The 57,365-nt window shown below is 59.4% G+C and carries 56 protein-coding genes and 3 pseudogenes (1 of these 59 running past the window's edge); 37 read left to right on the top strand and 22 right to left on the bottom strand.

From position 1 onward, the window contains the following. The 3 genes from EGH23_RS21710 to EGH23_RS21700 form a co-directional block, all read left to right on the top strand. Positions 1–345 carry the final stretch of a helix-turn-helix domain-containing protein gene (locus tag EGH23_RS21710; protein ID WP_220582084.1) on the top strand. Its footprint begins 405 nt before the window's first position, so 345 of the gene's 750 nt are visible here — the last part of the coding sequence; the start codon falls outside the window, past its left edge; it ends in the stop codon at positions 343–345. Positions 346–406: 61 nt separating this feature from the next. Beyond that, positions 407–2,761 (top strand): heavy metal translocating P-type ATPase, encoded by a 2,355-nt coding sequence (locus tag EGH23_RS21705; protein ID WP_220582083.1) that lies wholly within the window; start codon positions 407–409, stop codon positions 2,759–2,761. A gap of 742 nt (positions 2,762–3,503) precedes the next feature. Beyond that, the gene (locus EGH23_RS21700; protein ID WP_220582082.1) at positions 3,504–5,099 is read left to right on the top strand and encodes an AMP-binding protein; all 1,596 of its coding nucleotides are present in this window, start codon (positions 3,504–3,506) and stop codon (positions 5,097–5,099) included. Between the two features lie 12 nt (positions 5,100–5,111). Here the strand turns inward: EGH23_RS21700 and EGH23_RS21695 are convergent, their stop codons facing one another. The 4 genes from EGH23_RS21695 to EGH23_RS21680 are packed head-to-tail and all read right to left on the bottom strand — an operon-like array spanning position 5,112 to position 9,839. Beyond that, a complete protein-coding gene (locus tag EGH23_RS21695) occupies positions 5,112–6,497 on the bottom strand; it encodes an aminotransferase family protein (protein ID WP_220582081.1) in 1,386 nt (461 codons plus the stop codon). An 11-nt stretch (positions 6,498–6,508) separates the two neighbouring features. After that, positions 6,509–7,477: a CoA-transferase subunit beta gene (locus EGH23_RS21690; protein WP_220582080.1), complete on the bottom strand. Its 969-nt coding sequence runs from the start codon at positions 7,475–7,477 to the stop codon at positions 6,509–6,511. Further along, positions 7,477–8,496 (bottom strand): CoA transferase subunit A, encoded by a 1,020-nt coding sequence (locus EGH23_RS21685; RefSeq protein WP_220582079.1) that lies wholly within the window; start codon positions 8,494–8,496, stop codon positions 7,477–7,479. Before EGH23_RS21685 ends, EGH23_RS21690 begins: the two co-directional genes overlap by 1 nt. Then, a complete protein-coding gene (locus EGH23_RS21680) occupies positions 8,493–9,839 on the bottom strand; it encodes an ArgE/DapE family deacylase (RefSeq protein WP_220582078.1) in 1,347 nt (448 codons plus the stop codon). The genes EGH23_RS21685 and EGH23_RS21680 overlap by 4 nt, the downstream gene beginning before the upstream one ends. A gap of 289 nt (positions 9,840–10,128) precedes the next feature. Here EGH23_RS21680 and EGH23_RS21675 point away from each other — a divergent pair, with 289 nt between their 5' ends. From EGH23_RS21675 to EGH23_RS21660, 4 genes are read left to right on the top strand one after another with little or no spacing between them, the layout of a single operon-like run. Then, positions 10,129–11,244, top strand: a complete 1,116-nt coding sequence (locus tag EGH23_RS21675) for an ABC transporter substrate-binding protein (RefSeq protein ID WP_328766773.1) — start codon at positions 10,129–10,131, stop codon at positions 11,242–11,244. A gap of 55 nt (positions 11,245–11,299) precedes the next feature. Continuing rightward, positions 11,300–12,415: an ABC transporter ATP-binding protein gene (locus tag EGH23_RS21670; RefSeq protein ID WP_220582076.1), complete on the top strand. Its 1,116-nt coding sequence runs from the start codon at positions 11,300–11,302 to the stop codon at positions 12,413–12,415. After that, on the top strand, positions 12,412–13,410 hold the full coding sequence (locus tag EGH23_RS21665) for an ABC transporter permease (RefSeq protein WP_220582075.1): 999 nt from the start codon (positions 12,412–12,414) through the stop codon (positions 13,408–13,410). The genes EGH23_RS21670 and EGH23_RS21665 overlap by 4 nt, the downstream gene beginning before the upstream one ends. Beyond that, positions 13,410–14,219, top strand: coding sequence for an ABC transporter permease (locus EGH23_RS21660; RefSeq protein WP_220582074.1), 810 nt, complete (start codon positions 13,410–13,412; stop codon positions 14,217–14,219). Before EGH23_RS21665 ends, EGH23_RS21660 begins: the two co-directional genes overlap by 1 nt. A 149-nt stretch (positions 14,220–14,368) precedes the next feature. Here the strand turns inward: EGH23_RS21660 and EGH23_RS21655 are convergent, their stop codons facing one another. Next, entirely contained in the window at positions 14,369–14,887 is a 519-nt protein-coding gene (locus EGH23_RS21655) for an Lrp/AsnC family transcriptional regulator (protein WP_220582073.1), read from the bottom strand. Between the two features lie 95 nt (positions 14,888–14,982). Here EGH23_RS21655 and EGH23_RS21650 point away from each other — a divergent pair, with 95 nt between their 5' ends. The 6 genes and pseudogenes from EGH23_RS21650 to EGH23_RS21625 form a co-directional block, all read left to right on the top strand. Further along, on the top strand, positions 14,983–16,305 hold the full coding sequence (locus EGH23_RS21650; protein WP_220582072.1) for an aspartate aminotransferase family protein: 1,323 nt from the start codon (positions 14,983–14,985) through the stop codon (positions 16,303–16,305). After that, the gene (locus EGH23_RS21645; RefSeq protein WP_220582071.1) at positions 16,302–17,462 is read left to right on the top strand and encodes a thiolase family protein; all 1,161 of its coding nucleotides are present in this window, start codon (positions 16,302–16,304) and stop codon (positions 17,460–17,462) included. The genes EGH23_RS21650 and EGH23_RS21645 overlap by 4 nt, the downstream gene beginning before the upstream one ends. Positions 17,463–17,525: 63 nt before the next feature. After that, positions 17,526–18,023, top strand: a complete 498-nt coding sequence (locus EGH23_RS21640; protein WP_220582070.1) for an Lrp/AsnC family transcriptional regulator — start codon at positions 17,526–17,528, stop codon at positions 18,021–18,023. A gap of 121 nt (positions 18,024–18,144) precedes the next feature. Then, positions 18,145–19,422, top strand: a complete 1,278-nt coding sequence (gene gdhB, locus EGH23_RS21635) for a glutamate dehydrogenase GdhB (protein WP_220582069.1) — start codon at positions 18,145–18,147, stop codon at positions 19,420–19,422. Then, entirely contained in the window at positions 19,419–20,807 is a 1,389-nt protein-coding gene (locus EGH23_RS21630) for an NAD-dependent succinate-semialdehyde dehydrogenase (protein ID WP_220582068.1), read from the top strand. Before gdhB ends, EGH23_RS21630 begins: the two co-directional genes overlap by 4 nt. Before the next feature lie 9 nt (positions 20,808–20,816). Beyond that, positions 20,817–21,248 (top strand): annotated as a pseudogene (locus tag EGH23_RS21625) (hypothetical protein); the annotation flags it as partial. A 579-nt stretch (positions 21,249–21,827) separates the two neighbouring features. Here EGH23_RS21625 and EGH23_RS21620 read toward each other — a convergent pair. Further along, positions 21,828–22,613, bottom strand: a complete 786-nt coding sequence (locus EGH23_RS21620; RefSeq protein WP_220582067.1) for an IclR family transcriptional regulator — start codon at positions 22,611–22,613, stop codon at positions 21,828–21,830. Between the two features lie 379 nt (positions 22,614–22,992). On the opposite strand from EGH23_RS21620, the gene EGH23_RS21615 reads away from it, so the two are divergent. The 12 genes and pseudogenes from EGH23_RS21615 to EGH23_RS21560 all read left to right on the top strand — a co-directional run bounded on the left by EGH23_RS21615 (position 22,993) and on the right by EGH23_RS21560 (position 33,574). Continuing rightward, a complete protein-coding gene (locus EGH23_RS21615; RefSeq protein ID WP_236045004.1) occupies positions 22,993–23,745 on the top strand; it encodes an SDR family NAD(P)-dependent oxidoreductase in 753 nt (250 codons plus the stop codon). 297 nt (positions 23,746–24,042) lie between these two features. After that, positions 24,043–25,038 (top strand): YeiH family protein, encoded by a 996-nt coding sequence (locus EGH23_RS21610; protein ID WP_220582065.1) that lies wholly within the window; start codon positions 24,043–24,045, stop codon positions 25,036–25,038. Between the two features lie 50 nt (positions 25,039–25,088). Continuing rightward, positions 25,089–25,412, top strand: coding sequence for a UxaA family hydrolase (locus EGH23_RS21605; RefSeq protein WP_220582064.1), 324 nt, complete (start codon positions 25,089–25,091; stop codon positions 25,410–25,412). Positions 25,413–25,417: 5 nt separating this feature from the next. Next, the gene (locus EGH23_RS21600; protein ID WP_220582063.1) at positions 25,418–26,590 is read left to right on the top strand and encodes a UxaA family hydrolase; all 1,173 of its coding nucleotides are present in this window, start codon (positions 25,418–25,420) and stop codon (positions 26,588–26,590) included. A 150-nt stretch (positions 26,591–26,740) separates the two neighbouring features. Next, positions 26,741–28,018, top strand: a complete 1,278-nt coding sequence (gene hisD / locus EGH23_RS21595) for a histidinol dehydrogenase (protein WP_220582062.1) — start codon at positions 26,741–26,743, stop codon at positions 28,016–28,018. 459 nt (positions 28,019–28,477) lie between these two features. After that, on the top strand, positions 28,478–29,389 hold the full coding sequence (locus tag EGH23_RS21590) for a TRAP transporter substrate-binding protein (RefSeq protein ID WP_220582061.1): 912 nt from the start codon (positions 28,478–28,480) through the stop codon (positions 29,387–29,389). A gap of 45 nt (positions 29,390–29,434) precedes the next feature. After that, positions 29,435–30,001 carry a TRAP transporter small permease gene (locus EGH23_RS21585; RefSeq protein ID WP_220582060.1) on the top strand — a complete coding sequence of 189 codons (567 nt, stop codon included), beginning with the start codon at positions 29,435–29,437 and terminating at the stop codon, positions 29,999–30,001. A gap of 1 nt (position 30,002) precedes the next feature. Continuing rightward, a complete protein-coding gene (locus EGH23_RS21580; RefSeq protein WP_220582059.1) occupies positions 30,003–31,277 on the top strand; it encodes a TRAP transporter large permease in 1,275 nt (424 codons plus the stop codon). Between the two features lie 192 nt (positions 31,278–31,469). Beyond that, entirely contained in the window at positions 31,470–31,748 is a 279-nt protein-coding gene (locus EGH23_RS21575) for a hypothetical protein (RefSeq protein WP_220582058.1), read from the top strand. Between the two features lie 196 nt (positions 31,749–31,944). Then, positions 31,945–32,558, top strand: a pseudogene (locus EGH23_RS21570) (hypothetical protein); the annotation flags it as partial. A 376-nt stretch (positions 32,559–32,934) separates the two neighbouring features. Beyond that, a complete protein-coding gene (locus EGH23_RS21565) occupies positions 32,935–33,228 on the top strand; it encodes a DUF433 domain-containing protein (RefSeq protein ID WP_220582057.1) in 294 nt (97 codons plus the stop codon). A 1-nt stretch (position 33,229) separates the two neighbouring features. Beyond that, positions 33,230–33,574 carry a DUF5615 family PIN-like protein gene (locus tag EGH23_RS21560; RefSeq protein ID WP_220582056.1) on the top strand — a complete coding sequence of 115 codons (345 nt, stop codon included), beginning with the start codon at positions 33,230–33,232 and terminating at the stop codon, positions 33,572–33,574. Positions 33,575–33,859: 285 nt separating this feature from the next. Here EGH23_RS21560 and EGH23_RS21555 read toward each other — a convergent pair whose 3' ends face one another. After that, positions 33,860–34,669, bottom strand: a complete 810-nt coding sequence (locus tag EGH23_RS21555) for an ABC transporter permease (protein ID WP_220582055.1) — start codon at positions 34,667–34,669, stop codon at positions 33,860–33,862. Next, entirely contained in the window at positions 34,644–35,540 is an 897-nt protein-coding gene (locus EGH23_RS21550) for an extracellular solute-binding protein (RefSeq protein WP_220582054.1), read from the bottom strand. Before EGH23_RS21550 ends, EGH23_RS21555 begins: the two co-directional genes overlap by 26 nt. Positions 35,541–35,593: 53 nt before the next feature. Between EGH23_RS21550 and EGH23_RS21545 the strand changes: the two genes are divergently transcribed. Next, the gene (locus EGH23_RS21545; protein WP_220582053.1) at positions 35,594–36,274 is read left to right on the top strand and encodes a TOBE domain-containing protein; all 681 of its coding nucleotides are present in this window, start codon (positions 35,594–35,596) and stop codon (positions 36,272–36,274) included. 571 nt (positions 36,275–36,845) lie between these two features. On the opposite strand, the gene EGH23_RS21540 is transcribed toward EGH23_RS21545, so the two are convergent. After that, positions 36,846–37,535 (bottom strand): TVP38/TMEM64 family protein, encoded by a 690-nt coding sequence (locus EGH23_RS21540; RefSeq protein ID WP_220582052.1) that lies wholly within the window; start codon positions 37,533–37,535, stop codon positions 36,846–36,848. A gap of 411 nt (positions 37,536–37,946) precedes the next feature. Here EGH23_RS21540 and EGH23_RS21535 point away from each other — a divergent pair, with 411 nt between their 5' ends. Beyond that, entirely contained in the window at positions 37,947–38,732 is a 786-nt protein-coding gene (locus tag EGH23_RS21535; protein WP_220582051.1) for a DUF4396 domain-containing protein, read from the top strand. Positions 38,733–38,740: 8 nt separating this feature from the next. On the opposite strand, the gene EGH23_RS27105 is transcribed toward EGH23_RS21535, so the two are convergent. The 3 genes from EGH23_RS27105 to EGH23_RS21520 all read right to left on the bottom strand — a co-directional run bounded on the left by EGH23_RS27105 (position 38,741) and on the right by EGH23_RS21520 (position 40,537). Next, entirely contained in the window at positions 38,741–38,953 is a 213-nt protein-coding gene (locus tag EGH23_RS27105) for an SHOCT domain-containing protein (RefSeq protein WP_328766761.1), read from the bottom strand. Between the two features lie 194 nt (positions 38,954–39,147). Further along, the gene (locus EGH23_RS21525) at positions 39,148–39,444 is read right to left on the bottom strand and encodes a hypothetical protein (protein ID WP_220582050.1); all 297 of its coding nucleotides are present in this window, start codon (positions 39,442–39,444) and stop codon (positions 39,148–39,150) included. Positions 39,445–39,946: 502 nt separating this feature from the next. Further along, positions 39,947–40,537, bottom strand: coding sequence for a helix-turn-helix transcriptional regulator (locus EGH23_RS21520; RefSeq protein WP_220582049.1), 591 nt, complete (start codon positions 40,535–40,537; stop codon positions 39,947–39,949). A 377-nt stretch (positions 40,538–40,914) separates the two neighbouring features. Between EGH23_RS21520 and EGH23_RS21515 the strand changes: the two genes are divergently transcribed. Then, positions 40,915–41,112: a heavy-metal-associated domain-containing protein gene (locus EGH23_RS21515; RefSeq protein ID WP_220582048.1), complete on the top strand. Its 198-nt coding sequence runs from the start codon at positions 40,915–40,917 to the stop codon at positions 41,110–41,112. Between the two features lie 359 nt (positions 41,113–41,471). Then, the gene (locus EGH23_RS21510; protein ID WP_220582047.1) at positions 41,472–42,470 is read left to right on the top strand and encodes an ion channel; all 999 of its coding nucleotides are present in this window, start codon (positions 41,472–41,474) and stop codon (positions 42,468–42,470) included. Between the two features lie 54 nt (positions 42,471–42,524). Here EGH23_RS21510 and EGH23_RS21505 read toward each other — a convergent pair whose 3' ends face one another. Continuing rightward, positions 42,525–43,541: a DUF7972 family membrane protein gene (locus EGH23_RS21505; protein ID WP_483867127.1), complete on the bottom strand. Its 1,017-nt coding sequence runs from the start codon at positions 43,539–43,541 to the stop codon at positions 42,525–42,527. Positions 43,542–43,913: 372 nt separating this feature from the next. Here EGH23_RS21505 and EGH23_RS21500 point away from each other — a divergent pair, with 372 nt between their 5' ends. Together EGH23_RS21500 and EGH23_RS21495 are read left to right on the top strand one after the other, a co-directional pair. Beyond that, positions 43,914–44,753, top strand: coding sequence for a formate/nitrite transporter family protein (locus EGH23_RS21500; RefSeq protein ID WP_220582045.1), 840 nt, complete (start codon positions 43,914–43,916; stop codon positions 44,751–44,753). Positions 44,754–44,879: 126 nt separating this feature from the next. Beyond that, on the top strand, positions 44,880–46,076 hold the full coding sequence (locus tag EGH23_RS21495) for a sensor histidine kinase (RefSeq protein ID WP_220582044.1): 1,197 nt from the start codon (positions 44,880–44,882) through the stop codon (positions 46,074–46,076). A gap of 65 nt (positions 46,077–46,141) precedes the next feature. Here the strand turns inward: EGH23_RS21495 and EGH23_RS21490 are convergent, their stop codons facing one another. Continuing rightward, a complete protein-coding gene (locus EGH23_RS21490) occupies positions 46,142–46,450 on the bottom strand; it encodes a hypothetical protein (RefSeq protein WP_220582043.1) in 309 nt (102 codons plus the stop codon). A gap of 308 nt (positions 46,451–46,758) precedes the next feature. Between EGH23_RS21490 and EGH23_RS21485 the strand changes: the two genes are divergently transcribed. After that, complete coding sequence (locus tag EGH23_RS21485; protein WP_220582085.1) at positions 46,759–46,932, top strand: TRAM domain-containing protein; 174 nt, start codon at positions 46,759–46,761, stop codon at positions 46,930–46,932. A gap of 188 nt (positions 46,933–47,120) precedes the next feature. Beyond that, entirely contained in the window at positions 47,121–47,351 is a 231-nt protein-coding gene (locus EGH23_RS21480; protein WP_220582042.1) for a hypothetical protein, read from the top strand. A 283-nt stretch (positions 47,352–47,634) separates the two neighbouring features. Here the strand turns inward: EGH23_RS21480 and EGH23_RS27290 are convergent, their stop codons facing one another. From EGH23_RS27290 to EGH23_RS21470, 3 genes are all read right to left on the bottom strand, one after another. After that, positions 47,635–47,931, bottom strand: coding sequence for a DUF7504 family protein (locus EGH23_RS27290; RefSeq protein ID WP_425433260.1), 297 nt, complete (start codon positions 47,929–47,931; stop codon positions 47,635–47,637). 42 nt (positions 47,932–47,973) lie between these two features. Continuing rightward, positions 47,974–48,264 (bottom strand): winged helix-turn-helix domain-containing protein, encoded by a 291-nt coding sequence (locus EGH23_RS21475; protein WP_220582041.1) that lies wholly within the window; start codon positions 48,262–48,264, stop codon positions 47,974–47,976. 472 nt (positions 48,265–48,736) lie between these two features. Further along, positions 48,737–49,381, bottom strand: coding sequence for an SDR family oxidoreductase (locus EGH23_RS21470; RefSeq protein WP_220582040.1), 645 nt, complete (start codon positions 49,379–49,381; stop codon positions 48,737–48,739). 153 nt (positions 49,382–49,534) lie between these two features. Here EGH23_RS21470 and EGH23_RS21465 point away from each other — a divergent pair, with 153 nt between their 5' ends. From EGH23_RS21465 to EGH23_RS21460, 3 genes and pseudogenes are all read left to right on the top strand, one after another. Continuing rightward, positions 49,535–49,684 (top strand): DUF7557 family protein, encoded by a 150-nt coding sequence (locus tag EGH23_RS21465; protein ID WP_220582039.1) that lies wholly within the window; start codon positions 49,535–49,537, stop codon positions 49,682–49,684. 183 nt (positions 49,685–49,867) lie between these two features. Next, positions 49,868–50,039, top strand: a pseudogene (locus EGH23_RS27525) (hypothetical protein). A gap of 616 nt (positions 50,040–50,655) precedes the next feature. Beyond that, positions 50,656–52,074, top strand: coding sequence for a dihydrolipoyl dehydrogenase family protein (locus tag EGH23_RS21460; RefSeq protein ID WP_220582038.1), 1,419 nt, complete (start codon positions 50,656–50,658; stop codon positions 52,072–52,074). A 45-nt stretch (positions 52,075–52,119) separates the two neighbouring features. Here EGH23_RS21460 and EGH23_RS21455 read toward each other — a convergent pair whose 3' ends face one another. From EGH23_RS21455 to EGH23_RS21435, 5 genes are all read right to left on the bottom strand, one after another. Then, positions 52,120–52,272, bottom strand: a complete 153-nt coding sequence (locus EGH23_RS21455) for a hypothetical protein (protein WP_220582037.1) — start codon at positions 52,270–52,272, stop codon at positions 52,120–52,122. A gap of 122 nt (positions 52,273–52,394) precedes the next feature. Further along, positions 52,395–52,784 carry a nuclear transport factor 2 family protein gene (locus EGH23_RS21450; protein WP_220582036.1) on the bottom strand — a complete coding sequence of 130 codons (390 nt, stop codon included), beginning with the start codon at positions 52,782–52,784 and terminating at the stop codon, positions 52,395–52,397. A 36-nt stretch (positions 52,785–52,820) separates the two neighbouring features. After that, entirely contained in the window at positions 52,821–53,690 is an 870-nt protein-coding gene (locus EGH23_RS21445) for a cupredoxin domain-containing protein (protein ID WP_220582035.1), read from the bottom strand. Positions 53,691–53,703: 13 nt separating this feature from the next. After that, positions 53,704–54,729 carry a methyltransferase gene (locus tag EGH23_RS21440; RefSeq protein ID WP_220582034.1) on the bottom strand — a complete coding sequence of 342 codons (1,026 nt, stop codon included), beginning with the start codon at positions 54,727–54,729 and terminating at the stop codon, positions 53,704–53,706. A 143-nt stretch (positions 54,730–54,872) separates the two neighbouring features. Continuing rightward, the gene (locus EGH23_RS21435) at positions 54,873–55,247 is read right to left on the bottom strand and encodes a winged helix-turn-helix transcriptional regulator (RefSeq protein ID WP_220582033.1); all 375 of its coding nucleotides are present in this window, start codon (positions 55,245–55,247) and stop codon (positions 54,873–54,875) included. Positions 55,248–55,813: 566 nt separating this feature from the next. Between EGH23_RS21435 and EGH23_RS21430 the strand changes: the two genes are divergently transcribed. After that, positions 55,814–57,157, top strand: coding sequence for an ABC transporter substrate-binding protein (locus tag EGH23_RS21430; RefSeq protein ID WP_220582032.1), 1,344 nt, complete (start codon positions 55,814–55,816; stop codon positions 57,155–57,157). Positions 57,158–57,365 lie beyond the last annotated feature (208 nt).

The following is a 57,365-nucleotide window of genomic DNA, read 5'->3' as shown; positions in this document are numbered from 1 at the left end:
CACTCCGGTGAGGGCGACGTGGCTGCGTTCTTCGACGACCTTGGGGCAGCTGTCGGCGAGTGTGCCCAGATGGAGATGCTCCGCACCGCGGAGACGATGGCAGCGGCCGGACGACATGACGAGGCATCGAGTGACTTATCGCCCGAACAGGAGGCCGCACTCCAGGCAGCAGTCGAACACGGCTACTACGAGTCGCCACGCGAGGTCGACGTCAGTGAGTTGGCCGAGCATCTCGATGTGCCACGATCGACGCTCACTTACCGACTCCGTCGAGCCGAGGAACAGTTGGCAAAACAGCATGTCACAGGCGAGCGAGTGGCGGCGGAACCGCCAGCGTCGATCTGACGGCACACAGTTGGAATATTCCAACGAAAGCTTATCGAACTGAGCCCCCTCTTTCCGGGTAATGACAGCGAACCCGGACACAGCGGACCAGACAGGTGGGGGCGGCCAGCGACGGGAGGTAACTGCTCGTCTCGCCGTTCCCGAAATGGATTGTCCGTCATGCGCCCAGAAGGTCGACAAGGGCCTCCAGCGCGTCGACGGTATTATCGAGACCACACTCCAGCCGACCACCGGCACGGCCACCATCAGATACGACCCCGACCGCACAAGCGAGACCGACGTGGTCGCGGCGATCGAGGCCGCCGGCTACGAAGTCGTGGGAGGTTCGGACGACGAGACGGATGAGCCGGCCGCTGGCGTCGACATCGCGCCGCCGTCGGACGTCTGGACGAGTCCTCGGGCGAAGAAGACGTGGGTTGGGGCTGTATTCGTCACGCTCGGCCTGCTCTTCGAATTCGGCCTCACGGGGCAGAATTTCGCTATCGCGAGCGTCCTCGACTATCCGCTGACCATCGCAGACATGCTGTTTCTCGGTGCCGTCGTCGCCAGTGGCTCCCCGGTCATCCGCGGAGGGTACTACTCGGCGAAAAACCGAAGCCTCGACATCGACCTGTTGATGGGGACGGCCATTATCGCTGCGACCGGCATCGGCTACTTCGTCGAGGCAGCGACGCTGGCTGTCCTCTTTAGCATCGCCGAACTACTCGAAGACTACGCGATGGACAGGGCCCGCGACTCGCTGCGTGAACTGATGGAACTGTCACCCGACGAAGCCACTGTCAAGCGCGATGGCGAGGCGGTGACCATCCCAGCCGACGACGTGCAGGTCGGTGAGATAGTGGTCGTCCGGCCCGGCGACAAGATCCCACTCGACGGCACGGTCGTCGACGGCACGAGCGCGGTCGATGAGTCGCCGATCACCGGCGAGAGCGTTCCCGTCGATAAGAGCGAGGGCGACGAGGTGTATGCCGGCGCGATCAACGAGGAGGGGTACCTCGAAGTCGAAGTCACGTCGCTGGCGTCGGATTCGACGCTGTCGCAGATCATCGAGATGGTGCAGGGTGCGCAGGCGAAGAAGACCGATACCGAGCAGTTCGTCGACCGATTCTCCGGCTACTATACGCCCACTGTCGTCGTGCTGGCGATCCTGACCGCGGCCGTCCCGCCGCTCCTCATCGACGAGGCGATCACGGTCGGACTCGCGGGACAGACGCTTGTCTTCGGTAGTGGGTGGCAGACGTGGTTCATCCGCGGGCTCACGCTGTTAGTGATCGCCTGTCCGTGTGCGTTCGTCATCTCGACGCCAGTCTCCGTCGTCTCGGGGATTACCAGCGCCGCAAAGAACGGCGTGCTGATCAAGGGCGGCAACTACCTCGAAGCGATGGGTGAGGTTGATGTCGTCGCCCTCGATAAGACCGGGACGCTGACCAAAGGCGAACTCGCTGTCACTGACGTCGTGCCGGCTGGCGACAGTACCGAAACAGAGCTGCTTCGATACGCAGCCGGGCTGGAGCAGCGGAGTGAACATCCAATCGCCGACGCGATTCTCGCCCACGCAGCCGACAACGGCGTGGACGACTTCCCGGAGCCCGAGCGATTTGAGAGTCTGACGGGGAAGGGAATCCGCGCCGAGATCGCCGGTGAAACCTACTACGCGGGCAAGCCCGCCCTCTTCGAGGAGCTGGGTTTCGACCTCACGCACGCTCGCGGCGCGACTGACGGGGGAACGCCAGTCGAAGCGACGACGGTTCCCACGTCGCTGTCCGCAGACACGCTCACAGCACTGGAGCGCGAGGGCAAGACGGTCGTTGTCGTTGGTACAGAGACGGCCCTCCTCGGCGTCGTCGCTATCGCCGACGAGGTGCGCCCGGCCTCAAAGCGGGCCGTCGAGCGACTCCACGAACTGGGCGTCGAGCATGTGGTACTGCTGACCGGAGATAACGAGGGCACCGCACGGGCGATCGCCGAGACGGTCGGCGTCGACGAGTACCGTGCCGAACTCCTCCCCGAGGAGAAGGTTGCGGCCATCAACGCACTACAGACGGAGTACGGCGCGGTAGCGATGGTCGGCGATGGCATCAACGATGCGCCCGCGCTGGCGACCGCTGAGGTCGGCATTGCGATGGGGGCGGCGGGGACCGACACCGCGCTCGAAACCGCTGATATAGCCCTGATGGGCGATGATATCGGGAAGCTCCCGTACCTCTACGCGCTGTCGCACACGGCCAACGGCGTCATTCGACAGAACATCGTCGTTAGTCTCGGTGTGAAGGCGCTGCTGGCCATCGGTGTGCCACTCGGCCTGGTCAGCGTCGCTGTCGCGGTCGTCATCGGTGATATGGGAATGAGCCTCGGCGTGACTGGCAACGCGCTGCGCCTGTCGCGAGTGAAGCCTGACCGGCTCTTCAACGCCTGACCGCCCGTAATGGGATTTCTCCATTTCATGCTGTGACGGTCAATCAAGCTGACGTGGGTTAGGAGCGCGCGGGTTGCAGTCATCGACTGGGGCGACATCAGATCTATCATCGCTGGCGCAGGCACCAATAAACCCGCCCACGTCACTGGGAGCAAGACCGAGGGCATAGCGTCTCGTTTGTCCAGCTGTGATGTGTCACCCAAATAGTGCTCCCACGACGGATGACGCCACCGACAGATGCTGTGATAGCACCGCACAGGACACTGCAGCCGACCGTGGTACCGGTTACTGGTTAGACGAGACGACGCTGGACCAGCAACTGCCCGCAGATCTGCAAACGGCGCTTGGGCGCTCGTCGGTGTCGAGTCGGTCGAGACACTCGCAGACTGGGCCGAACAGATCCGGCAATCGACAAGGCTCCCTGCGGTCTATTGTTACAGGAGCCTGGAGCGCCCCCTCTTTTCGGGAGTTAGTTCGACGTGTCGCAATGGCCGACCGTGAGTCGAACCGCGACGTCTATGACGCGCTCGAACACGAGTAAACCCATCCGTTTCGACTAAACTTCCGTCGTCGCTTGTTGTCTGCCGCTCTCAGCCGGCGAGGAAAGAGCCTCTGAACGAGAACGCGGTCAGGCGCATTTACAGCGAACGAACCGCTCGAAACGGCAACCGTAGCGATAACCGAATCGTGCGAGTGGGCACTCTCCTACAACATTTTTCACGGTGGGCGGCTCAGCGCCTGTATGAGTTCGCCGTATCCGGAGACGCTTTCTAGCCTTTTCGATCAGGCTCTACGGAAATACGCCGACCGTCCTGCGCTCCAAGACGGAACCCAATCACTAACATACGGGGACATTGACAAGCGGTCGGCGCAGGTGGCAAGCGCACTAGCGTCTCTCGGCGTCGGACTCGAAGATCGGGTCGGCGTTCTCCTCGAGAACGCCGTGAGCGTTCCGGTCGTCGACATCGGTATCCTGCGGGCCGGCGGCGCTCGTCTTCCGCTCAATCCACAGCACAGCGTCGACGAGTTACGATATCTCCTCTCCGACGCCGATGCGGAGACCGTCGTCTGTGACGCGGCGCGACTTGACGCCCTTAGAACTGTCTCGGCGACGGTCGACTCGCTCCAGACCGTAATTGTTGTCGGTGCCGACGGCAACGACTCGATCTCGATAGACGGTATCGAAGTCCACCGATACGAAACCCTCCTCGACAGTCACGACGGCGATTTCGATCGTCCCTCTCCCTCTCCGGAAGCCATCGCCGGCCACTTCTATACCGGCGGGACGACGGGCAAGCCAAAGGGGGTTCTATACACCCACCGATGCCTCGTGGAGAATCTCCAGGCACATCTGCTCGAGTTCGGATTCGCGGACGACGACGTCGGGTTATTGACGACACCACTGTCGCACTCGGCCGGAACGTTCTGTCTGGCGGCGCTTCTCGGGGGTGGCAAAGTGCTGATCCGGGACCAGTTCGATCCGGATGAAACGGCCGAGATTATCGAGCGCGCCGGCGTGACGTGGACATTTCTCGTTCCAACGATGATCTATCGCTTGCTCGACGCAGATAGCCTCGCAGCCGTCGGCCACTCGTCGCTTACCCGGATTATCTACGGTGCCGCGCCGATGCGGACCGACCGGCTCAGAGAGGGGATCGAGCGGATCGGGCCTGTCTTTCACCAGTTCTACGGACAGACGGAGGTCCCAAACCTCATCACGACGTTTCCGCCGGCAGAACACGCTAGAGCCGCTGAGGCAGGCGACCTCGACCGTCTGCAGTCCGCGGGAACGCCCTGCCTCCGAGCGACTGTGGAAGTTCGGGACGCCCAAACGGACGAACCGCTTCCGCCCGGCGAGACCGGAGAGGTCGCCGTCGCCGCACCGTACGCATTCGAGGGGTACTTCGACCGACCCGAAACGACAGCCGAGACCCGCCGCGACGGTTGGGTGTATACCGGTGACATTGGCAGGCTCGACGACGCGGGCTATCTCACGTTAGTCGACCGGAGTAGCGACGTCATCGTCACGGGCGGAATGAACGTCTACGGCCGGTCCGTCGAACAGATTCTACGGGAGCATCCGGATGTCGCGGAGGCCATCGTTGTCGGTGTTCCAGACGAGGAGTGGGGCGAAGCCGTCCACGCCGTGCTGGTGCCAGCGGAAACGACGATCGACCGCGAGAGTGTCGAGGCGGTGGCCGACGAGCGGTTGGCGGCGTATAAAAGACCGAAGTCCTACGAGATCCTCGAGTCGCTTCCGACGACTAATCTCGGCAAGATCGACCGGAGCGAGATCAGGGAGCGATACTGGGATGACGAGGAGCGTTCAATTCACTAATTGGGCGGCCGCTCAGTTCGATAGCGTCGCCTCGACTCGCTCGAACGTCGCGTGTAAGCGGTCAACGATATCATCTGCCGCTCCGTGGTCGATAGTCAACGGCGGCGTAATGAGTGTATGATCGCCCTCGCTGCCGTTGACGTGACCGCCACTCGGGTAGGTCAACACGCCCTCGTCTAGGCCAGTCTCGAACAGGAGCGATTGGAACTCCGAGCCGGTCGCGTCCAGGGGCTCTTTCGTCTCCCGATCGGCGACAAATTCGACGCCGAGCATGAGCCCTTTTCCGCGGACATCACCGACCATGTCGTACTCGTAGAACTCCTCGCATCGCTCGCGCAGGTACCCGCCGACATCGCGGGCATTCGCGACGAGGTCGCGTTCGGTCATGTAATCGAGGACTGCTGATCCGATAGCGGCCGACGCCGGGTTAAAACAGTAGGTGTGACCGTGCTGGAATCCGTCTGCGACGTCTTCGAACACGTTGGCGACCCGTCGGTGTGGCATCGTCCCGCCAATCGGCGAATAGCCGCCGCTCATTCCCTTTGCGCTCGTAATGATATCCGGCGTCACGTCCCAGTGTTCGATGGCGAAGTTCTCGCCGGTCCGCCCGAACCCGGTCATCACCTCGTCGACGATAAATAGGATGTCGTACTCGTCACAGAGCTCCCTGATACGCTCGAAGTACCCGTCGTGGGGTGACGCGCCGGCGTTCGCGGCACCGGTGACTGGTTCGGTGATGAATGCTGCGACTGTCTCTGGTCCCTCCTGCTGGATAATACGCTCCACTTCGTCAGCACAGCGGCGGCCACAGGCGCGGCCGCCGTCGTCATCACAGAATCCACATCGGTAGGGAGACCCGTTCGGAACCTTCGGCCAGTTGTCGAACAGCGGCTCCATCTTCGTCTTGCGGGCCGGAAAGCCCGACAGCGCCATCGCAATGCCGGTGTTGCCGTGGTAGCTTTTCCGGCGGGAGAGGACCTTGTACTTCCCCTCGTTCCCTCGTTCGTAGTGATACTGCCGGGCCATCTTGACGGCGCTCTCGTTGGCTTCCGATCCACTAGAGACCAACCACGTGTGCTCAAACCCGTCAGGGGTAAACTCGGCGATTTTCTCTGTGTACTCCATTGCCGGTTCGTTGGCGAAGAGCATGCTGGAGGCGTACTCCAGTTCCTCAAGTTGTGCTCTGGCGGCTTCGGCAACCACTTCACGGCCGTGGCCGATATTGACGTTCTGATTGCCCGCAATGGCGTCGACGTATCGGTTGCCGTCGGCGTCCCAGACGTAGTGCCCCTCACCGCGGGTGATCGTGACGTACTCTTTCTGGAAAGCCCGGGGAAACATCCCTCCGAGTTCCGTGCCGGGCGTGGTCGTTCGGTCGCTTGTACTGTCGTCGGTCATCTGTCTGTTGTTCATTGTGAGTTCTGGAAGGTCTTCCACTGTTCCATCACGCGCTCGCTCCACTCCTCGAAGCCGACTTCGTAGATGTAATCACTACCACGCAACACTGTGTCAGTCGGATCGATGGCCCGGAGAACGGCGATCTCTCCCCGAGTGGGTTCAGGCGTGGTCGCCACGTCGTCTGTGATCTGGAGGTCCCACTGAACCTCCTCACGGACGTCGGCGACGCTGACATTGGGATGGGTGGCGGTCAGCACCATCTCGCCGTCGTCGTCGAACCGAAAGACGGCCATATCGGTGAGGACCGCACTCGGTCCGTTACCGCGGAAACCGGCTCGATCTCGACTGTCTCCGCCGTCGAGGTGACCCGGCGCAGTCCGGTAGTCAAGCTCGGTAGTGAATGCCCGTTCGTCCTGGCGCATCATTACGACCGAGCGGCCACAGGAGGTCATGATGTCGTTGCTGCCGCCTGAGCCAGGGAGCCGAACCTTCGGTTGAGCGTAGGTACCATCCTTGCCGGTGACGACCGTCGAGTTCGTGTTTCCGTAGCGGTCAATCTGACCTGCGCCGATAATGCCGACGTCAAACAGCCCGCGCTGATTGTCAGTAAAGATCTGGAACTGGTTCGACGCAAACAGGGCGTCGACGCCGAGGACAGTATCCGAGATAGACTGAACCACGCCTGGCGGCCGGGAGCCCACGTAGCCGGACTCGGTGACGAGCTGGCAGTCGGGCGATCGGGTGTGCTTCGCGAGGACGCCCGAGATAAGTGACATCCCGACACCGATAAAGGCGAGTTCGCCGTTCTCGATTTCGTGAGCCGCCGAGACCGCGAGCAGCTCCGTCAGCGAGTAGTCCTCGGCGGCCTCGTGCGGGCGCTCCACATCGACCGGGTAGTCGATAGCTGACCCGGAAAGGGTGTCGGGGGGCTGGTCCTTCGCGTCGGTTCCCTCCGCAGGGGGCGTTTGTCGACTCGTCATCAGCGGCCCTCCATCGATTCGTCGCTGCTGCTGACCGGCGGCAGGTCGTTGATTTGTGCCTCCATCCGTTCGAGCGTTGCCAGTCGTTCAGCCCCGATCTGTTCGAGATATGTCTCGTGGGGGACGATCCACTCGTCGAGCCACTCCGTGAACGACTCACGGTCGCGGGACCGCTGACCGTATTCGCGATAGAACGGCAGGTCGGCGTAGTAGTAGCCGTAGCAGTGCCACGGGTGTGAGCCGAAGGGCACCTCGACGACGGCGTCAACCGCGTAGAACGGTATCTTCGTCAGTTCGGGGTGACGCTGGATCGTCTCGGTCGAGACAACCTCCTCGCAGGTAACGACCACGTGGTCAGCAGCCCGTGCTTTGAGGTGGTCGTTGACGACGTTGCCCCAGATCTGTGCGTTACCCAACGGGTCTGCCCGCTGAACGTGGATGACTGCCACGTCAGGCGTCGCCGCCGGGACGAGTGCCAAGTCGTCACCAGAGCCGAGTGGGTCCTCGACGACCTCGATGTCCGGGTTGTGCTCGGGGATGTCTGTCTCCAGCATCGACCGGGTCGGGACGAACGGCACGTCCATCGCGCCGGCCAGGAACATGAGAGAGGACCCGAAGTTCGAGACATCGCGCATGTCCAGCTGGTTCGGAACGCCGTTCTCGACGGCGTTGCGGACGTTGTGCCCCTGAGAGATGAGACTTGTCCCCACCCAGGAGCCGACGTAGCGGTCGACGCAACCGGCGCCGACCATGATGTCAAATAGCGTCGTGCGCGCGTCATCGAGGACTGTGAGCCCCGACGTCTCCTGTCGGACGATTTCGCGGGCCGCAGCCTCCGGGTCTCGACCACCCATTCCCCCGAAGGCGATGCTCGCCCCGTCGGGAACATACCGCTCGATGGCCGTCTCGAGGTCCGTCGTCTTATCTCGGCGGCTCCGGGACCCAGTCGGGGTGCCCGACGCGATACTCTTCGGTTTGAGGGCCGCGCTGTCGCCCGTCTCGCGGTCGAGGTGCGTCATTCGGGCACCTCCGCCGTTCCGTCGGCCTCATCACGTGACGGCTCGTCAGTCTGCTCGTAACCACACCACGCCATCGCGATCAACGCAAGGCCGGTGATCGTCTGCTCGAGTTCGTCTACCGGGAGGAACTCGTCGGTACCGTGGATGTTGTGCGCACCAGGCCCGAAACAAAGGGCCGGCGTGTCCGCGTAATTGACGAAGAAACGGGTGTCGATGCCACCCGGGAACCCCTTGGCGGTGGCGTCGATGTCGAGCGAGGTCGACACCGCGTCCTGCACCGTCTTGACGATTGGTTCGTCCGGCGAGATACTGGCCGAACTTCCGCGCCAGCCGAACCACTCGACTGTCGGTGGGTGTTCATCGAACCAGGGGTCGGCCGCGACTGCCTCGCGTACCGTCTCCTCAACCGTCGTTCGGATCTCCTCGCGCGTCTCCGAGGGCGCGTGCGAGACACGCCCTTCGAGTACTGCCTCGTCCGGGACGCTCGATGGCCACTCGCCGGACCTGAGCGTTCCGGGGTTGAGTGAGACCGTGTACTCGTACTCGCGCTCGAAGAGGTCGTCGTGGACTGTCTCTTTGCGGCGGTCATGGAGGTCTTGTAGCGCCTGAAATATCGGATACAGTTTGCCGATCGCGTTGACGCCTTCATCCGTATGGGCTGCGTGTGCGCCGCGGCCCTCGACGGTCACTCGGAAGTACGAGACGCCGTCGTTCGCGATCCAAAGGTCGAAGTCAGTCGGCTCCGGGATGACGACGGCGTCGGCGTCACAACCGTCGAGTGCCGTCGCGAGCGACCCGCCGTAGCCACCGGCCTCCTCCTCGATGACGGACTGGATCGAGAGATCGCCGGCAAGTTCGATGCCTGCGCGCTCCAGCGCCTCGACAGCGAACAGCATCGCGGCGACGCCGCCTTTCATGTCCGACGCGCCGCGCCCGTGGATTTTCCCGTCGGCGATCTCGCCGCCGAACGGGTCGAACGACCACTGCTCGTCGTCGCCTTCTGGAACGACGTCGACGTGGCCGTTCAACAAGAGCGAGCGACCATCGCTGGCTCCCGGTTTCGTTCCGACGACGTTCGGTCGCCCGTCGTAGGAGTATTCGGTCTCCGCGAACTCAGGATGGTCTTCGATATCCGGAACGTCCGTGGCTTCGAGTAACTGGACTTCGAGTCCGAGTGCCCGTAATTTCTCGATGACGTGCTGCTGTGCGTCCGCTTCTTGACCCTGGACGCTTCGCTCGCGCACCAGCGTCGCGGTGAACGCCGCGGCGTCGTCCGTCAGAGCCGCGGCCGCGTCTCGAACGCGCTGTCTCACCTCCGCATCAATCGGTCGCTCGATAGTCATTGTCGCACCCGTCTGGCGGTTCTGATTAGGTGTGATATTCGTCGTGTCATGGTTGGTGTTGTTTTCCACTGGTAAGCTGATTCGCCGATACCAGATTTTCTGTCCAGCGTGAGTACCAAACTCTTGCCAAAGTTTATTATACTTGCGCTATGAGTAATCACCACACATGGAATCCGACGATACGGCGAACAGTGGAAGCGGTAACCGCGGCAAATCAGATTCTCTGGAAAGTAGAGACAGTCGGTCTCTGAGTCGGCGTCGGCTCCTCAGAACCGGTGCGGGCGCGACAGTGCTCGGCCTCGCAGGCTGCCTCGGCGGCGGGTCCGACGGCGGCTCCGGCGATGGAGGGTCCGGTAGTACCGGTTCCACCGGAACGAGCTCCGGCGACGACGAACTGTCGGATACGCTCCGGTTTTATTCGTGGGGCGGGTCGACTCAAGAAGCGTTAACGAAACACCTCATTAACCCGTTCCAAGAAGAGTACGATGTCACGGTCGAGCAATCGAGCTTCTCCAGCCAGGACAAGATGCTGGCGAACGTCCGCTCGAATCCGGCGGGGTCGTACGACGTTATCATGCCGTCGCTATCCGGGTCGTACAACGCGGTCAAACAGGATCTCGTCGAGCCACTACGCTTAGACAACATCGAGACCTGGTCGAACCTATTGTCGGCGTTCCAGAAGTACGACCCGGCCGGAACTGGCGATAAGACGTACGTCGCGCCTCTCTATTACGGGACCGTTGGCATGGTGTACAACTCAGATGAGGTCTCTGGGTCGCCGCCGTTCTCTTGGAATCTCACCTGGGACTCCAAATACAAGAACGCGCTGACGCTGGAAGGGTTCGCGTTCGTGCGTATGTTCACGACCGCGCTCGCACAGGGAATGGACCCGAACAAGATGCAGGGAGATACCGGCTCCTACGAGAAGGGCGTCCAGAAGGTGTACGACGCGATGGCCGAGCAACACGATCTCGTCAAGAAGTACTGGACCAGCGGCCAGGAACAGACGACGCTCTACTCCAACGGAACGGCGGTCCTGGGCGACGGCTGGTCCGGGCGTATCCTCTCGATGCAGAAAGACGGCTACGAGAATCTCAAGTACACGATTCCGAAAGAAGGAGCCTACGGCTGGTCTGACACGTTCGCTATTGCCAAGGGGTCGAAACACCGGTACACTGCCGAGAAGTTCATTCAATTTGCTTACCGTCCAGAAGTCATGAAGAAGCTCTCGCCGGTACTCGGGTACCCACCGGCCACGAAGGCTACGTCGAGCGAGATCGAGGACCTCCCGGACTACGATCCGACGGGTGGAGACCGGCTCAAGTTCCAGAACCAGAAGTTCAAAGAGGAGCACCAAGAGGAGTGGAATCAGACATTCGAGCAGATCAAGCTCGGACAGTACTAACGCGCAGGCGATTACCTCGCACCATAATCACCCAGCCTACCACAAGATTACAAGTATGAGCTACGTTGAAGTGGAAAATATTACGAAACGGTTCGACGACGTCGTCGCGGTCGACGACGTGAGCTTCACCGCCGACAAGGGCGAGTTCGTCTCGCTGTTGGGTCCGAGCGGCTGTGGAAAGACCACGACGCTCCGGATGATTGCCGGCCTCGAGATGCCGTCAGAGGGAACCATCCGTATCGACGGCGAGGACGTCACTGACCGCCCAGCCTACGAGCGGGAAATCGGGATGGTGTTCCAGCACTACGCGCTGTTCCCCCACAAAACCGTCGGCGAGAACATCGGCTTCCCGCTGAAGATGCGTGGTGTCCCCGAAGCAGAGCGACGCGAACGAGTCGCGGATGTCCTCGAACGTGTCCGCCTCCCTGACGTCGCGGATCGGTCGCCCGAGGACCTCTCCGGGGGGCAGCAACAGCGCGTCGCATTAGCGCGCGCGCTCGTGTTCGAACCAGACGTATTGCTCATGGACGAACCGCTATCGGCGCTCGACCGCGTGCTCCGCGAGCAGATGCGCGTCGAAGTCGAACGCATTCAGCGGGAGTTCGGCATTACGACTATCTACGTTACGCACGATCAGGCCGAGGCGTTCGCGATGTCCGACCGTGTCGCCGTTCTCGACGATGGTCATCTCTCCCAGCAGGGCCGACCGCTCGATATCTACGAAAACCCTGACTCGGAGTTCGTCGCGAACTTTATTGGCCAGTCGTCGCAACTCTCCGGACAGGTCAGTAGCGGCGATGGCGCGCCCGTCCTCGCCACCGATTCGGGGATGACATTCGAGCTTCCCCAGTCGACCGCCTCAACGCCAGGCGACCGGCTCAGCGTCTTCCTCCGCGCGGAGAAACTCAACGTCTCGCGAACGCCGACCGACGCAGTCAACGAGTTCCCCGCCGAGATAACGACGACGAACTACTTAGGAGAGAAGACGCAGTTCTTCTGTCGACTCGACGACGGGACAGAGGTCATTGTTGCGAAACACGGCTTTACCGACGTTGAGAACTTTGAGCCCGGCGACGTCGTCTACGTTAGTGTCCCACCGGAGAACCTCGTCGTGGCCCGAGACCCGGGGACATCCAAGGCCCAAGCTAACAGCGGTGACTTCACTGCATGACTGAACGCCACGAAACCCGCACCGACGACCTGCGGCCCGCTACGAATGAGCCGCTACGGTTTCGGCTCTGGACAGCGGTACTGCGTGCGGACCCGGTTGTTGAGGGCATCCAGTACGTCAAGCGCCGGGAGCGTTTGCTTGCCGTGCTGCAGGCCGGACTGGGACTCGCATGGATGGGGCTATTCCTGCTCGCACCATTGGCGTACGTTCTCATGTTATCGTTCTGGCAGCGGGGAGCAGGCGGTACGCTCGTGTACGAAGCGACGATGGCGAACTACCGGGAAGTCCTCCTCCAGAACGTCAATCTCTTGGGATGGGAGATAGGGAACACGTACCTGCTGATACTCTGGCAGTCCCTGAAGTTCGGGTTCATCACGACTGCCGTGACGCTGGTTCTCGGGTACGTCCCGGGGTATTTCCTCGGTCGGAGCGAGAGCCGGTACCAGTCGTTACTGCTGCTGCTCGTCGTCCTGCCGTTCTGGGTTCCGCTCATCATCCGCTACTACGCCTGGATTCTCGTCCTGGGTAACCAGGGCCTGCTCACCACGGTACTCGGCTGGATTGGCATGTCCTCGAGCGGCTATCTATACAACGACCTAGCTGTCATCACCGGCCTCGTACAGGTGTTGCTCCCCTTCATGATTCTCCCGATTTACAACGCGGTCAACAAGATCGACGGAGCGTACATAGAGAGTGCGAAAACGATGGGCGCTTCGCCGCTTCGGACGTTCTACGAGGTGACGCTACCGCTATCGGTGCCCGGAATCAGCGCCGGTTCGATCCTCGTGTTCATCCTCGCAGTCGGGAGCTTCATGGCCCCGGCACTGCTGGGCGGGCCGGCGAACATGATGGTCGCGAACCTCATCAGTAAGACGTTCGGCCAGGCGTTCGACTGGCCGCTAGCTAGTGCGATGGCGATAGTGTACTTGGTGGTGCTGTTCGCTATCATCACGGTGTTCAACAAGTTCGTCGGGCTCGAGGAGGTGTTCGAGTGATGAGCGTCCGACTCTCTGAACATATGCGTTGGAACGCCATCAGAGGTGCAACGGGGTTGCTGTATCTGTTCCTGTTGCTACCGTTGCTCGTCGTGGTACTCATTTCGTTCAATCCGACGCAGTACGCGGGCTTCCCACCCGAGGGGCTGAGCCTCACTTGGTACCGAGAGTTCCTCGCCAGCGACCGACTGCTCGATGCACTAGTCAATAGTCTCATCGTGGCGGCTGGAAGCGCCGTCGTAGCGGGCGCTGTCGGGCTGGTTTCGGCGCTTGGGTTCGTCCGCCGTGAGTTTCGCTACAAGAGCGTGCTCTCGAGCCTGCTGTTCCTGCCGATGCTTATCAGTCCGGTCGTCATCGGCGTCGCGCTCACGGCGTTCCTGACTAACATCGGAATGGAGAAGAACTACCTGTTCCTCATCGTCGGCCACTCGACGCTGGTGCTTCCGTACGTGTTCGTGACCGTTCGAGCACAGCTGTTCGGGTTCGATCGCTCCATCGAAGAGGCAGCGATGACACTCGGAGCGAACGAACTCGAGACGTTCGTCGAGGTGACGCTGCCGTCGATCATGCCCGGACTGGGTGCAGGGATGTTACTCGCCTTCGTCATCAGCTTCGGCGAGTTCACCGCGACCCAGTTCTGGGTACAACCGGACACCGTGACCGCGCCAATCGAGATATACACGATGGTCCGAACAAGCCTCACACCGAAAATCAACGCGATGGCGACGGTGCTCATGTTCGTCACCGTCGTTATCCCGCTACTGCTGGACATCGCGCTCGGGAAAAACCTCATCCTGAAGTCCGCCTGAGTCGACGCGACGCTAGCAGGCGGTAGAACGGCCCGGTCGCCACGCGGCGACGGGCTTTCGGGCCGACAGCGCGGTCGGACGATGCTCGACGAAACCGGCCCCGACCAGAGCGATACTGACCACCGAGCGAAGCTAGTCGAGCCCTCCGATCAACCCTCGTTCATCAACTCGAATATCTCCGGGTCGGTCTGGAACTTCAGGAGGTTGTGGACGACAGAGTTGCGGACGTTCTGGACGACAGTTCCGTGGTGCTTGTAGAAGTCGTGAATCCACTTCGACTCCGCCTCGCGACTCTGGAACATCATGATTGTCTTCCACTGGTACTCGCCGTTCGAGATGAAGTACATCAACGTGTGCGGGTCGTCCATGATGTACTCCATGGCAGCCTCCCACTCCTCGTCGAAGTTCCTGGGATCGAACTTGAATTCAAAGAGGGCGAAATTGAAATAGTTCTCGTTGGGCATGATGGCTTCTCGGAATACACCCGAAGCGCGCATCTGGCGGATCGACTTACTGATGGTGACGTGCGAGATTTCGATATCGTATTTTTCGTTAAGCTTGTTACTCAACTCTCGGGAGGAGATCTGCGGGTTCTTCGAGAGCTCCCTGAGTATTTTCACGTCTCGTTTCTTGAACTCCCAGCTGTTTTCGTCGGTGTTTTCTCTCATAGGTGATTAATTGGAATACCCCGGCTCTCAGAGCCGGTAGTTTTTTAGTCGCGTTTTCCAATGTATACCTATACGAGGATAATACTTTCCATAGTATGACTAAAGAACCCCAATCGGTGACCGCGAACGACGCCGTGGTCGCCGGATACGACGAGTACGTGATGCCGATCTGGAAGTCGCTCAACGTCCCCGTCGAGCGCGCGGAGGACTGTCGGCTGTACGATTACGATGGAAACGAGTACCTCGACGTCTTCTCGGGTATCTCGGTGGCTAACGCCGGGCACAACAACGAAGCAGTCGTCGAGGCGGCGAAAGACCAGTTAGATTCGTTCGTCCACGGCTGCTCGTATGTCCACCCGTCAGAGCCGGTCTCAACACTCGCGGAACGACTGGCGGAGATTACCCCTGGCGACCTGCAGAAGTCGTTCTTCTGTAATTCGGGAACCGAGGCCGTCGAAGGCGCAATCAAACTCGCGCGGAAATACACCGGTGGAACGGAAATTGTTGCCCTCGAGATGGGGTTCCATGGCCGGACGCTCGGGAGCCTGGCACTCACAGGCAATCACGCCTACAAACACGGAATGGCACCAACGCTGAACGACGTCGTCCACGCGCCGGCCCCCTACAGCTACCGCTCACACTACGGCGATCTGCCGAGCAACGAGTTCGCGGCTGAGGCCGCGGCGGAACTCGAGCGCGTAATCGGAACGCACACGAGCGGCGATCTGGCGGCTGTCGTCATCGAACCGGTCATCGGCGAGGGCGGCATCATTGTCCCACCGGCGGAGTACCTCTCACAGGTACAGGAAATAGCGCACGACCACGGCGGCTTGCTCGTACTCGACGAGGTCCAGTCAGGGTACGGTCGGACCGGCGAATTCTGGGCCGCAGACCATTTCGACATCACGCCGGATATCCTGACACAAGCGAAGGGAATCGCAAACGGGCTCCCGCTCGGTGCGTTTACGGCGCCGGCGGCGATCGCCGACGCCTTCGAATCCGGTGACCACCTCTCGACGTTCGGCGGTAACCCGGTCTGCTGTGCGGCCGCGCTGGCCACGATCGACGAATTGCAGGACGGCCTCGTCGACAACGCTCGTAAACAGGGAGAGTGGCTGACCGACCGACTCACGGAACTCGAATCGCTCGACACGGTCGGCGAAACGCGTGGTCTCGGACTGATGCAGGGGGTCGAACTTGTTGATCCCGAAGCGCGTGGCCCCGGCGACGCGCCCGCACCGGCCCCGAATCTCGCTAAACACGTCGGCAAACGCCTCCGCGAGCGGGGCATCGTGATGGGGGTCGGGGGCTACTACAAGAACGTCATCCGGTTCCAGCCGCCGCTCAGTATCGAACGGGCGCAACTCCGTCGGGCCGTCGATGAACTCGAAGAAGCAATTCACGCAGCAGAGCGATGACGGTGCAAAATACCTCTGACACTAAAACGACGCCCGTCGTCGTCGAGGCCGTCCGGACACCCCTCGGCATCGAGGACGGCGTGTTCGCCGACGTCCGCAGCGAGGATCTCTCGGTACCACTAGTCGACGAACTCCTCTCACGGACCGGCCTCGACGGCTCGCAGATCGACGATCTGCTGTGGGGCTGTGCCCAGCAGCGTGGCGAGCAGGGTAACAACCTCGCTCGCGTAGTGGCGCTGCTTTCGGACCTCGGCGAGTCGGTCCCAGGGACGACTATCAATCGTTGGTGTGCCTCCTCCGCCGAGGCCGTCGCGCGCGGTGCCGACGCGATTGCCGCCGGACAACGGGACTGTCTCCTCGTCGGCGGCGTTGAGAACATGTCTCGGATAGCCATTGCCGGAAACATGGATAGCGTTCACCCCCAGTTAGCCGAACAATACGACCTCGACGCCCTGAACATGGGTCAAACTGCTGAGGCGGTAGCCGAGCGCTTCGACGTGAGCCGAGCGGCACAGGATGAGTACGCGCTTCGGAGCCACCGCCGGGCCGCCGAGGCGACTGAGTCGGGAGCTTTCGATGAGGAGATCGTTCCCGTCGAAACAGACAACGGACGGGTCTCAGAAGACGAGGGCATCCGTCCCGAGACGACGCTGGAACGCCTCGGCGAACTGCCGACCGTGTTCCGCGACGACGGGACCGTGACGCCCGGCAACGCATCGCAGATCAGCGACGGAGCCGCCACGCTGTTGCTCACCAGCCGGCCGTTCGCAGACCGACATGGACTCGACGTGCTCGGAGAAGTCAGCGGTCACGCAGTCAGCGGTGTCGACCCCGAGCTCATGGGGACGGGGCCCGTCCCGGCGGTACGAACGCTGTGTGACCGACAGGGACACGCGCCCACGGACTATGAACTGGTTGAACTCAACGAGGCCTTCGCGAGCCAGTGCCTGTACTGCAAGCGCGAACTGGGTATCAACGATAACCGGCTCAATGTCAACGGCGGCGCTATCGCGTTAGGCCACCCCTTGGGCGCGACCGGCGCGCGACTGCCGGTGACGCTCCTTCACGAGATGCGGCGGCAAGACGCTAGTTTGGGACTCGCCACCGAATGCGTCGGCTACGGACAGGGGATGGCTATCGAGTTCCGACGGCCCTGAGTGCGTCGCGCCCGCGTCGGAACGTATTCAACTATCCGTTTCCAAGTAGGACGTGATTCAACGATGGACGAAAAGGACGTGAAGATCCTCGCGGCGGTCGCCCGATTTGGTACCGGAAGCGCGGAGAAACTGGCTGACGAGACCGATATTCCGACATCGACAGTCCACTACCGATTAGAGAGGCTCAGAGAAACCGGCATCATCACGAACGATTTGTTCGACGTCGACCTCGAGGCGGTCGGTCTGAACCTCACTGTCATCAGCGAGGTGACCGCGGAGTACAGTGAACAATATCACGAAGACGTGGGACAGGAACTCGCCGATGTCGAGGGAGTCAACCAGGTCTACTTCACGATGGGAGATACTGATTTCGTCGTTATCTCACATCTCTCCAGTCGCAATATGGTCGAGCGACTCATCGAGAATTTCGAGTCCATTGACGGTGTCGAGCAGACGAGTTCCAAGTTCGTCATCAAGACCATCAAGGATGAATCACGACCGCTGAACGACTTCGACCCCGACACGCTGATAGCGTTGTTGTCCGCTGATTCGACAGCCTGAGATGGCTAACCAATCTCGAATTTAATCCTAACTCTTCCCCATATACTGATTCTCATCCCACTATTCGACGTATATTCGAAAAGATTATTAAGTATAGGCCGAGATATTCGAGTACAGAGTAATGATTTCAGCGAACGCCGTGACAGCAGAGACGGACTCACAGGACCCGAAAGTTGAGACAGCCCAGCGACGGCTGGACCGACTCTCGAATCTGGTTGATGTCAGCGACGAGTACGTCGAACGACTGAAATACCCCTCGCAGGTTCACCACGTCTCGATTCCGGTTCGACTCGACGACGGATCGGTCGAGGTGTTCGAAGGGTTCAGAGCACAGCACGACAATGTCCGCGGGCCGTACAAGGGTGGTCTCCGGTATCACCCGGATGTGACCGCCGGGGAGTGTGTCTCTCTGGCGATGGCGATGAGCTGGAAGTGCGCGCTTCTCGACCTTCCGTTCGGGGGCGCGAAAGGCGGCGTCGCCGTCAACCCTCGCGAACTCTCAACTGAGGAGAAGCGACGGCTCACCCGCCGGTTCGCGGAGGAGCTCCGGTCGTTCGTTGGGCCCCAGACGGATATCCCCGCACCAGACATGGGAACCGACGCACAGACGATGGCGTGGGTCACCGACGTGTATAAGATGCAGACCGGGGACGGGACCCGTGGAGTCGTGACCGGGAAACCGCCGCGGGTCGGCGGACTCACCGGGCGCGAGGAAGCACCCGGTCGCAGCACGGCGCTCATCGTTCGCGAGGCCGCGCGGTACTACGAGTATTCGGTCGAGGAGCTGACCGTAGCTATCCAAGGCTTCGGGAGCGTCGGTAGCCACGCCGCTCAACTCCTCGACAAGTGGGGCGCGTCCATCGTCGCTGTGAGCGACGTCGACGGTGGCATCTACGACGCGTCCGGCCTCGATGTCGACGAGCTCGCCGCAAAGTCCGGACCGTTAGAAGACCGAGACGCCGGCGACACGACAGCCGTGTCGAATGCTGCATTGCTCGAACTGGACGTGGATGTCCTCGTCCCCGCCGCTATCGGTGGCGTTCTGACCGAAGCCAACGCACCCGATGTGACGGCGTCTCTCGTCGTCGAGGGGGCGAACGAACCGACGACGGCACCGGCCGACACCGTTCTCGACGAGCGCGGTGTGCCGGTGATCCCAGACATCCTCGCCAACGCCGGCGGCGTCACCGCCAGCTACTTCGAGTGGCTCCAAAACACGAACGGACGCTCGTGGACCCACGAGCAGGTGCGGGAAGAACTCGACAATCGGATGCTAGCGGCCTGGGACGCAGTCCGCGAGAGCCACGAGACGAGAGGAATTAACTGGCGAGACGCGGCATACGCGGTTGCAGTAGAGCGGATCGCCGAAAGCCACGAAACTTTGGGGATCTGGCCATGAGCGACGAGCGACCGCCAACGTCGTTCCAGACGACGAATCCCGCGACCGAGGTGGACCTCCGCTCGTACGCCGTTGACGACGAGGCGACCGTGGAGTCGACGTTGGAAACCGCGGCTGCACAGTTCGATTCTTGGAGCGACAGACCGATCACGGAGCGTGAGTCGCTTCTCGAAGGCGTAGCGACAGTTCTTCGCGATGGGAAAGCAGAGTATGCCGAACTCATCACCGACGAGGTCGGCAAACCAATCGACCAAGCACGTAGTGAAGTCGAGAAGTGCGCGTGGGTCTGTGAGTACTACGCCGAACGGGCTGGCGAGTACCTGCAAGACGACCGTCTCGGCGCGGTACCCGGGACGAAGACCTACGTCACGTATGAGCCTCTAGGCCCGGTACTCGCGATTATGCCCTGGAACTATCCGTTCTGGCAGGTCTTCCGGTTCGCCGCTCCTCACCTTACTGCAGGAAACGTCGGCGTCCTCAAACACGCCCCAAATACGATGGGGTGTGCGCAGGCGATCACGTCGATTTTCCGCGAGGCCGGCTACCCCGACGGGGTCTTTTCGTCGCTACAGATCCCCGATGACCGAGTCGCGAACGTTATCAGAGACGACCGGATTGCGGCCGTTACGCTCACCGGAAGCACTCGCGCCGGGCGGGCGGTGGCCGCCGAAAGTGGTGAGGCACTTAAAAAGACCGTCCTCGAACTCGGCGGAAGCGACCCATTCGTTGTCCTTGACGATGCGCCGATCGAGACGGTCGCCGAGCGTGCTGCGTCGGCCCGCACACTGAACGCTGGACAGTCGTGCATCTCCGCTAAACGAATCGTCGTCCACGATGGAATTGCCGACGAGTTTCTCAGCGCGTTCACGCGGGAGATGAAATCGCTTACCGTCGGCGATCCTGCCGACGAAGCGACGGACATCGGCCCCTTAGCCAGGGCAGACCTACTCGAACAACTCGATGAGCAAGTCCAGGCCTCCGTTGAGGCCGGTGCTACTATCGTTACGGGTGGCGAACCGCTCTCCCGAACGGGTTACTTCTATCCGCCAACAGTATTGACTGGTGTTCCAGACGGGTGTCCAGCTGCTGAGGAAGAACTTTTCGGACCGGTCGCAACTGTCACCTCCGTTCCCGACGAGGAGACGGCGGTCAGCGTCGCGAATGACTCTCAGTACGGCCTTGGGGCGAGCGTCTGGACCGGCGATACCGACCGCGGTGAAAATCTCGTCTCCAAAATCGAAGCTGGGAATGTCTTCGTTAATCAGATTGTACAGTCCGATCCACGACTCCCTTTTGGCGGTATCAAGCAGTCGGGATACGGGTCGGAACTCTCCGATCACGGTATTCGAGAGTTCACCAATCCGAAAACGGTTTGGGTCGAATGAATCAGCTCTTTCTTCGCGAACTGCCGCCAGGAAGTCAAGACGATGTTCGTCGAGCGGTCGAACCGCCAGAACACGTACCGAGCGATTAGCGTCACCAAGCGGTGGCCAGGGTTCGCGACCGAACGGACTGACGGGAGTGGCATCTTCTTCACGAAGAACGATGTCGAGACTGCTCTGACCGCGGAACTCGGGAAAGAGCCGCACCGACAGACGGTTAAACGCGTCTGGGAGAAGCTGATCGAGATCGGTGGTGACGACCTTATCGAGAAGATCCGGCAAGTCGAACGGGACCAGACACAGACGGAGCTGTTAGCGATGGACATAGAGACTGCCGAGAGCTTAGTCGAGCAACGCTACGTCGGCCTCGATCTCTTGGAGAATGGCGATCGGAAAGCAACCACAGGAGACGTCACGCCCGTTGTGGTGGAGTCTTCGGGGTAACCCTGTGACGACCACCAATTGAGAAGGGAATCGGCACAGAATCAGCGGTGATGGACGCGGTGGCACGTGGCCTGCCGCCGCCGCTGATACAGGTTCACTTTATCCACTCCAGACGCAGACGAGCCAGTATGAAAATAACTTATCGAGAGAGCTCTCCACAATATCGTGATCAACTATGATGCTCAGTGAAGATACAACTATTTCTACGGAATTGGGTAGCGACTGAGACCATTCAAATTGATTAACTTCGCGTATTTATCTGTATAAGATTATCTACCAGCATATAGTTCTCATGTCTCTCTAATTAGGCTCAAATTTCTTCCTATATTTAGTATTTCGTCCGATTTATGCGCAAATACTCTCATATATACTCATATTTTAGTTTTGTGCTACTGTATTCAGCATTATAGTTCTTCTCATCCCGATTTTTACTATGTATCGAGAGTCTCGAATCTATATGTGATATAGATACCGGGAGGCGTTTTCGTATCGGTATTTCTGGCTACTCCAGCTCGTCCTGTAATATTCTCTTCTCGTGTTGATGGTCTCATGAGGAATAACGAACGTACCTGTGTTACTCTAACCGCGGTAGAGCTTCTGATGGTTTTTCTGTAGCTTCAGCTCAATCACGTTCTTCGCTTGGAAGAGATGCTTTGGAATCTCCTCGGTGATTCGGTCGCCTTCTAAACGCCTCGCTGGGCCGGCTATGCTGATGCCGCCGAGCACGTCACCGCTCTCCGTCAGGATCGGGACCGCAACAGCATGTAATCCCTCGACTGCTTCGCCTAGATTATATGCCACCTCTTCGCTCCGAATCCGTTCTAACGAGTCGAACAGCTCCTCTCGAGTGCTAATTGTTTCCTCCGTCGTTTGAGTGAGCCCGTGTTCCTGGATAATCGCCTCGACGCGTTCGTCCGGGAGATGAGCCAAAATAGCCTTGCCAATCGCCCGGTCGTGGAGATACGCGTGTCGACCGATGGGAGCGTCCACGTCCATCGCTTGCTCACCGCCTTGCTTGTAGAGGTAGACGCCCAACCCCTGTTCCTCAACCATGAGTATCGCGAGTTCGCCAGTCGTGGTAGCAAGTTGATTGATCTCTTCCTTGGCCGCTTCGTACAGCTGGATTCGGCGTCGCGTGTTTTCGCCGATCTCGAGGAAACGGAGTCCAAGTCGGTACCGCTGGTTCTCTCGAACGACGTACCCCGTCTCATCAAGCACCTGAAGGTGATAGTGAACCGTACTCTTCGGGAGCTCGAGATGGGTCGCGAGTTCGGTCACGCCCTGTGGGCCACCTTCGTCAAGTGCGGAAATTATCTCGAGGAGTTTTTCCGTAGTTCGATTTGACTTAGCTGGTTTTTCGCTCATACGCGGTACTTCATGATAGTACGTAATAAATGTTGTTCAACCCACTTGAACAATTCGGCATCAGTGGAGCGCCGCTAACCACCATTCCAATCACAATCTTCGCTGTGTACCCCGTCTATCCGTCGGATTATACTCAAAGCCACTACGAGGGAAAGTAAATGAGGTGTGTTATCACACACCCAGAATACTCGTTCAAATCAGTCGAACGAGCGACCTCCACTCGAACTACGGGGATACTGGGCTGGACGCTTCGAGAACTGTGATATTCCAGATCTCACCTCATTGGCGTGTTCGCCGAGGGTTTTCGCGCCGTTCTACTCATTCGAACGGCCGATTCATGCATAGAATTATGTGTGAGGGTCAGGCATAGAGGCGTGTGATGCTCGAAGGAAAGACTGCAGTCGTGACGGGCGGTGCGAGTGGTATCGGGCGAGCGATTGCGAGAACGTTCTCGGAACACGGTGCTAACATCGCGATCGGTGACTGTCGAAGAGAACCCCGTAGAGGCGGACCGCGAACTGACGACCTAATCAATGATTCGGGCGGTGATGCGATCTTCGTCGAGACGGATGTCACGCGTTTCGACGATGTTGTCGACTTAGTCGATACTACCGCGGACGAATACGGATCGATCGACGTCATGGTGAATAACGCTGGCATCCTCCGGCAAACGATGCTCCACGAAACTTCGCCGGAGGATTGGCGTGAACTAATGCGTATCAATGTCGACGGCGTCTATCACGGAACGAAAGCGGCACTCGATTATATGCTCGAACAGTCGAGTGGGAGTATCGTCAATATCTCATCGATCAGCGGGCAAATTGGACGAGCAGAAGCGCCGGCGTACTGTACTTCGAAAGGGGCCGTGACGATGATGACTCGACAGAACGCCATCGACTACGGTCCCGAAGGCATTCGGGTCAACGCTGTCGGGCCCGGTGGCACGTTGACCGCCATGGTGCACGACGTTATGAGCGAAGAGCGACAGTCGTATCTCGAAGACGCGACGCCGCTTCGACGGCTCGCTGAGCCCGACGAAATCGCTGATACCGCGACGTTCCTCGCTTCGGATATGGCGAGTTACGTCAACGGACACGTACTCATAGCTGACGGAGGGTTCTCGATCGTCTAATCCGCTTAGCGACAGAGACCGCTTTCGGGTAAACGATCCACGGCACCGCTATGAGTGCCGACGAATCGACCCGATTCTCGCATTTGCGTCCGGCACCGACCATCAGCTATAAATAATTGCTCTCCGCTTTTCGAGTGAACGTATGACCGAGCAGAACGCTAAACCACCGGATGAGCGAATCGACCGTTTTCGACACGCGGTCGCCCGTCACTGGGAATCACTCGACCGAGGATGGAAAGCGGCCCTCTTCGGCGTTCTTATCGTTCTGTACCAACTCATTGACGTAGGGTTCTGACGATGTCCGTGCTGTCACGTCTTCGCTTACTAGCACCGGGACTCGCCGTTCTGCTCGGGATTGCTGGGATCGCTCGTGTACTGGGCAATTCCATCCCCGCACTCAGCCCGCTCATCGTCGCGATTGCGCTTGGGGCGACGCTCGCTAACACGGTCGGTGTCCCCGACTGGGCGCGGCCCGGGTTGAATACGCACAGTCTTTTCCTCGAAACCGGAATCGTCCTCCTCGGGGTGCGTCTCACGTTAGGTGAACTCGCTCAAACTGGTCCAATCGTCCTTGGACTCGCCACAGGCGTCGTCGTATTCGGCGTGCTCTATATGGAACTCGTCATTGGCCGTCTCTTTGCTATCAGACAGCGGACGACGTCACTCCTAGCGGCCGGTGCGAGTGTCTGTGGGGTCTCCGCCGTTCTGGCCGTTGCTGGGAGCATCGATGTAGACGAGACCGACATCACCTATGCCGTCGCGACGATACTACTCTTCGATGCCGTTACGCTGGTTCTCTTTCCGGTTGCCGAGCAGTCGCTTCACCTTTCGGCCAAGCAGTTCGGTATTTGGACCGGCTTGAGCCTGTTCAGTACCGGCCCAACAGCGGCAGTCGGCTTCGCCGTTTCCGAAACTGCGGGGCAGTGGGCGACAGTGACGAAACTGGTCCGGAACACGTTCATCGGCGTCGTTGCGGTCGGCTATGCAGTTCGCTACGCCACCGCTGAGACTGACCAAATTGCACTTTCGAAGGTCTGGAATCGCTTTCCGAAATTCCTGCTCGGCTTTCTTGTCGTGGTGCTCGTCGCGAATCTGTGGACTCTCTCTGCAGGAGAGTTGAATTTCGTTGGGAGGGCCCGATCCTGGTTGTTCTTGCTGGCCTTTGCAGGCCTGGGCTTCGATATCGGGTTCGACGAAATCCGAGAAGCAGGACTCAAGCCGGTGTTACTCGTCTTCATTCACCTTCTCACCATCAGTTCGCTCGCCCTCTTGATCGTAGTCACAATATTCTGACCCACCGCCACCAAAACAATTATATACTGGTGGAAAGACTCTCACCCTGTATGCCCGATAGGTATCTGCAGGTAGTCGAACCAACGGACAACGTCGCGACGGCATTGCGCGAGCTCGAAGCGGGCGAGACCGTTTCGGTTGGCGTCGGCGACGAGGAACGCACCGTCGAGATCGCCGAAGACGTCATCTTCGGCCACAAGATCGCCATCGAGGACATCGCGTCCGGCGAGACCATCACGAAGTACGGCAAGAGCATCGGCAACGCGACGGAGGATATCCCCGCAGGCACGTGGGTCCACGTCCATAACGTCGAGTCGAACTACGGTCGCGGCGACCTCGCCGATGACGACCAGGCGAAGGTAGTGAGTGAGTGAGCACAATGAGTGACAACCAATTCCTCGGATACGAACGCGACGACGGGAGTGTCGGCATTCGCAACCACACGGTCATCGTCTCGACCGCGCCTTACGCCAACGATACGGTCAAACGCGCGGCGGATATCGTCGAGGACGCGATTCCGATCACCCATCCCCTCGGGCGCTGTCAGACCAAGCCAGACGTCTTCCAGACGTATCGAACGCTGTTGGGCTACGCGACCCATCCGAATACGTACGGCGCGGTCGTCGTCGCCCACGCGGGCGAGATTGTCGACGGTGACGAGTTGGCAGAGGATATCGCCGAGACCGGACGCCCCAGCGATTCGGTTAACATCCACCGAGAGGAGGGCGTCATGAACGCGCTGAAACGGACGGTCAACTCCGCCCAAGAGATGGCCCAAGACGCCAGTGCCCAGAAGCGCGTGCCTTCGGATATGTCGAACCTCACCTTCGGCATCAACTGCGCCACCTCGGACACCACGAGCGGTCTGTGCCAGCACAAGGCGACGGCAAACGCCGTCTGGCGGCTCATCGACGAGCACGGCGGCCGCGGCTGTTTCGCCGAGACGCCCGAGTTCTTCGGCGGCGAAAACGAACTCTCCGAGCGCGCGATCAACGACGAGGTCAAAGAGGAGATCCTCGAACGGGTCGAACACTGGGACGAACGGCTCCAGGCGACCGGCTACGACGTCCGCGGTGCCCAGCCGACCCCGGACAACATGGATGGTGGGTTGACCACCATCGAAGAGAAATCGCTCGGTGCGCTGGTGAAATCCGGCGACGGCCCGATCCAAGACATCATCGACTACGGGTCGAAGATTCCCCGTGATTCGGGGATGTACATCATGGACACGCCCGGCCACGGCGCCGAATCCGTCACCGGCATCGGTGCTGGTGGGGCGCACTTCATGGTTATCTCCACTGGGCAGGGCCACACCCTCTCGAACGCGGTGATGCCGACGATCAAAATCACGGGGAACCCGGGCAGCGCCGAGCGCGTGCCCGAGGAGACTGACGTTGACGTCAGCGAAGCCTTAGTCGGCGACGAGTCCTTCGATTGGGCGACCGACCAGCTCTGGGATGAGATCGAAGAGGTCGTCAACGGCAAAGTCACCCTGAGCGAAGCGCTGGGCGAAAGCCAGTTCGCTATCCACCGCATCGGCCCCTCGACCTAACGAACACTAACCCAAATTCAGGCTGTCGAGACAGCGGAGCCGAGAACCAATCAGCGGTTGGAAATTTTGGCGGTATATTTAGCTACTGCTATTAAGTAAACATTATTCACACAGAGAAAAATATTAGTAAGTGGGGATAGATGTCGGGGTATGGGAGCTGAACGTACCTACGTCAAAGAGGCACCCGATCAGGCGACGGAGATATCAAAAGATGTTCGCGACAGCGTCTACGATATCCTATCGTCGGTGCGAGAGGATCAAGATGAGGCAGTTAGACAGTTGACCGCGAAGTTCGATGGCGTCGAGATCGACGACTTCCGAGTCACGGACGACGAGATCCAGGCGGCTCACGAGCAGCTGACCGACGAAGAGAAAGAACGGATCGACTATAGCATCGAACGGGTTCGGAACTTTGCTGAGGCACAAAAAGCGTCGATAGACAGTGACTTCGAAGAAGAGTTCGGAGAGGGCATCCGATGTGGCCAGCGGACGCTTCCGGTCGAAGCAGCAGGAACGTACGTTCCCGGTGGGCACTTCACCCACATTTCGTCGGCACCGATGTCGATCGTCCCCGCTCGCGTTGCGGGCGTTGATCGAGTCATTACCTGTACGCCACCACGTCCCGACGGCTCGGCGAACGCCTATCAGCTGTATGCGATGGACCAGTCGGGCGCCGACGAGATTTACAAGATCGGCGGCGCACAAGCTATCGGAGCGATGGCATATGGCACCGAAACCGTCGGGTCTGTCGACGTGGTTACAGGGCCGGGTAACGTCTTCGTCTTCGAAGCCAAGCGACAGGTGTTCGGCGAAGTCGACATCGACTTACTCCCTGGACCGACGGAAGTGCTCATCATCGCAGACGAGACAGCAGATCCGGAAATAGTGGCTTTAGATCTGCTTTCACAGGCCGAACACACAGAGACTTCCCAATCGGTCCTCGTCACTACGGACCAGGGGCTGGCAGAACGCACGCTCGAAGAAATCGAAACGTGGCTTCCGAAGCTAACGACGGAAGAGACGGCACGCACGTGCTGGGAAGAAAACGGCGAAGTCATCGTGGTCCCGGACGAGGAAGCCGCTGCGGCGGTGTCTGACGAGTACGCTATCGAACACGTTCAGATCATGACGGAGGCACCGCGAGAAATACTCGAAGACTTACATCACTACGGAGGGGCATTCTTGGGACACAACGCACCTGTGGCGTTTGGCGATAAGGTCACTGGCCCCGACCACATTTTGCCAACCCATGGAACTGCGCGCTTCAACGGCGGCTGCTGGGTCGGGGCGTACATGAAGACAATTACCCACCAGCAACTTACCCCCGAGGGCGCAGCACATCTCTCAGACTACGCTGCGCGCATCTCCGAGATGGAAGGGATGCACGGACATCAGCTTTCGGCGGAACGTCGACCAGTCGACGAATGACTGAGCCGGGCTACGTGGGTATCTGACGAGCGTCTCAGCAATCGATTAGGCTCTCGAAACGATTTCTTTCGCTGCTCTCGAGAGATTATCTAGCCCGAATACGACAAGGTATATCGGTACCCGGAGACCGATAACTGGCGCTTCTTTGATACCGGTAGCGGCATGAATATCGCAAGTCGACTTCTTGCCTACCATAGTCATAAATTATTTATGTTGTCCTATTCACGTAGGACTATGCCGAGAGTCAACAGACGGCAATACGTCAAAGGTATCGGTAGTGCAGCCAGTATCGTCGCACTTGCGGGTTGTAGTGGTGATGGCGGCGACGGCGGTGGCAGTGGCGATGGGAGCACGGGCGGAGAACAGACCGGAGGAGCAACGTCGGGTTCGAGCGGGGAATCCTATCAGATGGATGTCGCCACCGCGTACAAAATCGGCACGACGAAAGTGTACCCGGTGATGCAACAGGAGTTCAAAAAGAACGTCGAAGAAGCTTCGAACGGACAAATCTCGGTGAAGCTTCACCCGAACGGCGTCTTAGGATCGGGATCACAGCTCGCCCAGAAAGTCCAGTCCGGGACGGTCCAAGCCGCGCAGTTCTCGTTCTCGAACTTCTCACCGTACGCTTCGGCGGTGGACCTGGTGAATCTGCCGTACTTCGCCGGGACGAACCAACAGTTCGTCAATCTGGTTACGAGTAAAGCGTGGGAAGACAACGTCCACAATAAAATTCGGTCTAACGGGTTCGAGCCGCTCTTCTACCTCGTCATTGATCCCCGGGCGGTCGGCGTCGGGAAGGGGAAAAGCAAGGTGATGACGCCCTCCGATATGAAAGGATACAAACACCGAATCCCTGGGTCCGAGATCCTCAAGGAGTCGTGGAACATGGCCGGCGCCAACCCGACGCCTATCCCATGGGGCGAGACTCCCACTGCAATTGAAGAAGGCGTCGCAGACTCCCTGCACGTTTCGATCGAAGCGTTCGTCGCGTTCGGATTCAGCGACTTGGTCTCGCACATCACGCGTATCAAAATGGTCGAGGACGCGCAGGTGTATGCGATGAACCGTCAGTGGTATCAGAAACTCCCGGACAATCTCAAAGAAGCGGTCGATACGGCAGCAAAACAGACGTTCAAGGCGAATCTCGATCAAGTGCCAAAGTCCCGGCAGGAATCGATCAGCCAGCTCGAGGAGGCTGGTGTGAAAATCCACGACCCGTCGGACAGCCAGATCCAGAAGTGGAAGGATAAAGTGGGCTATCAGCGGTCCGAATGGGAGAGTTGGAAAAAGAAGCTCGCAGGCGACATGGAGACGTTCAAAGCACTAGAGAAGGCGACGGAGAAACAGAGCGAGTTCGAAATCCCGAGCTGAAGTTTCGACAATACGTTGGGTAACAGACCAGAGAGATACCAGACTATGTCCGAAAGAACGCCGCAAGCTACCGATTCAGGAAGGACTGTGAATAGAACGTCGAAACTTGCACAGGCGCTGAACGAAAACCTAGAGAGATATCTTCTCCTCTCGTTCTACGTGTATATTATCGCGATTATCGGCATTGAGGTGTTTCGTCGATTCGTTCTCAATAACGCCAGTCTCTGGGGCGAGGAAACGGCGCGATACATGTTCATCTACCTCACCTGGATCGGAGCTAGTTGGGGTGTCAACGAGCGGTTGCACATCCGTATCGACATCCTCCATCAGTATGTCTCGGAGCGAGTGACCGGGCTACTGTATATTCTTGGTGACATCGTTACCTTCGCCTTCGTCGTAGTCGCTATCCGATGGACAATTCCACAAATCCAGACCCAACTCCAGTTCGGAGCGGTTACGGAAGCACTTCGTGTCGACATGATCTACTTCCAAGTGGCAGTACCAATCGGAATGACGCTGCTCGGAGTTCGAGTGTTGCAGGCGCTGTACCGAGACGTTCAAGACGTTCGGGCGGGTCGCCCGGTGTATAAAGGAGAGGAGCTGTTCTCGTAATATGGTCTCTGCCACTATCATCGGTATCCTGGTCCTGACCGCGATTTTGATTCTGCTCGGGATTCCGGTATTCGCTTCGTTAGGAATCGGAGGGTACCTCCTTCTCCAAGTGACGAACGTCCTGCCGACGGTGTTGTTAGGCCAGACGCTCTTCACTGGGCTGGATGCCTTCGCCCTCATCGCCGTTCCGCTGTTCATCCTGACGGGGGACGCAATCGTCGAAACTGGCTTCTCACGGAAGCTGCTGAACTTCACGCAGAGTATCTTCGGTGGATTCCGTACCGGGATGGGCACGGCAACGCTGTTCGGTTGTGGCCTGTTCGCGGCTATCAGCGGCTCCAACGCGTCAGATGCGGCAGCGTTGGGTCGAATCACGTTAGACCGTCTCGAAGAACGCGGATACAGCCGTTCTTATGCCAGTTCGATCGTCGCGAGCGGTGCGTCGACCGGTATCCTCATCCCGCCGAGCATCTCGTACATCATCGTCGGACTCGTGTTCGGTATTTCCGCGTCGACGCTCTTTCTTGCGGCGTTGATTCCCGGCGTCGCGATACTACTCGGAATGGTCGTGATGAACGTCGTCATGAACCGAGTCCACGGATACGAATCCGGGACCGGACACCCTGAACTGGGAGATATCGGTTACAGCGTCTGGGACGCAAAATACGGGCTCCTGATCCCGTTCATTATCCTCGGTGGGATTTATTCCGGGGTGTTCACGCCGACCGAAGCATCTGCAGTCGCGGTCATTACGACTATCGTGATTGGCGTAGTGCTGCAGCGACTATCGCTCCCACAGTTTCCCGAAATGCTGGAACGGAGTGCATTAGTCAATGGGGTCATCGCTCCGATAATCGCGATCGCACTTCTCTTTAGCCAAGCACTCTCCGCACTTGGCATTCCGGAAGCGTTGGTGAGTGCAGTCATTGGAACGACGACGAACTTCTATCTCGTGACGCTCATCATGATCGTGATTCTCTTTATGGCCGGAGCGATCATGGAGACGACCCCGAATATCCTCGTCTTGGGTCCGATACTGCTTCCCATCGGCGAGCGAATCGGCATGCATCCAGTGCATTTCAGTGTCTTCTTTATTTCCGCACTTGCAGTCGGATTCATTACTCCGCCGATCGGCCTCAATCTCTACGTGATGTCCGGTGTCAGCGGCGAGTCCATCACTGATATCGCGAGAGACGCGGTGCCGTTTATGCTGGCCATGTTGGCGATTATCTTGTTGATCGCCTGGTTCCCCGTTCTCTCGATGTGGGGTATCTAATCCCTACAGCGCTTTCAGAGATAGAATTTGCTAGAGCAACTATCGATCCTCGCCCGCGAACGTCACGCACTGGGCGAGTTCAGAGGATTCGTTTAGGTCAGCGAACAGACCACTGTTCGACTCGAAAATAGAGTGTAAACATCCTGATTAATTCCCAAGGATATTTGTACCTGCTAATGAAAATGGTAGACGATGACGAGGATTACCACAGTCCAGAGAACAGCTCGGTACACAAGCGGGATTTTGGCGCTGATCTTCTTCGTGAATCTCTTGCTCGACTCCCAGGTCATCCCGTTTCTCGAACAAGGTCCATTCTTTGGGAACGTCGCGCAGTTCCTCACACTCCTAGTAGCGTCCGCGCTCATCGCACTCGATTTCATACTCGTTGACTACCTAAACGACAGTACAGATATGAGTACACCGGAAGAAGACTCTTCTTCCGAAGCACCTATCGAGCCTAGCGTCGATTGATACCTGGAATTTCCAGTTAGAGGTACTCTGTTAAAGGTTATCCCATATATCCTATTGGATAGGGCTCAGATAAACGTATAATAGAGAAGTAGTTATCTTCTGCGTGGTTTTGGCCACATAACCTCTAAAATTTGCAGTTTTTAGTCGAAAGGGTTGTGTTCGAGTGTCAACGACGATTAGGATGGTACCAATAGATGTCGGCAATGCCGCCGAGGCAGAAAGCCGCCTCGACGATGTTGAGGACCAACAGGAGGAAACCCACGAGGTCGCCAAGAGTGCGATCGCGAAAGCCCAGCAGCTCGAAGCCGACCCTGATCAGCAGGAAGACGCCGAGACCCTTCCCGAGGGGATCGAACCGAGTTCGTCGCCGCTGGATTTCTTCGCGAACTGGCGGCAGGCCAAAGTCAAGACCATGTTCGTCGAGTGCTCGAATCGCCAGAATACCTACCGCGCGATTAGTATCGCGAAGCGGTGGCCGGAGTTTGCGACCGAACGGACTGACGGGAGCGGCGTGTGCTTCGCGAAGGATGCGTGGAGACAGCGCTGACTGCGGAACTCGGGAAAGAGCCGCACCGGCAGACAGTCAAGTATGTCTGGGAGAAGCTGATCGAGATCGGCGGCGACGATCTTATAAAGAAAACCCGACAGGTCGGACGAAACCAGACCCAGACCGGGTTGTTCGTGATGGACATCGAGACTGCCGAGAGCTTAGTCGAGCAACGCTACGTCGGCCTCGATCTCTTGGAAGATAGCGACCGAAAGGCGACAGCTGGCGGCGTCACGCCCGTTGTGGTGGAGTCTTCGGGGTAACCCTGTGACGAGCGCCAATTGAGAAGGGAATCGGCACAGAACTGACGTTGATGAACGCGGTGGCACGTGCCCTGTCGCCGCTGACATTGCTGTTTGGTAGCTGCAGGAACCGGGAGCGACCCAATTCTTGCAAGAGTGGAGTGAGTGGTCGTCACACGAACGGAGCGACCACTCTCGATTCCGTGCTCATAACGGGTGTGACGCAACGGTGAGATTGTTATCCCCTACAGAACCCACCGAAAATACGTGAGCCGGTTATAGGTGCGAAGTAGCGGACCACAACGTGAAGTCTCGTTTGCGGGCGTTCGAACCGCGTTGATCCGACAAAGACTGTCTGGGGCGAACGCTTTTGCGCCGGGAGGCTATACTGATGGATATGGCTGAACGAGAGTCTCGCCGTATTGCCCACGAACTCATGGACGAACCCCACATCACGGGACATCGTATCAGCGTCCGCCAAGTGTACGCACTGGTCGAAAAGCGCGGCATCGATCCCGAAACAGTTGCCGACCGATACGACCTAGATGTCGCGGACGTCTACCACGCACTCGCGTACTATCACGACCACCCACGAGAAATGAGCGACGTCGAAGCTGCCCGCGACGAACTGATGGAGGCGTTCCGGGCCTCAATCGAGCGTCCCGAGGGCGTCGAACCGGATACCGCGTGAAATGGCGGCGTGGCGGTTTCTTCTCGACGAAAATATCGATCCGAAAGTAGCCACGTATCTCGACAAAGAGGGACTGTTCGCAGTCCACGTTCGGGATACAGTTGGGCAGGGAGCCGATGATGAAGACGACGTCCTCCCCTACGCTCGTGAACACGAGCTCATCGTCGTCACCAGTGACGTGAAGGATTTCGGCGCGCTCTCGAGTGAGACCCACACTGGTGTTGTGCTTCTTCATGACGACACGATGCCCGCGTATCACGTCGCGTCCGCCCTCATCTCGATGGTCGATACCTATCCGAGTCGAAATGCATTCAGGGGTCGTGAGGAACTTGACGCGTGGGCCTGATTCGAGCTGGTTGAGAGCCAAATTAATCGGTGGTTCATTCTTACCGTTACCTCGGAAAAGAACGGATATAGCCTGGGTTGACAATCAAATCGGCACAGACCCAAAGTATTGAACGCGGTGGCACGTGCCCTGTCGCCGCTGACATTGCTGTTTGGTAGCTGCAGGAACCGGGAACGACCCTCTTCTTGCAGGGGTGGAGTGAGTGGTCGTCATCCAAACGGAGCGACCAGTCCCAAATCGTGGTTCACAACGGATGTAACGGACTCTTAAGACTGGTATCAGAAGTCACTCCAGCGGGTTCGTCCCGAGGGCGGTGAGTACGACGAGCGTCGCGACGGCAATGCCGATGAGAACGACGGCGACGGCGAAGGCAGTCTCTAGTCCCTGCGTGGTGAAGGAGGTCCATATCTGGACCGGCATCGTCCGCGGGTAGTACGCGAGCATCATCGTCGCACCGAACTCGCCAAGCGATCGGGCGAACGCCAGCGTGACGCCGGCGACGATCCCCGGCCACGCGAGCGGGAACGTTACCCGCCGAAGTGTCCCCAGTCGACTCTCGCCGAGCGACCGGGACGCGTCTTCGAGATGCCGGTCGACGCCCTCGAATGCCGCCTTGGCGGTGACGACGACGAAAGGCGAGGAAACGAACGACTGCGCCAGGACGACCCCCGCAAGCGAGCCGGTCAGCGGAAACCCGTTCTCCGCCGCGAGGCTCCCGAGCGCGGTGTTGGGCCCGACGACTGTCAGCAGGACCATCCCGCTGACGATGGGCGGGAGGACGAGCGGAAGGACGACGAACGCCGTCACGAGCGTCTGCAACCGCCCGCGCACCCGCGCCAGCCAGTAGGCGAGCGGCAGGCCGAACAGCGCGCCGAACGTGGTACTGATCGACGCCCCCGTCAACGAAGTCGTCGCCGCGGAGACGACCGCCGGGTCGGTCAGCTGGCCGATGATGACGCTGGGCGGTTGACTAAACAGGAGCGCGAGGAGCGGAACGACGTAGTAACAGAGTAACAGACCGCCCAGTACGAACGTGACCGACAGCCAGTCGAACCGACGGCCAGCGCCGTCAGTCCGTGAACGCGTCAGGGACATTGTCCGTGTATCGAGGGTAGTCGTTAGGGACGGCGAAGCCGAAATCGGTCAGGTAGTCGCCCGTCACGTGCGTCTCGAAGACGTCGGCGACGGACTGACGCCGATCGCGGGCAGTCGCGGCGTACCTGATGACTCCACCCCGAACTGTCTTTCCACTCGGCAGTTCGTAGCTCGTCGTCGCGTACCGATCGGTGTAGCGGGGGTCGCTCAGGTCGATCTCCGGGGGGAGGTCGAGATATTCGTAACCACGTTCGACGGCCATGTTTCGATACGTGACCGCCGCGTCTATCGATCCCGTCTCGAACTGACTGACGAGTCGCGTCTCCGGGTACGTCCGACTGCGCTGGGGAACCACCGTCCGGAGGTCGGAATCGGTCCCGTAGTGGTTCGTCGCGAGGTCGAGCATGAACAGCGTCCGGTAGCCGAGAGGATCCAGGTCCGGGTCGGTGCGGCCAAGCGTGACCGACCCGTCCGACAGCGATCGATACCACCCGTCGCTCCCAGCGTCGGCGACTCTCCGCCCGCCTTCGGTCTCAGGATTGTAGGCGACGACGAGCGAGTTCGTCGCGAACTCGCAGAACCACGCCGGGTCGAGCGGTGAATCGAACAGCGCGGCGTCCGCGACCGAGACGATGTCGGGGTCTTTCTGTTCGTCCGCCACGAGGCGAGCGACCCGAGCGGACCCGTGTGCCTCCACTCTGAGGGGCACCGCCACGTCCGCCCGGAGGCCGTTTTCGAGCGCGTCGTTCAGGCTTCCGGCCGCGAGGATAGAGACATCATTCCGCTGTCGGCCGCTGGACACCGCAAACCCCCCGACGAGGACGCTCCCGGCCCCCAGCGCCCCGAGAACCTGCCGCCGTGAGTAATCCATAGCCCGTCGTTATGCCGAAACAGACATAACGATTTCGGCCCGTGGACACCCGTATGGACGCTGGCTTCGAAGCCCACCTCCGAATCGGGTCGGACACGTTCAATGAGGATGACGCAGCGTTACTCCGGGCCATCGACGACGAGGGGTCACTGAATGCCGCGGCGTCGTCTCTCGGACGCTCGTACTCACGAGTGCAGAAGCGCATCACGGCGCTCGAGTCCGAGCTCGGACCGATTGTAAAACGTCGCCGTGGGGGCGACGGCGGCGGCGGGAGTCAACTGACTGACGACGGTCGCGACCTCCTCACGAAATTTGCTCGCCTCCAAGCGGCACTTGAAGACACGGCGTCAGTCGAGGAAGTGGCCATCTCCGGAACGGTCGTCGCTCGTGATGGCGAACTGGCGACGGTCGAAACCGCGGCCGGGACCGTTCGCGCACTTGTCTCGGACGGCGGCCCAACAGTCCACGTCGTCCTCAGGGCCGATGCCATCACCCTCCACAGCCCGGCGTCGGCGCCCCCAGCGGGGGCGACCAGCGCACGCAATCGATTCGAGGGGACGGTCGACCACGTGCAGCGACGGGAGACAACCGGCCGAGTCGTCGTGGATGTCGCGGGGGAGTTTTCGCTGCCGGTGTTAGTCACACGCGATTCGCTTGAAGAACTGTCTCTCTCCCCCGGCGACCCTGTCGTCGCGACGTTCAAAGCGACGGCGACTCGTGCCCTACCGATCTGACGCGTCCCGTAGCCCCACCGGACTATCCGCCAGTCGTTGAGGTGACCACTGGACTCGTTGTTTCGACGTGCCATCCTCGCCCGCCGTGAACGGCGGGGCTTCCACCAGGGGTGGAATACCAGCAAGATGCTGGATTGAGAAACGAGTAATCGCATGCAGGACATCCCCTCGGATATGGCCACTGAGGACTGACCGACTCCGCCTCCCCGCTTGACGAAGTGAGGAACGACATTCGTCGGGAATTAGTTCGACGTGTCGCAATGGCCGACCGTGAGTCGAATCGCGACATCTATGACGCGCTTGAACACGAGTACCCCATCCGTTTCGACTAAACTTCCGTCATCGATTGTTGCCCTCGCCGTTATCATCGGATTGGATTGACACTCTCAAAACTAACCACTGCTAGTGGCCGTTGTTGGGTAGTAGTTTGTTTTGAAAGTATAGATGCCGTATTGAAGAATCACTAGCTAACCAACAAGCCCCGGATAATACAGGCAACCGTTGGTTAGCAGATAAGCAACCCCTTATGCTGACGCGCCGACGACGTCAACGACGCCACTCGAAGAGGAACTCAGGACCCAACCTGCTGAATCAGTTCTCGGATCGCATCCTGTTTCTGATAGCCGATCACAGAAAAGAGGACAACAGCGCCGATCAACGCTACTGCCGAGATGACCTGTCCATTGGCCAGCTCACCGCCGGCGTAGACGGTAATAACGTATGCCGGGAGGCGGCCGACGATAATAACGGCGAGAAACGTTCGGAGTCGCCATGTCGTAAGGCCACTCAGAAAACAGATTGCGTCATCTGGGAGCCCGGGAATGAGTACGAATGCTAACAACCCCGGAATGCCGACCCGGTCGACGAACCCATCGAAGCGGGTCATCACATCTTCGTGAAGCAGACGTTCGACCATCGGTCGCCCAAACCGCTTAGCAAGACTGAACGCGACTGCACTGCCCAGCAACACACCGGTAAGACTGTATACGGTTCCCGCGACCGGGCCGAACAGGTATCCAGCGACGAGTGCGACGATCTGTCCAGGCACTGGAGCGACGACGACTTGCAGGGCTTGGATAAAAACGAAAACGAGTGGCGCGAAAACACCAAACTGGCTGATCCACTCACGGAGTGCCTGAACATCGAAAATAAACGGTGCGTACTGACGAGCACCAAGATATGCAGCCACGAATGCGATAAGCAAGAGAGCGAGTCCCACCACTCCGCGCCGGAGGTCAGCTCTGGAGGAGAAGACACGCATTCGTTTCATCACGAGTCATAGGCCAGCATGAATCTTGTCCTCTGGCCGCGTTTCTCGATAGTCTTCATCACAACAGAGAGACACAATACTTCTCTTTCTCGGCTGGTACAACCGTCAGTGTACTATACCTCAATATCCCGTTTCTCGAGCGCTATTGGACGCAGTGGTACTGCCTTGCTGCTGCCGCGGCTGTGTGGCAGCTGCAAGAACCGGGAGCAACCTAATTCGTCAGCAGTGGGATGAGTGATCATGCCACGAACGGGGGTCAACCACACTGACGACGACACTGCCGTCGCCGGTCTCGTAGACCATGGGTGATACTTAGAGTTTTAGAATCAAAAGAAATCTCGATTTTGAGGCTGTTCATTCAAGCCAGAACTCAAAAAGTCAGGAGGCACATAGAGACCTTCTATGTTGGAACAACCAATACTGGCACTGGCGAGTTCGCCCGTCCCGGAGTGGGCGCTCCAATGGGCACACCAGATCGAGCGGACGCTCGCGCCCGCTCGAGATGTCATCAAGCCGATCCTGTCGAGCGGGTGGACGCTGGGTATCTGGCTTACAGTCAATATCGTTTCACTGGGCGTACTGTGGTGGGACTTCGAGAAATACAATCAGAACATCCCGTCGCTCATGAAGTTCGTCTGGTCGCTCGTCATCGCCTACTCCGGGCTGTTCGGCCTCGGCGTGTACTGGTTGACGGGCCGAACACAGCTCGACAGCGATTCGCTGTGGAAACAGGGCTTCCGCTCGACTTCGCACTGCTACTCCGGGTGCGGAATCGGTGAGGTGATCGGCATCACTTCCGCGACCATCATCCTCAGTTTCTCGACGCTCTGGGTGGTCGCGCTAACGTTCACGCTGGCGTTCGTCGGCGGGTTCGCGTTGACCGTGGGCCCACTGCTGCAGGAGGGTGTCGGCTTCAAGGAAGCGATGTGGGACGCCATCTGGAGCGAGACGCCCAGCATCACCATCATGGAAATCGTCGCCATCGGCACCGACCTGCTGCTGGCCGGTGAGGCGGGCTGGACGACGCCGCTGTTCTGGACGGCCCTGCTGTTCTCGCTGACCATCGGGTTCTTCGCCGCCTACCCCGTCAACGTCGCGCTCATCGCTGCCGGCGTGAAAGAGGGAATGGGCAACCCGGCCGAGATGGACGGCAGTCCCAGTGGCGGCCGGAGTACGGCGGCCGACTGAGGGCGTATTCACTCGACGCGTTCCAGTGTTCGCCGCCGTTCAAATTCGTCCTCGGAGAGGTCACCACGCGCGTAGCGCTCTCGAAGAATCGACAGCGGCCGTTCGCGAGTTCCGACTCCGCCACGCCTCGCGACGCGAAGATGAGATAGAGCGGAATCAGGAGTAACAGCCCCAGCCAGAGACGCCTCCAGAGGCCCATTCCGCTGCCGAAGAGTCCCCACCGCCCATCGTGCCGCCGCCGGAACTCCCGGCACCGTAGGCCGCAGCCGTACCCGTCGTCGCGACTAGCAACGGGACGACGAGTAGCACGAGTCGACGAGCAGTGCGTCCGAGGTGAGGAGCGAATTGCGTCGTAATCGTGAACTGGTGGGGAGTGTGGGTGAGCGTCCGATTCGTACGGGACGGTCAGGAGTCGTCAGCAGTGGCCCTGTCCATGCATCCCGCGGTCGTGGTCGTCGTCACCCATGTCCTGGGTCATCTCGTCGACGGTCTCACCCGTGTGGGATTCCATCCACTCGACGATACCGGGACCCATGTGGTCGGTCGTGTGGCCTTCCATCCAGGTCGCCCAGTCGTCGGCGGTCTCATTGTACGGGGGCGCGTCGTCTGCAGTCGTTGTGGTGCCGTGTGCGCTGACCAAACCCGGGACGAACGCGAGTCCGACGATCGCGAGCGCCGCGAGCAGCCAGCGGCCGATGGTGATGTTGGTCATTGTGCTTCGCCTCAGTTACTCGTAGAACCGCTCGAGAGTTAGCGCGATGGGTGTGAACCCACGTAGGAGAACGTTCGAGAACGTGTATAGAGCAATCTAAACGTTTCTCAGGAATAGAACCGTTCACCTGGCTCAAAGTCGTTCGGGTAACGCCTACCCCCTTCTGACGAGATAGGACCAAGGCTAGAGGTGGAAGGCGCTCGCCGACAAGCAGTGGTCCGAGCGGGGAATGCTCGGGGACGATCCTCGTCTCGGCCGTGCTCACGGGCTTTGTCATCTACTTCCCCTTCCCCGGAGCGGGATCCGTCCCGGATCCATCGAGTGCCCGGATCGCCGAAGTCGAAACCGAGAACGAACTACGAGATGGTTCTGAACGTCCTCGCGACGGTCTTCTTCATATCCGCCTACTGGTTTCACAGCGCGGGCTCGATCGGCAATCGGGCATACGGCGAGCGCCCCCACGCTGCCGACCGGTGCTTTCGGTTTTCCCGATCGCGCGGCGCTACTGGGCCTGATTCTGCTGTAAGTCCTCGCTCGGATAGACGCGATACGTCCGTCCCTGCCGTTCGCGGTACAACAGGCCGCGCTTTTCGAGGGCACTCACTGTCTGGCTCACCTTGCTCTTCGAGAAGTCCGAGCGATCCCGCAGTTCGATCTGTGTGATGCCGGGCGAGGAGAGCACCGGTTCGAGAACCCGGCGTTCGTCGTCCGGCAGGAGGTCGAGGACACGAGTCTGGGGCTGCTCTTCCGGGTTGAGCGCGCCGTCCGGTTGAACGTCACTCTGCGGTGAGCCGTCGACCTCCTCGCTGGCCGCGCTCGATGACTCGTTCAACGGTTGAGCACTCGCAGCTACTGAGAGGTCGTCGCGGACGGTGAGATAGATGCCACCGACGACAGCGGCGACGAGCAACGTCCCGAGAACGTACCAGAGCGGATTCGTCCCGTGGACGGTCCCCATCGACGTTCCCATCATCGATCCCATCTGGTCGAAGGCTCGCTGCTGCTGATACGCCCGCCAGCTGAGCGCACCGCCGACGAGGAGGACGGCAGCGATGAGCAATCCGATACCTGCGTCAGCTCGGCGTCGGTTCATTCATCCCACCTCACTCCGACTCGCTCGGACATACCTGCTCGTTGGCGAGACAGCGCCGTAGCAGTTTTGATTGCTTGGAGCAAGACTCCGGTCTAGCCTCGCCATACGAACAGGGGGCAGTGGTGCGTAACGCACCTGACTTTGCGGAGGCCTCGTTCCTAATATCCGTGAGCGTTGTTCTGGAGACTATTGAGTTTAGTTTCCGGCGGATGATAGCCCGCTAACGGGGACAGATCCGAAAGGAGCCGAGCGGACGAATCGGACACGCCTCTAAATCGCCCGATGGGATACGCTTGGTTTCTAAACTCAGGGCCGCACTCGACCCACTGATTCGAAGGGACAATCCGCATAAGAGAGGACGGCGTACGTGTTTGTGGATGCCAACGACCATTACTGTCGAGGGAATGACCTGCGGTCACTGTGAGCAGACAGTCGAAGAAGCGCTTCGTGAGGTGAGCGACGTAACCGACGCGACCGCCGACCGAGAGGCCGAACAGGCGCGTGTCGACGGCGACGTCGACACCACGGCACTCGTCCAGGCCGTCGAGGACGCTGGATACACCGCACACGCCTGAGAAAGCCTCGAACGCACGTCGGCGAACGTCGAAGTCGACTCCGATCACCTATCGTCTCCGTCATCCGGAACACCGCCGCCGAGCGGGACGTACAACGGTGCTCGCCTCGAACTGAAGACGTTGGTAAGGACCGGTATCAGTAACGCGCCTCACTTTAGAAGCTGAGCCGTAACTGTGGAAAGCGTCCCGCCCCAACGAAGTCGTATCACGAGTCATCGAACAGCGGACGAGAACTCACAGTCTCGCATCGTTTCAGTTATTCCACGGACTATGTCATTCACAGAACTGAGCACACGGACTAAATATCCGCCCGCGTCGGTTCGCTACAGCAGAACACAACTGAAGAGGATACGTAACCGGTGAACGAACTCTATTTCGGTTTCGGCGTTGGTCTCCTCGGTATCGCCGTGATCGACCTCCTGTGGACGACGCTCTGGATCGAGGGCGGTTCGGGGCCCCTCACGGAGCGCCTGATGTTCTGGACTTGGAAGCCCCTACGCCGTCTCGGTACCCGGTACCCTCGCCTTCGAACGCTCGCCGGTCCGCTGGTCCTCGCCCTCGGTCTGGGAATGTGGATCGTCCTCCTCTGGGTCGGGTGGGTGTTCGTCTTTGCGAGCGCCGACAGCGCGCTGAAAGACACTATCGCCGCGGGCCCCATCTCCTGGGCCGAACGCTTCTATTTCGTCGGCTATTCGCTGTTCACGATGGGCAACGGCGACTTCGCACCGCAGGGGGAGCTCTGGCAGGTCCTGACGGCGCTGATGACTGCCAGCGGCATGCTATTGGTGACCTTGAGCATCACGTACGTCCTCTCGGTCCTCGATGCAGTTACGCAGAAACGCTCGTTCGCGCGGAACGTGAGCGGGCTCGGGCGAGACGGCGAATCGATCGTCGCTACCGCCTGGAACGGCGATGAGTTCGACGGCGTTGCGCTCCCGCTCAACAGCATCACTACGTCGCTGAACGAACTGATCGCCAACCACAAGGCCTACCCGATCCTTCACTACTTCTACACCGACGACCGCGAGGCCGCAGCCGTAATGAGCGTCGCCAGCCTCGACGACGCCCTGACTCTCTGGCAGCGAGCGACGCCCGAAGAGCACGGACCCGCCGATTCGGTCGTCGAGAGCGCGCGGTCGAGCGTCCAGAGCTACCTCGACACAGTCAGCACATTTGCGCCGCCAGCCGACGAGCGGCCGCCAACACCCGACCTCGCTGTTCTCCGGGAAGCAGACGTCCCAACAGTTTCTCAGGAAGAGTTCGACGACGCGCTCGAAGGATTAGACGAGCGACGGCGGACTATGCACGGAATAATCCAGATGGACGCGCGTCAGTGGCCGAGGTCCGAGGAAAAGTAGGACTACACACGTGCGTCACCGATGGGCATGGGACGCGAAATCAGATCGACTACTCTATGCTTCCGTTAGTGACTCCTTTTCGAGCACCATCGGTCCGATATTGGCGGTCCGTCGCGCGATCGTCGCAGTACGGAGGATATAGCTAGCTAGAAACGCGATAGGGAGGCTAGCGATCGTGATTAGGAGAACCGCTGTTATGGGAAGAAGCGGGTCCGGCACCGTTGTGGCACCATTGCTACCGTAGATCGTGTTCAGAACGACTCCACTCAGGAGACCGGGGATACCGACTGCCAGGATTAGTCGAGATGCTTCTCCCAGTTCGCGACGCGTGTAGAGAGTCTTGAAATGGGCCCGAGCGATGCTGAACACCTTCATAAGCTCGATAATCGATTCGAGCGAATCGGAAGCGTCGTCGGGAAGAGCGTCTTCATACTCCCCACGTATCATTCGTGCAATGTGAGCGTGCCATCCATAATTATCGGTAATAGTGGCAGAGAGAGCGTTGAAGGGCCCCGAACCGCTCAGGTTCTGGTCGAGATATTTTATGTTCTGATCGGTTGTGTCGCAGTACTCCTCGATCAAGCCACGAAGTTCTGAGTTCGTGATCTCGGACTTCGCTGTATTTAGCCGATCGACTTCATTCAACGTGCTGTCCGCGAGAACGCTGAGCATCTCGACGGGTTCCGAAGGTGTCGTATCGATCTCAGTTGCCCGCTCGAACCGTTGTCGAAAATCCATCATACCGTCGAGTCGCTGCTGTATCTGCCCTGCCGGGCCCGTTTCCTGAGAGATTATCAACTGGTTTATCGAAAGCGCGATAGTCAGTAACGAAAACTCACCGGCCACGATGCCGGTCGAAAGACGGGTCATACCTGCAGAGTAGTCGAACGAAATCACACCGACGATGTGTGCTGCATATAGGGACAGGAATGTCGCGAGCCCGATTAGGCTAGCTACTAACGCTCGATTGCCGCTGAAAAACACCCAATCTCGCATTTCCGAGAACGTAGATTTGTCGCGATAAACCCAACTTTGGAACTGCTCTAGTTCCCGTCTTAACTTATCGGACATCGTAGTCGCGAATTAAGGGAGACGACCGTAAATCGTCGTTGTTGGCATCCGCAAGGGTCGCACAATTCCCCGTCTCAGCGGATGAGAATGCCAACATCGATTTGGAGACCCTCATAAGTCGGAATACGATATCGTATGGGAATAGGGCGCTCCGCCCTCGTGTTTTCGACCACGATCGGGGAATAACTGGCGGCCACTGGAAACAGACGGTCGGAGAAGCGCTTCAAGACGTGAGCCCCCTGCCTGCCGCAATCACCGCGGGGTCAGAAAGTACTGCATAGCAATTTCCGCCGCGAATAAGGAGAGTTCAGCGCATTCTAATCCGCCAGATTCTTTCATCGAATCCCTCAAAATGCGACGGAATCGCAAACGATGACTCCCGAGTCAACGTCTTCGTATCGAGAGATACTGAGAAGGGAAATCGAGGAAGGGTTGAGCGAACTCAATCGGCCGACCTCGGGGCTGTTACTCTCGGGATTGTCAGCGGGGTTAGACATCGGTTTCGGCCCGTTCCTGATGGCGGTCGTGCTCACGATGAGTCAGGGAGTGTTCTCCGACCCCATCACCGGGATTTTGCTGGCGAACGCCTATGCGGTCGGGTTCATCTTCGTCGTGGTGGGGCGGTCGGAACTGTTCACCGAGCACACCACGTTGGCAGTCGTACCGGTGCTCAACGGGCAGGGGTCGCTCACGGACCTCGCGCGGCTGTGGGGCGTCATCTACGTAGCCAATCTCGTCGGCGGTGCGATCTTCGCGGGTCTCGCGGTCCATATCGGGGTAGAGTTGGGGACAGCCCATCGGGCGGCGTTCGTGGAACTCGGCCGTAAACTCGTGGCGTACTCGTGGTCAGTCACGCTTCTCGCCGGCGTCCTGGCGGGCTGGCTGATGGGCTTGATGACGTGGCTGGTGGCAGCCGGCCAGAACACCATCAGTCAGGCCGCGTTCGTCTGGATCGTCGCAGTTGCCATCGGCCTGAGTCATCTCCCTCACTCGATCGCAGGCAGCATCGAGGTCCTCATGGGCGTGTTCGTTGAAGACGGGATCGCCATCTCTGAGTTTCTCACGTTCCTCGTCTGGAGTACCATCGGCAACGTCATCGGCGGCACCATCTTCGTCGGCCTCCTGAAGTACGGCCACGGTGTCCGGCCTGGTGCCGCGAAGCAAGACATCAACGTCTCAGTGGAGAGGACTCGCGACGAACAGCAGATGTAGGGCCGAATTTACATTTCAGATTCCGGCATATCGGGCCTGTTTTGCACCGGATTCAGACGCTCCTCTACAGGGTCGCGATGATCTGCAGAGAAGGCTTTACACAAGGGCGCCACAAAGAATTACATCATGGGTTCACCGTCTGGTGGGGACACTGAACTTCAGGCGCGGATACGCCAACAGGAAGTCATCACCGACCTCGGCCAGCAAGCCCTCGAAGATGACGACCTCGACCGACTCATGCACGATGCCTCGGTAGCCGTCGCTGACACCCTCGGCAACGACTACTGCAAGGCACTCGAACTCCTCCCCTCTGGCGACGAACTCTTCCTCAGACAGGGTGTCGGCTGGCAAGACGGCCTCGTGGGAGATGCGACCGTCCCGACGGACGTAGACTCCCAGGCCGGGTATACGCTCATCTCTGAGGAACCAATTGTCGTCGACGATCTCCGCACCGAAGACCGGTTTAGTGGCCCCGATTTGCTCGTGGAGCACGACGTGGTCAGCGGCATCAGCGTTATCATCGGCACCGTCGATGAACCGTGGGGTATTCTCGGGACACACACGACCGAGCGTCGGGAGTTCACCGAATACGACGTGAAATTCGTTCAGAGCGTGTCGAATCTCCTCGCCGCGGCCATCGAACGCCACGAATACCAGAACAAACTCGAAACGACGGTTGCGAAGCTCCAAGAGTCCAATACGCGGCTCGAGAGTTTCGCCAGTATGCTCGCGCATGAACTCCGAAATCCAGTGACGATCGGCCAGATTTACAGCCACCAACTGCCGACAGAGGTCGCTCCAGAGGCCGTCGAGTACGTCACGGAGGCGTTCGACCGGATCGAGGACATGGTTGACGTCATGTTGGTATTGACGAAGGGCCGTGACGCCGTTGGAGAACGGAATCCGCTTTCGCTGGCGGACGTGGTTCAGGCCGCGTGGGACGAGGGGGCCACGCCGGAGGCGACACTCGATCTCGAACTCGACGGTGTGATACGAGCAGACGAGACGTATCTTCGGCACCTATTCCGAAATCTCTTCGAGAACGCAGTTCAGCACGGGGGCGGGGATGTGACTGTGGAAGTCGGGAAACTAGACAACGGGTTTTACGTGGCGGATGATGGAACTGGGATTCCGGCTGCACATCGAGACGTGGTCTTCGACACGGGATTCACGACGGCAGGCGACGAAGGCGGCACCGGGCTGGGACTGGCGTTCGTGCGAGAACTCGCGGCGGTCTACGAGTGGACGACGACAGTAACGGAGAGTACGGCTGGTGGGGCCCGATTCGAGTTCAGAGATGTCGACTTCCGAGCGAGTGACTGAGTGATTCCCGTTCTTACTGTACGGCCTATCTCCTTCGCTGACTCTGCGGTGAAGCGATGCTAGTGCTACGACTGTCCTTCGAGTTCTTCTCGCTCGAGTAAGGCGACGGGTTGGTCGTTTTCGACGGGCTCTTCGTCGGGCCGGTAGGCTACCGCGAGTTCCTTTTCCTCGAATTCCTCCCGAAACTGCTCCCAAGAGATCTCTTTGAGGTCTTCGTCCTGGTCACGGAATCCGATCCGAAGCAGACCGCGGTCCCCTTCGCCTTCCGATTCGGGGGGATGTCCCGGATACCCGCCGCGGTCCTCGATGAGCGTTCTGGCGAGTGTTGGTTCGGTCGCGTACTCGACTTCGGTATCATCGGTATCGGGAGTCATCGCACTCGGTGCTGTGGGACGACGCAACCTTATACCGGACGGCCGAGCGGGGGACGTGCGAGTCGTCAAGGATGTGCCTATCAATTATGGACCTGTGTGGCGGTCGATCGACCGCGAAGAGTGACGATGCACAGCGGTGGCTAGTTTGCCGAAAACGGAGCTATTGAGGCTTGTGAGCCGGAAGTAGGAGGGACGTATCGGGTCGCCCACTCGCGACCGAGTCGAGCCCGCAACAACGGAGCGCAGGCTCACAGTCAGCGGGGCGTGGGGGGCCGCCAGCCGAAAGAGGGGAGACGCGGCGGACCGAAATCGAAGCGATCGGTGAACAAGATGATGGCATCGCGCGATTCGAGCGAGAGTACGTCGGGATCGTCCCTGATGCGGAACTTGGCGAACGCGTTGCTGTCGAGATTCAACACGTGCGAGCAAACGCGGCCTTCGCTGAGGTAACGGAGCGGCTCCCTCTCGACGAGTGGGGTTAGCGAGAGCGTAGGTTCTCGAAACCCCCCCAGTTCACGGTGGAAGTAGCGCAGCGGCCCGAGAAAGACGATACTCGGATCCGTCTTGTTCACGTTGCCGGCCACTATCGAGTCTATCTCGTGTCGAACGAGGTTGTGAGCCGTTGGCGGGTGCTGAGCCCGGTCTGGAATCGGTCGGCGATCTGTGTCTGATGGTTCTGGCAGGCAAGTACAGCAACTGCGCCATCTTGGACTGGAATCACTGGATGACGTGGGTTGTGGGCTGCGAGGTGGCAGCTGGGGCAGTTCACACCACCGGCGGGGTGATGGTCGAGGAGTTCAGCCGTGTCTGTGGTCGTATACGCACAGATGTCGGCGAACTGCGCGAGATGGTCGTCACAGCCCACCAGCGGAACCGTAAGCTGATCGAGGAGCAGGAATGATGGCGTGTCGTTGGACTGGAGCGCAGACTCACACGCAGGACACTGAACCGGCGGCTGACTCCGGAAGTCGGCCGACTGGGTGGAAGACTCTGCTGGACACATACTGAGGAGTGTGACTCGTCTCGGTTCCCCACGCGGGTAAGTGCTGGGACGGACGTGTTACTTCGCCTAACTGAGTAGCCGTATTAGTGAGAGATACCTCTCACTGACGGCGCGTAGTGGACTAGTCAACGGCCGTTCGCCTCCCTCACACTCGCAAGCCTTCTCCGAAAGAGAGCGCTCGCTACGGCTGATGCCGCTGTTGATCCTGGGGACTCGCGGAGAACTGGCACCACGATGGCGAGTCAATGCCTAATCCACGGGCTCGTATTACAGTATTGTCGTCGTCAGTCATCTGGACGCCGATAGCTCCGTCACAGTACTGTTCGATCACATCGACCGTCAGATCATCCTGCATCGAGCTATCGAGTACGAATACGCCCAGGTCATCAGTTGCGATGACCCGGCCCGAGAACATATGAATAAAGCGCGACACTGCCTCCAGCTCGGCGTGGGCGATCAGCGCTGAGACGGAAAACAGTTTCTGGTGGCTCTCGCGGATCGCGAGTCTGCTGGAGCAAGGTCAACCGGCGTCAGCCATATTCTGGTTCTCGATCGTCTCCCAGACATCCTCACCGGTCTCTGTCAGTCCATACACGCGACCTTTGCGACGATCCTCGGAGACAAGTAGTGTAGCGAGATCCGCCTCACGGAGTTCGTTGAGCGCGCGGGAGATATGTGCGATACTGCGATCGGTTTCCTCCGCGATGAGCGAGGGTGTCGCTGGGCCTTTCGCGAGGCGTCGCAGCGTGTTGACACGGTACCGCGAACTGATGGCGAAGCTCACGTCGTCCCACTGGTCGTCACTCGTCATGGGTGAATCTGCATCTGTCGATGCTGTGTGTCGTCTTTCGTCATGGTGTGGTGAGTGCATATCTACTGGGTGGAAGCAGATGAACAGCGCTGATTGTTTAGCTGGCTAAGGCGCTTCAAATACGAGGAGTGTTGTCGGTAACCAGTTGTTTCGTTAGTTGTGCTATACTGTCCTTTTCGAAACAGAGTGATAGTGAGAACGAAGCGAGGTCGACGGACGCCGGGGCTCTACTGGCAGCACAGCGCTGGGAGTAGCCATGTAATGTGATTGTAAAGCGTAGTAAGCACGGTGCTCATCGAGATAGCTATGCAATCACCGCAACGGTCGAGAGAGCAACCGTCGTGACCGCCAATATATCCGCCCTCGCTTGCTGAGCATTCGTATGGGCCCATTGACGTTCTCCGCGTTGTAACCGGAGCAGACTCCTACTGTTCCACTGGGACTGGGTTGGACGCGTGAGACTCGTGGTTGCTTACTCGTTGGGGTCGAGTGCCTGTTCGATGGGGGTATCACCGCCAAAGAGTCGGATCGTTTCGCCGACTACCGTCTCGGTATCGAGACAGGCGACAACCGTCTGCGCGACGTTAGCACGCGATATCTCGCCGCCGTCCTCGCTGCTGGACTCGAAAGCCGCCGATATCCGCCCGGTTTCCGCACCGTCGGTGAGCGTAGTGGGGCGCAAAACCGTGGCGTCGAGCGATGACGACCTGAGAGCGTCATCGGCGCATCGCTTGGCGACCAGGTACGGCCGAATCGCGTCCGGCGCGGCGAGTGGCTCGCCGGCTCGGTACGAACTGATCATCACGAAACGATCGATGTCGTGTTCGACGCACGCATCGATACTTCGGCGTGCGCCCCAGAGATCGACTAATAGCGTTTTGTCCCAGCCGGTGTCCCCGCCGGCACCGGCGGTGAACACCACCGCATCGGCGCCTTCGAGTGCCGGGGCGAACTCGCCTTCGAGGTCGCCCAAGCGGGGTTCTCCACCGCGCTCACGTACTGCCTCGAACTGCGTCTCGTGGCGTACGACGCCGATCGGATCGTGTCCGGCGTTCGCGAGTCGCGAAACTACTTTCCGGCCGATTCCTCCGTTCGCACCGATCACTGCGACATCCATTGTGTCTACACGACGGGGGTTTTACAGCAATAGGACTGTCGTCGCTCCGGACGTTCTGTGCACCACAGGAATCGCTTTCGGAGAGTTCGTAGACGGAACTGCCAGTACCTTCTTCCCACTGGCTTACTGACTTCCGTGTTGGGTGCTAACAGTGTGCCCGCTACGATCGAAATCAGTGACGAACTCAAAGCACAGTTAGAGAGTCACCTCGAAGACGACGAGGCCATCGAGGACTTCATCGAAGAGCTGCTCTCGCAGTATGAAGCTGACAGAACATTCCTCCAAGAAGGCTATTCGAAGTGAGTTGCGACGAGGCTGTCGATCTGGGTTTTCTCACTCGCCGCACACTTTTTGTGGGAGTATTGACGGGTGTGAGTATGGGCCAAGTTCGTCACGTGCTCGTCCCGATGGGCAATAGTGAGCGATCTGAACAGGCCCTCGTATTCGCTCTCGAGGAGTACCACACTGGGTATATTCGAGATAGTAATGGCGTCCAGTACTGATTCCTTGGCCCCGGTCGATGACGGGATCCGCCAACTGTACGAGCAGTATCAGGCGGCCGAGAGTGCTGAAGAACGCCGCGAGATGGCATCGGAGATGGGGGAAACTCGATGGGCGGCGGCACGCAGAGATTTACGCGGCACTCGAAAACGAGTGACTACGTTCTCTCGTGTTGCGGTGTGCGATGTCGTCGAATATTCCACGGAAAGGTAGATTGGTCACTGCCGCTCTCGCCTACCCCATGCTCACCTTTACCACACAGGCGGGCGTAGATATTGTATAGCCAGCAGTGCAACAGCGACTCCTGGAGACACTAATGCCAAAGTCAGCGTGTACGGACTGTGGCCGTGAGTTTGCGTACGATACAGGGCGGGAGAAACCACGCGCGCCGATGCGGTTCTGTCGGTACTGCGGTGCCGAACTGCCGCCTCGAGATGAGTGGTGATCAATCACTCGTTCATTCGCATCTGGTGCCACGATACGTGTCCCTACGGAGACGCCCACTACAATTCCTCGGGTGTGCGCGGCCAGTCACGCAAATTGGTACTGCGCGATTTCGGTTGACCCACAGTCTGGACAGACAGTCGTCTCCTCCTCAAGCGTCGTCCCACATCGCCGGCATTCTCGGATGCGTGTGTCCGACTGCCGTCGACGAGTGAGTGTTGCTACTGCCTTTCGTAACCCCATGCTCCCAATTGTGGGGTTCATCTTCCACCGTCAAAAGCGTGGGCATGTCTGTGTATGAAGTAGCTGGCGGACGCAGTGCGATGCACATGGCGGAGTACGATATACTCGTGCTTGGCGGCGGAACGGGGAACATTGTCGCGGCGGCGGCCGCGAGCGAAGGCCAAGACGTCGCACTGGTCGAGGCCGGACAGCTCGGCGGGACGTGTCTCAACCGCGGCTGCAATCCCTCGAAGAAGCTCATCCGGCGCGCGAACGTCGCCGAAACCATCCGGAACGCGGAATCTCTCGGCATCGACGCGCCTATCGACGAGATCGCTTTCGGCGAAATAGTCGACGAGGTGACGAGTACGATCGACCGCGCAGCGGCGGCGAAAACCGAGCGAGCCCGCGACGACGAGAACGTCACTCTCTACCAATCGGAGGGTCGGTTCGTCGACAATCGGACGGTTGAGGTCGGCGGCACCGGCGAGAACGGAGACCCTGTCGTCAGTTCGGGTGGCGAACATCTCACTGCAGACCGTATCGTCCTGGCCGGCGGCTCGCGCCCGCTGATTCCGAGTTCGATCGACGGCGTTCAGGACGTCGAGTTCCTGACTAACGAGGAAGCGCTCCGGCTCCGTGACCGTCCCGATCGGCTGGTGATCGTCGGCGGCGGGTACATCGCCGTCGAGATGGCACACTTCTTCGGCCAGCTGGGGACCGACGTCGTCATCGTCGGCCACGGGACGGCGTTAGTCGACCGGGAGGACGAGGAAATCGCTCACCGGCTGACCGACGCTTACCGGGAGAAACACGAGCTCCACCTCGGCTTCGAGGCGACCGCCATCGCGGCCGACGGAACCGAGAAGACCGTCAGAGCGGAGTCCGACGACGGCGAGGAAATCGAAGTCACTGGCGACGAGTTGCTCATCGCGACCGGTCGGAAGCCCAACTCCGACCGGTGGAACGTCTCGGCGGCCGGAATCGAGACGAACGAGAAGGGCTTCGTCGAGACCGACGAGTATCTCCAGACGACCGCTAAGGGGATCTGGGCAATCGGCGACATCGCCGGCAACTACATGTTCAAGCACTCCGGGGACAAGGAAGCTAAGTACGTCGTCGAGAACGCCGTTCGAGGCAACGACCGCGAGGTCGAGTATCCCGGCATGGCTCACGCCGTATTCGGGTCCCCGCAGGTAGGGAGTCTCGGAAAGACGGAACGCGAAATCGACGACGGTGTCGAGTACGAGACCGGCACGTACGCCTACGAAGACCAAGCACTCGGGGCCACACTGAACGACGACGATGGGTTCGCGAAGGCCATCGTCGGTGCCGACGGGGAGATCCTCGGTTGTCACATCATCGGCCCGGACGCATCGACCCTGATCCACGAGGTGAGTACGGCCGTCGCGGCCGGTGCCGACGCTGAGACGATAGCCGAGACGATTCATATTCACCCGGCTCTCTCGGAGGTCGTTCAGGGAGCGTTTCGAGAGGTGTGTGACGTGGCTCCGACCGGGATATGATTTGAGGCGATTGGAAGTGGCGTCCGTCTGTCGAGTCGCTACTCTCTAGGGGCTTTCAATGACCGCCGTTATTTCCTCCCGGGCGCTCTCTCGATCATTCGGATAGATAACTTCTCTCAACCGGTGGTATCGTTTCATATCGTGCCTAGCCAACGAGAACCTGGTCGTCGCTTTCATCACCTCATCCTCATCGACCATATAGATCTCCGAGCCAGCGCCGGGCAACTCACAGAGATCACGAGCCGCCTCGAGTACATGAGGGAGGTCCCCACTGAGAGAAAAGAGAAAACGGTAGAAGCGACCACAGTTCGAAAGAGAACCTACTCGCTGGACGGCGGTGGGAATGGCAAGTAGGATTGCCACCGTGCAATCTGTCCGTTGTCGCCCTCGATGATGAACACCTGTGGGAAATCGACGGTGGTGCCGTCGTGCAGCCGATGACGCGTGTCGACCTCCACAGCAAACGTCTCGTCGTCGGCCCATATCTTGCGAACCGAGAGCCCGGGTTCCTCGACGATGTGGTCCAGGGCCCAATCGAGCGCGTTTCGGATCTCATCGGGACCGCTGTACTGGGAGTCAGGGTACTGCGGATCGATGAACGCGCCCTCTTCGGCCCAGAATTCCGCAGCGGTCGCCGTCTCCCCGTCTTCGAACGCTCGCAACACGGCATCGATCTGTGCTGGCGTCAAGCGGTCCTCACTAGCAGTCATTGTGACCACCGCCCAGAGCCTATGAACGAGCTGTGACTACCCATGTGAGTGGCCCCCGGGAATCCGATCGATATCTTCAATAACCTCATCGAACGAGACCGTTCCATCGTCCGCCTGAATCGCTGCCGGGTCGAGCGCGTCCGTGTCGAGGACTTCCTGTGGCGTCAGCCACACCCACTCACAGTCCTCGTTCACATCACTAAACCGCTCGAGCTCGTGTTCCAGGAACTGCTTGCTAAAGGGCGCTAACAGCGGCGGTGGCCCCTCGCTCCCCTCGAACGTATCCTCATAGACGGGCACATCGTCTTCCGGAAGCTCGCCGACGACAATGCGCATCGCCATCCCGAGGATATGGTGTGGCGCACAGAAGAGGTCGTACAGCCCCTCTTTCTCGAACCGATACAGCCACGCCCCACCGACGCTGACGACCGGCGAGGAAAACGGTGGGACCCCCGTAGGAACTCGGCGTTGGTAGCCGTGGGCCGGATGGTAGGCCGTAATCGTGTGATCGGGTGTGGTAACACTGAACTGAACGACGTCGCCGGGATCTACGGCAAGCCCCGTCGGCTCGAAATGGAACAGCAGGCCATGTTCTCGGGGAACCGGATCACCGACGTGGAGTTCGACGGTGTGATCCGGCGCAAGTCGCTCCGGTACGGCGTCGGCATCCGGCGTCGCATAGCCGTAGTGTGAATCGATACGCGGCGGGTGTGGCTCGTCGTGATCGGCCGCGCCGACGCCACTCCCAACGGTGATCGCGGCACCGAGCCCGAGCGCTTGCAACACTGCGCGGCGCCCGACATCCGGCATCGCCTGGGACCGTTCGGCGGCCCTCTCCGTCGCACTACGGGTAGTTGTCGAGTCGGTTCGTCGGTCGGAGTCGACGGTGTGACGTTCGTGGGACATTGGGTGCGTGTGCTTATTTTCTGGCGACGACCATCGTCTCGGGACCGGGCAGCGGTGTTGCTTCCCCACCCTCGAAGCCAGCCTGATGGAGCCATTCGATGCACTGTCCGGCAGTGTAATCCGACCCAGCGGGCGTCTCGATGAGCATGTTCAGGCTCATGAGCAACGGCAGCGCCGCCTTCCGACGCTCCTCGTCGATCATCGTCCCGTAGACGACGACAGCGCCGCCGGGTGTCACTGCATCAAATACCTTCGAGAGAATCGCTCGCGTCTCGTCGTGCGACCAATCGTGGAGAATGTGACCGAGGATATAGACGTCCGCGGCCGGCAGTGCCTCGTCGGCGAAGAAGTCGACGGTCCGGAACTCGATGCGGTCGGCGGCGGGACTCTCCACCACGTACTCCTGAAAGTACCGTTCGATTCGCGGGAGGTCCGCACCGATCGCATGAACGTGGTCGTTCTCTTCGGCAATCCGCTTTGGCACCACGCCCTCACTCGTCCCTAGATCGACGACCGAGTCGTGGTCCGCCCAGGGAAATTCGTTGGCGATGACGTCGGCGGCGGCCATACTGAAGCTAGTCATCGCGCCGACGAACTGCTCGAGAATTTCGTCGTCGGTGTAGATGACCCCCTCGAAGGGATGGGTCTGAGCGTCCTCGAGTTCGTTCTGTGGCCGACCGGTCTGCAACGCGGTCTCGAGGTCCCCCCAGAACGGGTACAGCCGGTCGTTGACCATCTCGAACCAACCGACGAACGACGCCGGCTTCCCCTCGACGAGGAACGCCGCTGCTTCCGGGGTGTTCCGATACTCGTAGTGTTCGCGGTCCAGCAGATCCAGCGCGACAAGTGCATCGAGAAAGTCTCGTGAACTCCGTGGATGCAGGCCGACTGTCCGCTCTAACTCTTCGACTGTTTGGGGGCCGTTACGATCGATTTCTGTGAAGACACCGAGTGTAGTGGCACTCAACAACGCCTTCGCCGCCCAGAACCCCTGTCCGAGCTCGAGAATCCGCTCGGGCGTCGGGCCGTGGTCTGGCATGTCTGGTCGCCTCCGTGGTCCGTGTGACCACATCGAAGATTTCGACCCGGTGGGAAGTATAGTTTTTGTGATATGAACGTGAGTTACTGGTAGTTGTACAACCAAGTAACATCTCGAAACCGCACTCCAACTGACTCGGCGACTTACTCCGGCAACTCCACAGCAGGCATCTCCGCAGCGGTGTATTCAAACGCCCACTCCTCGAATTCCTCGAACACGTCGTTGAGTGCGGCCCCCCGTTCGGTCAGGTCGTAGTAGGTGGCGATAGGACGGTCTTCCAGCCGACGAGTGATGAGCTCCTGGTCCTCTAAATCGCCGAGTATTCGTGAGAGTGTGGCCGAATCGGCAGTCGTCGTTTCCTGCAGGTCGCTGAATCGCTGCTCACCGTATAGATGGAGACTTCGAAGCGTCGCGAGTCGCCATTTGGAGCCGACGATCTCGAACGCTCGGGCGACCGGGCACACCTCGAACAGGTCGTCGTCGGGATCTGGCTTCGGCGGTGGGTCAGTATAAGTCATGGAATATGTTATATGTTAACAGTCATCCAGCAAAAGTGTACCTCAATTCACTGTTGCGAGTAGTGGACTATCCAGAAGTCGTCTCGTCGTTCACCGGCAGCAAGTGCGGCATGCCGTGTGAGCGATTCGCAATGTAGTGTTGACTATAACGCCACCATCGATGAAGAGCACACAGTAGCGGCCAGCGTTACCTGCCCGGCGAATTCGTCTCCGCCGCCGCCAGATAGCCCCTCATAAATAGATACGTATCTTGTATCAGGATACTGTATATGGATCGCTGTAGGCGACTCCGCTGGTAGGTGAAACAGTATTCCTCTGCGAGATCGGCTCACGCGAGTTGTCCCTGCTACCTGGCCTGCATCGCTGCTTGAGAAAGGGAGCTCACCACCAGATAGTATCTCATAGTTTTATTAAGTCTTACTGATACTTCTTACAATCACACGTGGAAAACCGCTATACGAGCAAATCTCTATCCCAGCATCGAGTATGTAAAATACCTGATTAACAGTCCACAGCAATGTTAACTATCGAATGCCAACAGCGGATGCCACGGTGTTGCTGTAACTATGACAGATACCAACTCTGAGAGACGGCTCACGAGACGGAACGCCCTTCGAATCGCTGGTGCAGCAGGTGCCGCGTCGCTCGCCGGATGCGGTGGCAGCGACGGCGGTGACGGTGCCGGCGGAACCGGAACTAACGACAGTAGTGGCGACGGGGGCGCGACACAGACCCAGGCGCTCGAAGTCGCCCACTGGTGGGGTGAAGGTGACGGGCTGGATGCGATTCAGGAGATGATGAACGCCTTCACCGAAAAACACCCCAATATCGAGTTCGACGAGAACCTCGTCGCTGGCGGGGCCGGGACGAACCTCCAATCGAACATCCGGACTCGAATCCAGAACGGTAATCACCCGAGCACCTGGCAACAGTGGCCCGGGGCGGCGCTGCAGCCGTATACAGAGGCGAACCTCCTCAAGGACATCGGCGACTCCGTCTGGAGTGAGAATGCGATGAAAGAGAACTACCTTCCGGGCCCGAAGACCGCCGCGAAACCGGCGGGGAACTTCGTGACGGTGCCCCTGAACATCCACCGCCTCAACAACGTCTTCTACAACACTGCCGTCATCGAGGACGCCGGCGTCGATCCATCGAGTATCGAAGCGCCGTCGGATCTCACAGACGCACTGCAGGCCGTCAGCGACGCCGGCTATACGGGCATGGCACACCAGACCAACTCTCCGTGGTCGACCACACAGCTCTTCGAGACGGTGTATCTAGGCCTCACCGACGCGGAGACGTACGCCGCAACCTTCGAGGAGGGCGATATCGACGCCAATTCTGACACGCTCACGCAAGCACTGAATATCGTCCGCGAGTACAGCCAGTTCTACCCGAGCGACGCTGGCTCCATCTCGTGGACAGAAGCCAATAACGGCGTCATCAACGGCCAAGCCGGCTTCATCCACCAGGGTGATTGGGCGGCCGGCACCTACATTACGAACGACCTCGAGTACGGCGAAGAGTGGGATTATATCGTCTTCCCGGGCACTAGCGGATTGTACTCGCTGGTGATGGACTCGTTCCCCTACCCGGTCGACAATCCGTCGCCAGACGCCACTACAGAGTGGTGCCGCTACGCCGGCACGACCGAAGCCCAGGAGATCTTCTGTCCCGGCAAAGGCGCGATCCCACCCCGGAAAGACGCCTCGACCGAACCTTTCAACGAGTTCTCCACGGACCAGATCGACCACTTCCAGAACAGCGACGCCCAACCGCGGTCGCTGGCCCACGGGCTCGCAGCACCGCCCGCCGTCGCGTCCGGCGTTAGCTCCGCGATGTCGTCGTTCATCTCCGGCAGTTCGAACGAAGAGGTCATCAGCGAACTGGCCAACGCGTACAGTCAGTAGCGCGTTGGCCGACCGTCGGGGAGATATCGACAAAGAAACCAGGCGAGTGCTACGAGGTCGTCCGAGACTGCCCGGCGTATCGTGATTCCGAGAGAGTGTCGCTCTCTCGAACCACGTGCCCAAGGCGGTTCACCGCTCCTCGCGTGGCGGCAGTTCGACACCGCAGTACCGACAGAACCGCATCGGCGCGCGTGGTTTCTCCCGCCCT

The sequence above is a fragment of the Haloarcula nitratireducens genome (genome assembly GCF_019599505.1).
Note: the sequence above shows the minus strand (reverse complement) of the source record. Positions and strands in the feature narration are given on the sequence as shown.

Coding starts and splice junctions, on each gene's coding strand:
- EGH23_RS21435 (WP_220582033.1), bottom strand. CDS start 55,247: ATGACTTATACTGACCCACCGCCGAAGCCAGATCCCGACGACGACCTG.
- EGH23_RS21540 (WP_220582052.1), bottom strand. CDS start 37,535: ATGCGTGTCTTCTCCTCCAGAGCTGACCTCCGGCGCGGAGTGGTGGGA.
- EGH23_RS21495 (WP_220582044.1), top strand. CDS start 44,880: ATGGGTTCACCGTCTGGTGGGGACACTGAACTTCAGGCGCGGATACGC.
- EGH23_RS21500 (WP_220582045.1), top strand. CDS start 43,914: ATGACTCCCGAGTCAACGTCTTCGTATCGAGAGATACTGAGAAGGGAA.
- EGH23_RS21515 (WP_220582048.1), top strand. CDS start 40,915: ATGCCAACGACCATTACTGTCGAGGGAATGACCTGCGGTCACTGTGAG.
- EGH23_RS21430 (WP_220582032.1), top strand. CDS start 55,814: ATGACAGATACCAACTCTGAGAGACGGCTCACGAGACGGAACGCCCTT.
- gdhB (WP_220582069.1), top strand. CDS start 18,145: ATGATTTCAGCGAACGCCGTGACAGCAGAGACGGACTCACAGGACCCG.
- EGH23_RS21460 (WP_220582038.1), top strand. CDS start 50,656: ATGGCGGAGTACGATATACTCGTGCTTGGCGGCGGAACGGGGAACATT.
- EGH23_RS21685 (WP_220582079.1), bottom strand. CDS start 8,496: ATGACGCACCTCGACCGCGAGACGGGCGACAGCGCGGCCCTCAAACCG.
- EGH23_RS21680 (WP_220582078.1), bottom strand. CDS start 9,839: ATGACTATCGAGCGACCGATTGATGCGGAGGTGAGACAGCGCGTTCGA.
- EGH23_RS21525 (WP_220582050.1), bottom strand. CDS start 39,444: ATGACCAACATCACCATCGGCCGCTGGCTGCTCGCGGCGCTCGCGATC.
- EGH23_RS21520 (WP_220582049.1), bottom strand. CDS start 40,537: ATGAACCGACGCCGAGCTGACGCAGGTATCGGATTGCTCATCGCTGCC.
- EGH23_RS21585 (WP_220582060.1), top strand. CDS start 29,435: ATGTCCGAAAGAACGCCGCAAGCTACCGATTCAGGAAGGACTGTGAAT.
- EGH23_RS21590 (WP_220582061.1), top strand. CDS start 28,478: ATGCAACAGGAGTTCAAAAAGAACGTCGAAGAAGCTTCGAACGGACAA.
- EGH23_RS21470 (WP_220582040.1), bottom strand. CDS start 49,381: ATGGATGTCGCAGTGATCGGTGCGAACGGAGGAATCGGCCGGAAAGTA.
- EGH23_RS21555 (WP_220582055.1), bottom strand. CDS start 34,669: ATGTCCCTGACGCGTTCACGGACTGACGGCGCTGGCCGTCGGTTCGAC.
- EGH23_RS21620 (WP_220582067.1), bottom strand. CDS start 22,613: ATGAGCGAAAAACCAGCTAAGTCAAATCGAACTACGGAAAAACTCCTC.
- EGH23_RS21565 (WP_220582057.1), top strand. CDS start 32,935: ATGGCTGAACGAGAGTCTCGCCGTATTGCCCACGAACTCATGGACGAA.
- EGH23_RS21600 (WP_220582063.1), top strand. CDS start 25,418: ATGAGTGACAACCAATTCCTCGGATACGAACGCGACGACGGGAGTGTC.
- EGH23_RS21605 (WP_220582064.1), top strand. CDS start 25,089: ATGCCCGATAGGTATCTGCAGGTAGTCGAACCAACGGACAACGTCGCG.
- EGH23_RS21475 (WP_220582041.1), bottom strand. CDS start 48,264: ATGACGAGTGACGACCAGTGGGACGACGTGAGCTTCGCCATCAGTTCG.
- EGH23_RS21550 (WP_220582054.1), bottom strand. CDS start 35,540: ATGGATTACTCACGGCGGCAGGTTCTCGGGGCGCTGGGGGCCGGGAGC.
- EGH23_RS21610 (WP_220582065.1), top strand. CDS start 24,043: ATGTCCGTGCTGTCACGTCTTCGCTTACTAGCACCGGGACTCGCCGTT.
- EGH23_RS21480 (WP_220582042.1), top strand. CDS start 47,121: ATGGTTCTGGCAGGCAAGTACAGCAACTGCGCCATCTTGGACTGGAAT.
- EGH23_RS21560 (WP_220582056.1), top strand. CDS start 33,230: ATGGCGGCGTGGCGGTTTCTTCTCGACGAAAATATCGATCCGAAAGTA.
- EGH23_RS21640 (WP_220582070.1), top strand. CDS start 17,526: ATGGACGAAAAGGACGTGAAGATCCTCGCGGCGGTCGCCCGATTTGGT.
- EGH23_RS21695 (WP_220582081.1), bottom strand. CDS start 6,497: ATGACCGACGACAGTACAAGCGACCGAACGACCACGCCCGGCACGGAA.
- EGH23_RS21490 (WP_220582043.1), bottom strand. CDS start 46,450: ATGACTCCCGATACCGATGATACCGAAGTCGAGTACGCGACCGAACCA.
- EGH23_RS21690 (WP_220582080.1), bottom strand. CDS start 7,477: ATGACGAGTCGACAAACGCCCCCTGCGGAGGGAACCGACGCGAAGGAC.
- EGH23_RS21580 (WP_220582059.1), top strand. CDS start 30,003: ATGGTCTCTGCCACTATCATCGGTATCCTGGTCCTGACCGCGATTTTG.
- EGH23_RS21705 (WP_220582083.1), top strand. CDS start 407: ATGACAGCGAACCCGGACACAGCGGACCAGACAGGTGGGGGCGGCCAG.
- EGH23_RS21450 (WP_220582036.1), bottom strand. CDS start 52,784: ATGACTGCTAGTGAGGACCGCTTGACGCCAGCACAGATCGATGCCGTG.
- EGH23_RS21645 (WP_220582071.1), top strand. CDS start 16,302: ATGACGGTGCAAAATACCTCTGACACTAAAACGACGCCCGTCGTCGTC.
- EGH23_RS21445 (WP_220582035.1), bottom strand. CDS start 53,690: ATGTCCCACGAACGTCACACCGTCGACTCCGACCGACGAACCGACTCG.
- EGH23_RS21655 (WP_220582073.1), bottom strand. CDS start 14,887: ATGAGAGAAAACACCGACGAAAACAGCTGGGAGTTCAAGAAACGAGAC.
- hisD (WP_220582062.1), top strand. CDS start 26,741: ATGGGAGCTGAACGTACCTACGTCAAAGAGGCACCCGATCAGGCGACG.
- EGH23_RS21630 (WP_220582068.1), top strand. CDS start 19,419: ATGAGCGACGAGCGACCGCCAACGTCGTTCCAGACGACGAATCCCGCG.
- EGH23_RS21660 (WP_220582074.1), top strand. CDS start 13,410: ATGAGCGTCCGACTCTCTGAACATATGCGTTGGAACGCCATCAGAGGT.
- EGH23_RS21505 (WP_483867127.1), bottom strand. CDS start 43,541: ATGTCCGATAAGTTAAGACGGGAACTAGAGCAGTTCCAAAGTTGGGTT.
- EGH23_RS21545 (WP_220582053.1), top strand. CDS start 35,594: ATGGACGCTGGCTTCGAAGCCCACCTCCGAATCGGGTCGGACACGTTC.
- EGH23_RS21665 (WP_220582075.1), top strand. CDS start 12,412: ATGACTGAACGCCACGAAACCCGCACCGACGACCTGCGGCCCGCTACG.
- EGH23_RS21670 (WP_220582076.1), top strand. CDS start 11,300: ATGAGCTACGTTGAAGTGGAAAATATTACGAAACGGTTCGACGACGTC.
- EGH23_RS21535 (WP_220582051.1), top strand. CDS start 37,947: ATGTTGGAACAACCAATACTGGCACTGGCGAGTTCGCCCGTCCCGGAG.
- EGH23_RS21575 (WP_220582058.1), top strand. CDS start 31,470: ATGACGAGGATTACCACAGTCCAGAGAACAGCTCGGTACACAAGCGGG.
- EGH23_RS21615 (WP_236045004.1), top strand. CDS start 22,993: ATGCTCGAAGGAAAGACTGCAGTCGTGACGGGCGGTGCGAGTGGTATC.
- EGH23_RS21440 (WP_220582034.1), bottom strand. CDS start 54,729: ATGCCAGACCACGGCCCGACGCCCGAGCGGATTCTCGAGCTCGGACAG.
- EGH23_RS21700 (WP_220582082.1), top strand. CDS start 3,504: ATGAGTTCGCCGTATCCGGAGACGCTTTCTAGCCTTTTCGATCAGGCT.
- EGH23_RS21650 (WP_220582072.1), top strand. CDS start 14,983: ATGACTAAAGAACCCCAATCGGTGACCGCGAACGACGCCGTGGTCGCC.
- EGH23_RS21455 (WP_220582037.1), bottom strand. CDS start 52,272: ATGGTCGATGAGGATGAGGTGATGAAAGCGACGACCAGGTTCTCGTTG.